At 63.1% G+C, this 56,855-nt stretch carries 51 protein-coding genes and 2 pseudogenes (1 of these 53 only partly in view); 30 read left to right on the plus strand and 23 right to left on the minus strand.

Features of this window, described 5'->3' with window-relative positions; genetic code table 11:
- The 3 genes from glmU to X750_RS139275 form a co-directional block, all read left to right on the plus strand.
- Positions 1-526: the final stretch of a bifunctional UDP-N-acetylglucosamine diphosphorylase/glucosamine-1-phosphate N-acetyltransferase GlmU gene (gene glmU / locus X750_RS139285; protein ID WP_023748540.1), read on the plus strand. It extends 848 nt beyond the left edge of the window; the window shows 526 of its 1,374 coding nt (coding positions 849-1,374); its start codon lies beyond the left edge, outside the window; its stop codon occupies positions 524-526.
- A gap of 194 nt (positions 527-720) precedes the next feature.
- A complete protein-coding gene (gene glmS, locus X750_RS139280) occupies positions 721-2,544 on the plus strand; it encodes a glutamine--fructose-6-phosphate transaminase (isomerizing) (protein WP_023748541.1) in 1,824 nt (607 codons plus the stop codon).
- A gap of 92 nt (positions 2,545-2,636) precedes the next feature.
- A complete protein-coding gene (locus tag X750_RS139275; RefSeq protein WP_027050381.1) occupies positions 2,637-3,395 on the plus strand; it encodes a DUF502 domain-containing protein in 759 nt (252 codons plus the stop codon).
- Here the strand turns inward: X750_RS139275 and recG are convergent.
- Positions 3,347-5,455: an ATP-dependent DNA helicase RecG gene (recG, locus tag X750_RS139270; protein WP_023748542.1), complete on the minus strand. Its 2,109-nt coding sequence runs from the start codon at positions 5,453-5,455 to the stop codon at positions 3,347-3,349. The genes X750_RS139275 and recG overlap by 49 nt on opposite strands.
- A gap of 314 nt (positions 5,456-5,769) precedes the next feature.
- Between recG and X750_RS139265 the strand changes: the two genes are divergently transcribed.
- Positions 5,770-6,057 carry a succinate dehydrogenase assembly factor 2 gene (locus tag X750_RS139265; protein WP_023681561.1) on the plus strand — a complete coding sequence of 96 codons (288 nt, stop codon included), beginning with the start codon at positions 5,770-5,772 and terminating at the stop codon, positions 6,055-6,057.
- Between the two features lie 10 nt (positions 6,058-6,067).
- Positions 6,068-9,559, plus strand: coding sequence for a transcription-repair coupling factor (mfd, locus tag X750_RS139260; RefSeq protein WP_023748543.1), 3,492 nt, complete (start codon positions 6,068-6,070; stop codon positions 9,557-9,559).
- On the opposite strand, the gene X750_RS139255 is transcribed toward mfd, so the two are convergent.
- Positions 9,556-10,170: a hypothetical protein gene (locus tag X750_RS139255; RefSeq protein WP_023748544.1), complete on the minus strand. Its 615-nt coding sequence runs from the start codon at positions 10,168-10,170 to the stop codon at positions 9,556-9,558. The two genes, mfd and X750_RS139255, sit on opposite strands and share 4 nt — an antisense overlap.
- 265 nt (positions 10,171-10,435) lie before the next feature.
- Here X750_RS139255 and X750_RS139250 point away from each other — a divergent pair, with 265 nt between their 5' ends.
- A complete protein-coding gene (locus X750_RS139250; RefSeq protein ID WP_023688326.1) occupies positions 10,436-11,809 on the plus strand; it encodes a 3-deoxy-7-phosphoheptulonate synthase class II in 1,374 nt (457 codons plus the stop codon).
- 58 nt (positions 11,810-11,867) lie between these two features.
- On the opposite strand, the gene X750_RS139245 is transcribed toward X750_RS139250, so the two are convergent.
- From X750_RS139245 to X750_RS139235, 3 genes are all read right to left on the minus strand, one after another.
- Entirely contained in the window at positions 11,868-12,638 is a 771-nt protein-coding gene (locus X750_RS139245; protein WP_023748545.1) for an RES family NAD+ phosphorylase, read from the minus strand.
- On the minus strand, positions 12,598-12,993 hold the full coding sequence (locus tag X750_RS139240) for an MbcA/ParS/Xre antitoxin family protein (RefSeq protein ID WP_023667557.1): 396 nt from the start codon (positions 12,991-12,993) through the stop codon (positions 12,598-12,600). Before X750_RS139240 ends, X750_RS139245 begins: the two co-directional genes overlap by 41 nt.
- Positions 12,994-13,098: 105 nt before the next feature.
- A complete protein-coding gene (locus tag X750_RS139235) occupies positions 13,099-14,169 on the minus strand; it encodes a GGDEF domain-containing protein (RefSeq protein ID WP_023681555.1) in 1,071 nt (356 codons plus the stop codon).
- A 338-nt stretch (positions 14,170-14,507) separates the two neighbouring features.
- Between X750_RS139235 and X750_RS139230 the strand changes: the two genes are divergently transcribed.
- The 3 genes from X750_RS139230 (at position 14,508) to X750_RS139220 (ending at position 15,993) form a co-directional block, all read left to right on the plus strand.
- Positions 14,508-14,927, plus strand: coding sequence for a GFA family protein (locus tag X750_RS139230; protein ID WP_023667555.1), 420 nt, complete (start codon positions 14,508-14,510; stop codon positions 14,925-14,927).
- Positions 14,928-15,002: 75 nt separating this feature from the next.
- Positions 15,003-15,362 carry a diacylglycerol kinase gene (locus X750_RS139225; RefSeq protein ID WP_023667554.1) on the plus strand — a complete coding sequence of 120 codons (360 nt, stop codon included), beginning with the start codon at positions 15,003-15,005 and terminating at the stop codon, positions 15,360-15,362.
- Between the two features lie 43 nt (positions 15,363-15,405).
- A complete protein-coding gene (locus X750_RS139220) occupies positions 15,406-15,993 on the plus strand; it encodes a hemerythrin domain-containing protein (RefSeq protein ID WP_023748546.1) in 588 nt (195 codons plus the stop codon).
- Positions 15,994-15,996: 3 nt separating this feature from the next.
- Here the strand turns inward: X750_RS139220 and X750_RS139215 are convergent, their stop codons facing one another.
- Together X750_RS139215 and X750_RS139210 are read right to left on the minus strand one after the other, a co-directional pair.
- Entirely contained in the window at positions 15,997-16,605 is a 609-nt protein-coding gene (locus tag X750_RS139215) for a DedA family protein (protein WP_023688331.1), read from the minus strand.
- Positions 16,602-17,165, minus strand: coding sequence for a DUF1003 domain-containing protein (locus tag X750_RS139210; protein ID WP_023691179.1), 564 nt, complete (start codon positions 17,163-17,165; stop codon positions 16,602-16,604). Before X750_RS139210 ends, X750_RS139215 begins: the two co-directional genes overlap by 4 nt.
- A 91-nt stretch (positions 17,166-17,256) precedes the next feature.
- Here X750_RS139210 and X750_RS139205 point away from each other — a divergent pair, with 91 nt between their 5' ends.
- The 5 genes from X750_RS139205 to X750_RS139185 all read left to right on the plus strand — a co-directional run bounded on the left by X750_RS139205 (position 17,257) and on the right by X750_RS139185 (position 22,113).
- Entirely contained in the window at positions 17,257-17,973 is a 717-nt protein-coding gene (locus X750_RS139205; RefSeq protein WP_023748547.1) for a DNA-3-methyladenine glycosylase I, read from the plus strand.
- A gap of 62 nt (positions 17,974-18,035) precedes the next feature.
- Positions 18,036-19,751 (plus strand): NAD+ synthase, encoded by a 1,716-nt coding sequence (locus X750_RS139200; RefSeq protein ID WP_023667549.1) that lies wholly within the window; start codon positions 18,036-18,038, stop codon positions 19,749-19,751.
- A 32-nt stretch (positions 19,752-19,783) separates the two neighbouring features.
- A complete protein-coding gene (locus X750_RS139195; RefSeq protein ID WP_023667548.1) occupies positions 19,784-20,668 on the plus strand; it encodes an SPFH domain-containing protein in 885 nt (294 codons plus the stop codon).
- Between the two features lie 13 nt (positions 20,669-20,681).
- Positions 20,682-21,632 carry an NAD(+)/NADH kinase gene (locus X750_RS139190; protein WP_050588495.1) on the plus strand — a complete coding sequence of 317 codons (951 nt, stop codon included), beginning with the start codon at positions 20,682-20,684 and terminating at the stop codon, positions 21,630-21,632.
- A 70-nt stretch (positions 21,633-21,702) separates the two neighbouring features.
- Positions 21,703-22,113: a GNAT family N-acetyltransferase gene (locus X750_RS139185; protein WP_023735336.1), complete on the plus strand. Its 411-nt coding sequence runs from the start codon at positions 21,703-21,705 to the stop codon at positions 22,111-22,113.
- Between the two features lie 461 nt (positions 22,114-22,574).
- Here the strand turns inward: X750_RS139185 and X750_RS01000000163365 are convergent, their stop codons facing one another.
- Both X750_RS01000000163365 and X750_RS139180 read right to left on the minus strand, forming a co-directional pair.
- Positions 22,575-23,525: an IS256 family transposase gene (locus X750_RS01000000163365; RefSeq protein WP_245271911.1), complete on the minus strand. Its 951-nt coding sequence runs from the start codon at positions 23,523-23,525 to the stop codon at positions 22,575-22,577.
- A gap of 699 nt (positions 23,526-24,224) precedes the next feature.
- On the minus strand, positions 24,225-24,788 hold the full coding sequence (locus tag X750_RS139180) for a hypothetical protein (RefSeq protein ID WP_031243485.1): 564 nt from the start codon (positions 24,786-24,788) through the stop codon (positions 24,225-24,227).
- Positions 24,789-24,875: 87 nt separating this feature from the next.
- Between X750_RS139180 and X750_RS139175 the strand changes: the two genes are divergently transcribed.
- Positions 24,876-25,697 carry a M15 family metallopeptidase gene (locus X750_RS139175; protein ID WP_198021010.1) on the plus strand — a complete coding sequence of 274 codons (822 nt, stop codon included), beginning with the start codon at positions 24,876-24,878 and terminating at the stop codon, positions 25,695-25,697.
- Here the strand turns inward: X750_RS139175 and X750_RS139170 are convergent, their stop codons facing one another.
- From X750_RS139170 to X750_RS139150, 5 genes are all read right to left on the minus strand, one after another.
- Positions 25,698-26,468, minus strand: coding sequence for an SDR family oxidoreductase (locus X750_RS139170; RefSeq protein ID WP_023706421.1), 771 nt, complete (start codon positions 26,466-26,468; stop codon positions 25,698-25,700). It abuts the gene before it with no gap.
- Positions 26,469-26,480: 12 nt separating this feature from the next.
- Positions 26,481-27,476: an ABC transporter permease gene (locus X750_RS139165; protein WP_023748551.1), complete on the minus strand. Its 996-nt coding sequence runs from the start codon at positions 27,474-27,476 to the stop codon at positions 26,481-26,483.
- 160 nt (positions 27,477-27,636) lie between these two features.
- Positions 27,637-28,677: a sugar ABC transporter substrate-binding protein gene (locus tag X750_RS139160; protein ID WP_023684845.1), complete on the minus strand. Its 1,041-nt coding sequence runs from the start codon at positions 28,675-28,677 to the stop codon at positions 27,637-27,639.
- 41 nt (positions 28,678-28,718) lie between these two features.
- Entirely contained in the window at positions 28,719-29,483 is a 765-nt protein-coding gene (locus X750_RS139155) for an ATP-binding cassette domain-containing protein (protein ID WP_023669142.1), read from the minus strand.
- A complete protein-coding gene (locus X750_RS139150) occupies positions 29,480-30,646 on the minus strand; it encodes an ROK family transcriptional regulator (RefSeq protein ID WP_023694099.1) in 1,167 nt (388 codons plus the stop codon). The genes X750_RS139155 and X750_RS139150 overlap by 4 nt, the downstream gene beginning before the upstream one ends.
- Before the next feature lie 212 nt (positions 30,647-30,858).
- On the opposite strand from X750_RS139150, the gene X750_RS139145 reads away from it, so the two are divergent.
- Complete coding sequence (locus X750_RS139145; protein ID WP_023748552.1) at positions 30,859-32,040, plus strand: M24 family metallopeptidase; 1,182 nt, start codon at positions 30,859-30,861, stop codon at positions 32,038-32,040.
- Positions 32,041-32,087: 47 nt separating this feature from the next.
- Here X750_RS139145 and X750_RS139140 read toward each other — a convergent pair.
- The 3 genes and pseudogenes from X750_RS139140 to X750_RS139130 form a co-directional block, all read right to left on the minus strand.
- Positions 32,088-32,363, minus strand: a pseudogene (locus tag X750_RS139140) (ABC transporter permease subunit); the annotation flags it as partial.
- 75 nt (positions 32,364-32,438) lie between these two features.
- Positions 32,439-33,722: a M23 family metallopeptidase gene (locus X750_RS139135; RefSeq protein WP_023690221.1), complete on the minus strand. Its 1,284-nt coding sequence runs from the start codon at positions 33,720-33,722 to the stop codon at positions 32,439-32,441.
- Positions 33,723-33,884: 162 nt separating this feature from the next.
- A complete protein-coding gene (locus tag X750_RS139130) occupies positions 33,885-34,352 on the minus strand; it encodes a peroxiredoxin (RefSeq protein ID WP_023684851.1) in 468 nt (155 codons plus the stop codon).
- Positions 34,353-34,514: 162 nt separating this feature from the next.
- On the opposite strand from X750_RS139130, the gene X750_RS139125 reads away from it, so the two are divergent.
- Positions 34,515-37,910, plus strand: a complete 3,396-nt coding sequence (locus X750_RS139125; RefSeq protein WP_023748553.1) for a DUF3971 domain-containing protein — start codon at positions 34,515-34,517, stop codon at positions 37,908-37,910.
- Between the two features lie 17 nt (positions 37,911-37,927).
- Here the strand turns inward: X750_RS139125 and tyrS are convergent, their stop codons facing one another.
- A complete protein-coding gene (gene tyrS, locus X750_RS139120) occupies positions 37,928-39,181 on the minus strand; it encodes a tyrosine--tRNA ligase (RefSeq protein ID WP_023669134.1) in 1,254 nt (417 codons plus the stop codon).
- Between the two features lie 254 nt (positions 39,182-39,435).
- On the opposite strand from tyrS, the gene X750_RS139115 reads away from it, so the two are divergent.
- From X750_RS139115 to X750_RS139100, 4 genes are all read left to right on the plus strand, one after another.
- The gene (locus tag X750_RS139115) at positions 39,436-40,170 is read left to right on the plus strand and encodes a glycosyltransferase family 2 protein (RefSeq protein WP_023694104.1); all 735 of its coding nucleotides are present in this window, start codon (positions 39,436-39,438) and stop codon (positions 40,168-40,170) included.
- Positions 40,163-40,495 carry a lipid-A-disaccharide synthase N-terminal domain-containing protein gene (locus X750_RS139110; RefSeq protein ID WP_023748554.1) on the plus strand — a complete coding sequence of 111 codons (333 nt, stop codon included), beginning with the start codon at positions 40,163-40,165 and terminating at the stop codon, positions 40,493-40,495. Before X750_RS139115 ends, X750_RS139110 begins: the two co-directional genes overlap by 8 nt.
- 39 nt (positions 40,496-40,534) lie before the next feature.
- On the plus strand, positions 40,535-42,178 hold the full coding sequence (locus X750_RS139105; protein ID WP_023748555.1) for a glycosyltransferase family 39 protein: 1,644 nt from the start codon (positions 40,535-40,537) through the stop codon (positions 42,176-42,178).
- A 195-nt stretch (positions 42,179-42,373) separates the two neighbouring features.
- Positions 42,374-43,105 (plus strand): phosphatase PAP2 family protein, encoded by a 732-nt coding sequence (locus X750_RS139100; RefSeq protein WP_245271912.1) that lies wholly within the window; start codon positions 42,374-42,376, stop codon positions 43,103-43,105.
- Positions 43,106-43,143: 38 nt separating this feature from the next.
- On the opposite strand, the gene X750_RS139095 is transcribed toward X750_RS139100, so the two are convergent.
- The gene (locus X750_RS139095; protein WP_023748557.1) at positions 43,144-43,791 is read right to left on the minus strand and encodes an FMN-binding negative transcriptional regulator; all 648 of its coding nucleotides are present in this window, start codon (positions 43,789-43,791) and stop codon (positions 43,144-43,146) included.
- 222 nt (positions 43,792-44,013) lie between these two features.
- Positions 44,014-44,688, minus strand: coding sequence for an alpha/beta hydrolase (locus X750_RS139090; protein WP_023669128.1), 675 nt, complete (start codon positions 44,686-44,688; stop codon positions 44,014-44,016).
- Positions 44,689-44,943: 255 nt separating this feature from the next.
- Between X750_RS139090 and X750_RS139085 the strand changes: the two genes are divergently transcribed.
- From X750_RS139085 to sufA, 7 genes and pseudogenes are all read left to right on the plus strand, one after another.
- A complete protein-coding gene (locus X750_RS139085) occupies positions 44,944-46,107 on the plus strand; it encodes a cysteine desulfurase family protein (RefSeq protein ID WP_023748558.1) in 1,164 nt (387 codons plus the stop codon).
- A gap of 187 nt (positions 46,108-46,294) precedes the next feature.
- On the plus strand, positions 46,295-47,812 hold the full coding sequence (gene sufB, locus X750_RS139080) for a Fe-S cluster assembly protein SufB (RefSeq protein ID WP_023684859.1): 1,518 nt from the start codon (positions 46,295-46,297) through the stop codon (positions 47,810-47,812).
- A 29-nt stretch (positions 47,813-47,841) separates the two neighbouring features.
- Positions 47,842-48,597, plus strand: coding sequence for a Fe-S cluster assembly ATPase SufC (gene sufC / locus X750_RS139075; protein WP_023748559.1), 756 nt, complete (start codon positions 47,842-47,844; stop codon positions 48,595-48,597).
- Positions 48,598-48,640: 43 nt separating this feature from the next.
- Positions 48,641-49,920 (plus strand): annotated as a pseudogene (sufD, locus tag X750_RS01000000163370) (Fe-S cluster assembly protein SufD).
- Between the two features lie 137 nt (positions 49,921-50,057).
- Positions 50,058-51,299: a cysteine desulfurase gene (locus X750_RS139070; RefSeq protein WP_023748560.1), complete on the plus strand. Its 1,242-nt coding sequence runs from the start codon at positions 50,058-50,060 to the stop codon at positions 51,297-51,299.
- A gap of 12 nt (positions 51,300-51,311) precedes the next feature.
- Positions 51,312-51,644, plus strand: coding sequence for an SUF system Fe-S cluster assembly protein (locus X750_RS139065; RefSeq protein WP_023748561.1), 333 nt, complete (start codon positions 51,312-51,314; stop codon positions 51,642-51,644).
- 105 nt (positions 51,645-51,749) lie between these two features.
- Entirely contained in the window at positions 51,750-52,130 is a 381-nt protein-coding gene (gene sufA / locus X750_RS139060; protein WP_013532156.1) for a Fe-S cluster assembly scaffold SufA, read from the plus strand.
- Between the two features lie 149 nt (positions 52,131-52,279).
- Here the strand turns inward: sufA and X750_RS139055 are convergent, their stop codons facing one another.
- Positions 52,280-52,777: a GFA family protein gene (locus tag X750_RS139055; RefSeq protein WP_023697559.1), complete on the minus strand. Its 498-nt coding sequence runs from the start codon at positions 52,775-52,777 to the stop codon at positions 52,280-52,282.
- Positions 52,778-52,860: 83 nt separating this feature from the next.
- Here X750_RS139055 and X750_RS139050 point away from each other — a divergent pair, with 83 nt between their 5' ends.
- Positions 52,861-53,184, plus strand: a complete 324-nt coding sequence (locus tag X750_RS139050) for a TfoX/Sxy family protein (RefSeq protein ID WP_023669120.1) — start codon at positions 52,861-52,863, stop codon at positions 53,182-53,184.
- A gap of 203 nt (positions 53,185-53,387) precedes the next feature.
- Here the strand turns inward: X750_RS139050 and X750_RS139045 are convergent, their stop codons facing one another.
- Together X750_RS139045 and X750_RS139040 are read right to left on the minus strand one after the other, a co-directional pair.
- Positions 53,388-54,305, minus strand: a complete 918-nt coding sequence (locus X750_RS139045) for a pseudouridine-5'-phosphate glycosidase (RefSeq protein ID WP_023748562.1) — start codon at positions 54,303-54,305, stop codon at positions 53,388-53,390.
- A gap of 70 nt (positions 54,306-54,375) precedes the next feature.
- Positions 54,376-55,320, minus strand: coding sequence for a carbohydrate kinase family protein (locus tag X750_RS139040; RefSeq protein ID WP_023739396.1), 945 nt, complete (start codon positions 55,318-55,320; stop codon positions 54,376-54,378).
- Between the two features lie 282 nt (positions 55,321-55,602).
- Between X750_RS139040 and recA the strand changes: the two genes are divergently transcribed.
- On the plus strand, positions 55,603-56,706 hold the full coding sequence (recA, locus tag X750_RS139035; RefSeq protein WP_023669117.1) for a recombinase RecA: 1,104 nt from the start codon (positions 55,603-55,605) through the stop codon (positions 56,704-56,706).
- The last annotated feature ends 149 nt before the right edge of the window (positions 56,707-56,855 follow it).

A 56,855-nucleotide genomic window follows, 5' to 3' on the forward strand; every position in this document is an offset into this window, starting at 1 on the left:
CGGCCCGGGCGTGAAAATTGCAACCGGGGCCAAGATACACGCTTTCAGCCACATAGAGGGCGCCACCATCGCCTCCAATTGCGACGTCGGTCCGTTCGCGCGGCTCAGGCCTGGCGCCGATCTGAGGCAAAAGGCCAAGGTCGGCAATTTCTGCGAGGTCAAGCAGGCGGTCATCGAGGAGGGCGCCAAGGTCAATCATCTGACCTATATCGGCGATGCCCGTGTGGGCGCGGGGGCCAATATCGGCGCCGGCACCATCACCTGCAACTATGATGGTTATTCAAAGTTCTTCACCGATATCGGCGAGGGTGCCTTTGTCGGCTCGAACTCGTCGCTGGTGGCGCCGGTTTCCATCGGCAAGGGTGGCTACATCGCCTCGGGCAGCGTCATCACCGAAAGCGTGCCGGACGATGCGCTGGCCTTCGGCCGCGCCCGCCAGAAGACCATTCCCGGGAAAGGCAAGGAATTGCGCGAGCGCTTTGCCTCGGCCGCGGCGGCGAAGAAAAAGGCCGGCACCGACCATTAACCGCCGAAGCAATTGAACAACCGAGGAATTGCGGTAACCGGATTGCAAGAGCGGTGTGTCATGGTGCATCGGGTTGAGAAGCGTTCCGTTACACCAGACGAAATGCAAAGTGACTTTCGCGGCGGGCCGGCAATCCCTAGATAACGCTGGTTTTCCATCGGGACTGGTTTTCCAGGTGAATCGGGGGCAGGCGCATGTGCGGTATCGTCGGAATTGTCGGCCAGAGCCAAGTCGCGCCGCTCATTGTCGATGCTTTGAAGCGGCTTGAATATCGTGGCTATGACTCCGCCGGAGTCGCCACCGTCGAGAAAGGTGCGCTCGGCCGCCGCCGCGCCGAAGGCAAGCTCATCAACCTCGAACGCCGGCTGAAGGAAGAACCGCTCGACGGCACCATCGGCATCGGCCACACGCGATGGGCGACCCATGGCGTGCCCAACGAGACCAACGCCCATCCGCATTTTTCCAACGGCGTCGCCATCGTTCACAACGGCATCATCGAGAATTTCGCCGAGTTGCGCGATGAGCTGATCCGCGACGGCTATTCCTTCTCGTCGCAGACCGACACCGAGGTCGTAGCGCATCTGGTGGCGCGCGAACTCGCCAAGGGGTTGAAGCCGATCGAGGCGGCGCATCAGGCGCTGAAGCGACTGGAAGGCGCCTTTGCTCTGGCCATCATGTTCACCGGCGACGAGGACCTCATCGTCGGCGCCCGCAATGGCCCTCCGCTGGCCGTCGGCCATGGCGATGGCGAGATGTTTCTGGGCTCCGACGCCATCGCGCTGGCGCCCTTCACCAATTCCATCACCTACCTTGAAGACGGCGACTGGGCGGTGGTGCGCCGCGATGGCGTCACCATCTTCGACATCGACGGCAAAGAGGTTGCCCGCAAGCGCCAGCAATCACTATCGACCAGTTTCATGGTCGATAAGGGCAACCGCCGCCATTTCATGGAAAAGGAAATCCATGAACAGCCCGAGGTGATCTCGCATACGCTGGCGCACTATGTCGATTTCGTCTCTGGCGTGTCGAAGCCGCTGGAACTGCCGTTCGACTTCGCCAAGATCGGCCGGCTGGCGATCTCGGCCTGCGGCACCGCCTATCTCGCGGGGTTGATCAGCAAATACTGGTTCGAGCGCTATGCGCGGCTGCCGGTCGACATCGATGTCGCCTCGGAATTCCGCTATCGCGAAATGCCGTTGTCGGCTGATGATGCCGCCTTCTTCATCTCGCAGTCGGGCGAAACCGCCGACACGCTGGCCTCGCTGCGCTATTGCCGCAAGGCCGGCATGAAGATCGGCGCAATCGTCAATGTTCGCGAATCGACCATGGCGCGCGAATCCGACGTGGTGCTGCCGACGCTGGCCGGGCCGGAAATCGGCGTCGCCTCGACCAAGGCTTTCACCTGCCAGCTTTCGGTTCTGGCGTCGCTTGCGGTGCGCGCCGCCGTGGCGCGCGGGACGATCTCGAAGGACGAGGAAAAGACGCTGGTGCGCGCGCTTTCGGAAGCGCCGCGCTATGCCAACCAGGTGCTCAAGCTCGAGGAGCAGATCGAGCGCATCGCGCGCGAAATCTCGCGCTACAAGGACGTGCTCTATCTCGGCCGCGACACCAATTTCCCGCTGGCCATGGAAGGCGCGCTGAAACTCAAGGAAATCTCTTACATCCATGCCGAGGGCTATGCCGCGGGCGAACTGAAACACGGGCCGATCGCGCTGATCGACGAGAACATGCCGGTCATCGTCATCGCGCCGCATGACCGCATCTTCGAAAAGACGGTGTCGAACATGCAGGAAGTGGCGGCGCGCGGCGGCAAGATCATCCTGATCACCGACGCCAAGGGCGCGGCGCAGGTCAGCGTCAAGACGATGGAGACGATCATCCTGCCAGACGTGCCGGAAATCATCTCGCCGATCATCTACGCGCTGCCGATCCAGATGCTGGCCTACTACGCCGCCGTCTTCATGGGCACCGACGTCGACCAGCCGCGCAATCTAGCGAAATCGGTGACCGTGGAGTAGTCGGCGCTCATCGGCGGTCTTAAAAACTTCGCGGTTCCAAAGCGCCGTTCGCTTCACTAGTGTGGCCCTGCAACCCGCGTCCCCGGTGAACCATGTCCGATGCTCCCAGAACTTCCGGCATGACCCGGCTGAGGAACTATTTCCTCACAGGCTTTATCGTCTGCGCGCCGCTGGCGATCACCGCCTATATCGCCTGGTCGTTCGTCGGCTGGGTCGATTCCTGGGTGAAGCCGTACATTCCGGCGCGCTACAGCCCCGACACCTATTTGCCGTTTCCGGTGCCCGGCTTCGGCCTGATCGTGGCGCTCGTGCTGATCACGCTGATCGGCTTCATGACCGCCAACATCGTCGGCCGCGCGATCGTCAATTTCGGCGAACGGCTGCTTGGCCGTATGCCGCTGGTGCGCGGCATCTACGGTTCGCTGAAGCAGATATTCCAGACGGTGCTGTCGAACAAGGGCGATATGTTCCGCCAGGTCGGGCTGGTCGAATATCCGCGAAAAGGCGTCTGGTCGCTGGTGTTCGTCGCCAGTGAAAAGGAAACCGAGATCAACCAGAAGCTCGACCATGCAGGCGACCCGATGATCGCCGTGTTCATGCCGTGCACGCCGAACCCTACCACCGGTTTCCTGATGTACGTGCCGAAATCCGACATCGTGCTGCTCGACATGACGATCGAGGACGGCGCCAGGCTGATCGTCTCGGCCGGGCTGGTGGCGCCCGAAGTCAAGCCGAAAATGGTGACTATGAACGGCCAGCCGATCGACGGAGATCTCGCCAACCCGCCGCTTGGCGCTTTGGCTCAGCCGGCACGCAAGAGCCGCACGGCCTCGTCGCGGCCGAACAAATAGAGCAGCAGCCGCAGCGCCTCGCCGCGCTCAGACTGTAGTTCCGGATCACGCGACAGGATCAGCCTTGCATCGTCGCGGGCTGCTTCGAGCAAGTCGGCGTGCACCTCGATGCGCGCCACCTGGAAGCCCGGCGTGCCGGACTGGCGGGTGCCGAGCAATTCGCCTTCGCCGCGCAGCTTCAGATCCTCTTCGGCGATCAGGAACCCGTCCTCGGTCTCGCGCATCACCGACAGCCGGCGCTTGGCCGTTTCGCCGAGCGGGTCCTTGTAGAGCAGCACGCAGGAAGAAGGCTTGTCGCCGCGGCCGACGCGGCCGCGCAACTGGTGCAGTTGCGCCAGGCCAAAACGTTCGGCATGCTCGATGACCATGATGGTGGCGTCCGGCACGTCGACGCCGACCTCGATGACGGTGGTGGCGATCAGGATGCGGGTTTCGCCGGCCTTGAACGCGCGCATCGCCTCGTCCTTTTCGGCGCCCTTCATGCGGCCGTGGACGAGGCCGATGCGATCGCCGAACAAGGGCTGCAGCGAGGCAAAACGGTCCTCGGCCGACATCAACTTGATCTCTTCGGATTCCTCGACCAGCGGGCAGATCCAGTAGATCTTCTGGCCGTCGGCAACCGCGTCCAGCATGCGACCGACCAGTTCGTCCAGCCGTTCCAGCGGCAGCGTGACGGTGCGGATCGGCTGGCGGCCGATCGGTTTTTCCGTCAGCTTGGAGACGTCCATGTCGCCGAAGGCGGTCAGCACCAGAGTGCGCGGGATCGGCGTCGCCGTCATCACCAGCATGTCGGGGGCGTCGCCCTTGGCGGTGATGGCAAGCCGCTGGTGGACGCCGAAGCGGTGTTGCTCGTCGACCACGGCAAAGACGAGGTCGTGATAGGCCACCGTTTCCTGGAACAGCGCATGGGTGCCGACGACGATGTCGATCTCGCCGCTGGCGAGACCTGATAGCGTTTCAGTGCGTTCGCGGCCCTTTTCGCGGCCGGTCAGGATAGCGACGCGCAGGCCGGCCTGTTCGGCCAAAGGCGTGATCGTCGCCAGATGCTGGCGCGCCAGGATTTCGGTCGGCGCCATCAAGGCCGCCTGGCCGCCGGCCTCGACTGCGCGCCCCATGGCCAGCAGCGCCACCACCGTCTTGCCGGAGCCGACATCGCCTTGCAGCAGGCGCAGCATGCGCTCGGGGTCGGCCAGATCGGCATTGATTTCGGCAAGCGCGAATTCCTGGCTGCCGGTCAATGAATACGGCAGGGCTGCGCGCAGTTTCTCGACGATGCGACCGTCGCCGATGAGCGGCCGGCCCGACAGGCGGCGCACTTTTGCCCGCACCAATGCCAGCGAGACCTGGCCGGCGAGAAGCTCGTCATAGGCAAGGCGGCGCCATGCCACCCCCTCGATGGCGACATCGATCGGGTCCGCGGGATAGTGGATGCGGGCGAGCGCGTCGGCGAAGGCGGGGAAAGTCTGCTTGCGCATGAAGGCGCCGTCCTGCCATTCCGGCAATTCCGGCAGCCGGCCGAGCGCCTGGCCGATGGCGCGGCGCAGCACCTTGCCCGACAGGCCGGCGGTCAGCGGATAGACCGGTTCGACCAGCGGCAGTGTTTCCGCCTCGCTCACCAGGGCGATATGGTCGGGATGGACCATGGTCGGGCGGCCGTTGAACCACTCCATGCGGCCGGAGACGACGACATGCTCGCCCACCGGCATCGCCTTTTCGAGATAGGCGGCATGGGCGTGGAAGAAGATCAGGCCGATCTCGCCGGTGTCGTCATGGGCATAGACGCGGTAAGGCACCGACCGGTTGCCGCGCGGCGGCGGCTGGTGGCGGTCGATGCGCACGTCGAGCGTGACGATGGCGCCGGCCGGCGCAAGCGCGATGCCGGGACGATTGCGGCGGTCTATGACGGTGTGCGGCAGAACGAACAACAGGTCGCCCGCGCGCGCCGGCCGTTCGCCGAGATCGGCCGCCACCACCTTCTCAATCAGAGCGCCAACCTTGGGGCCGACGCCGGCAAGCGAAGTGATCGGGACGAAGAGAGGGTCGAGGAGGGAGGGGCGCATGGCTTCACTCTCCCCCCTGTGGGGAGGGTCGATCCGCGAAGCGGAGCGGGATGGGGGTAGGTGCGCGGCTAACTTTCGAGGAAGTCGGTAGGTCAGCGCCGCACCCCCACCCCGTCTCACTCGCTTCGCTTTGCGAAGCGTGCTCGCCGACCCTCCCCACAAGGGGGAGGGTGAAGTGCGGGCGGTGTCCGGCACCAGCGTTGTCAGGAGTGTTCTTCACACCCGGGATGTTTAGCCGCCCACCCGTGCGTTGCAAGGCTGACACCGCCCTCTATCCACGCTATATGCGCCGCACCAAGCAAGGATGCGGCACGATGACCGGGACGAAACGATCGAGCGAGGGGCTGGATATCAGGCGCCGCAAGCTGTTGTTCCGCTCCTGGCATCGCGGGATGCGCGAGATGGACCTTATCCTCGGTACGTTTGCCGACAACGAGATCGGCGCCTTGACCGGCGATGAAATCGACCAATATGAAAGGCTCCTCGACATCCCCGACACCGAATTCCTGCCCATGGTCACCGGCGAACGCCCGGTTCCCAGGAATATCGACTGTGCCGTCCTGCAAAAGATCCTGGCATCGCGCCGGACCATGACATTTTAAACGTGCAACCATGAGCCTCATTCCCAGAATCGGTCTGCCGAAAGGCCGTGCCGGCCAGTTCATCGTCGACGGCGTTGCCGATGGCTACGAAGCCTTTGCGCTGGTGCAGGCGATCCATGAGATTGCGCCTGACAAACCGGTGCTGTTCGTGGCGCGCGACGGCCAGCGCCTGCCGTCGATCATCGAGGCGCTGACCTTTGCCGCCCCCGGCCTGCCGGTGTTGGAGTTGCCGGCCTGGGATTGCCTGCCCTATGACCGCGTTTCTCCCGGCTCCGATGCCGCCGCCAAGCGGCTCGACGCGCTGACGGCGATGATCGCGCTGGCGAAAAAGCCGCATCGCGCCGTCATCCTGACCACTGCCAATGCGCTGCTGCAGCGCATTCCGCCGGCCGATCTGGTCGAAGCGCAGACTTTCCACGCAAGGCCCGGCAACCAGATCGACATGAACGCGCTGGTGTCCCGGCTGGAGATTTCCGGCTTCGAGCGGGTGCCGACGGTGCGCGGTATCGGCGAATTCGCCGTGCGCGGCGGCATCCTCGACCTCTACGCACCCGGCTGGACGGAAGCACTGCGGCTCGATTTCTTCGGCGACACGCTGGAATCGATCCGCGTCTTCGACGCCGCCACGCAGCGCACCACCGGCCAGCGCAAGTCGATGGCGCTGCAGGCGATGAGTGAAGTGGCGCTGACCCCCGAAACCATCAGCCGCTTCCGCCGCTCCTATATCGAAGCCTTTGGCGCGCCGCAGCGCGACGACGGCCTTTATGCGGCGGTGAGCGAAGGGCGGCGCTTTGCCGGCATGGAGCACTGGCTGCCGCTGTTCTACGAGCGGCTGGAGACAGTGTTTGATTATCTGCCGGATGCGCCTGTCATCTTCGACCATCTGGCGCACGAAGCGCTGGCTGAGCGTCACACGCTGATCCTCGACCACTACGAAGCGCGCCGCAAACAGGCCGACGCCGCCTTGAAGGACGCCGTGCCCTACAAGCCGGTGGCGCCGGACCTGCTCTATCTCTCACCGGAAAACCTCGTAGCGTCGCTCGGACCGCGCGAAGCCATCGACTTCACCGCCTTCGACGCGCCCGATGTCGGGGCCAAGAAGGTCTTCCATGGCGGCTCGCGCCATGGCCGCAGCTTTGCCGAGGAACGGGCTGACCCAAACATCAACGTCTTCGATGTCGTCGTAAAACACATCGCCGACGAGCGCGCGGCGCGCCGGCGGGTCATCGTCGCCGGCTGGACCGAAGGCTCGCTCGACCGGCTTGGCCAGATCCTGGCCGAGCACCATCTCGGCAATCTCGTGCCGGTGGCGACGCTGGCCGAGGCGGAAAAGCTCGAGCCGGGGCAGGCGGCACTCGCCGTGCTGCCGCTGGAATCCGGCTTCGAGACCGAACAACTGGTCGTCGTCGCCGAACAGGATATTCTGGGCGACCGGCTGATCCGGCGCTCGAAGCGCAAGAAGCGCGCGTCGGATTTCATCGCCGAGGCGTCGTCGTTGTCGGCGGGCGACATCGTCGTCCATGCCGATCACGGCATTGGCCGTTTCATCGGCCTGCGCACCATCGAGGCGGTCGGCGCGCCGCATGATTGCCTGGAAATCCACTATGCCGGCGACGACCGGCTGTTCCTGCCGGTGGAAAACATCGAGCTTCTGTCGCGCTACGGCTCTGACACAGCCGAGGCGACGCTGGACAAGCTCGGCGGCGGCGCCTGGCAGTCGCGCAAGGCGCGGCTGAAGAAGCGCCTGCTCGACATGGCCGGACAGTTGATCCGCATTGCCGCCGAGCGCCAGATGCGTACCGCGCCGCCCATGGTGCCGGCGGAAGGGCTTTACGGCGAGTTCTCGGCCCGCTTTCCCTATGAGGAGACCGACGACCAGCAGGGCGCGATCGAGGCCGTCGTGGACGACCTCGGCGCCGGCAAGCCGATGGACCGGCTGATCTGCGGCGATGTCGGCTTCGGCAAGACCGAAGTGGCGTTGCGCGCCGCCTTCATCGCGGCGATGGAAGGGTTCCAGGTCGCGGTCGTGGTGCCGACGACGCTGTTGTCGCGCCAGCATTTCAAGACCTTTTCGCAGCGCTTCTCCGGCCTGCCGATCCGCGTCAGCCAGGCCTCGCGGCTGGTCGGCGCCAAGGAACTGGCGGAAACCAAGAAAGGCATCGGCGAGGGGCAGGTCGACATCGTCATCGGCACCCATGCACTGCTCGGGTCGGCGATCTCGTTCAAGAATCTCGGCCTGCTGATCATCGACGAGGAGCAGCATTTTGGCGTCAAGCACAAGGAACGGCTGAAGGACCTCAAAACCGACGTCCACGTGCTGACGCTGTCGGCGACGCCGATCCCGCGCACGCTGCAGCTTGCCTTGACCGGCGTGCGCGAACTGTCGCTGATCGCCACGCCGCCGATCGACCGCATGGCGGTGCGCACCTTCATCTCGCCTTTCGACCCGCTGGTCATACGCGAGACGCTGCTGCGCGAACGCTATCGCGGCGGCCATTCCTTCTATGTCGTTCCGCGCATCAGCGATCTCGCCGAAATCCATGATTTCCTGCGCGAATCCGTCCCCGAGCTGAAGGTGGCGGTGGCCCATGGCCAGATGCCGCCGGGCGAACTCGACGACATCATGAACGCCTTCTATGACGGCCAGTACGACGTGCTGTTGTCGACCACCATCGTCGAATCCGGGCTCGACATTCCGACCGCCAACACGCTGATCATCCATCGCGCCGATATGTTCGGCCTGTCGCAGCTCTACCAGCTGCGCGGCCGCGTCGGCCGTTCCAAGGTGCGGGCATATGCGTTGTTCACGCTGCCGGCCAACCGCAAGCTCACCGACACGGCCGAGCGCCGGCTGAAGGTGCTGCAGTCGCTGGACACGCTTGGCGCCGGGTTCCAGCTCGCCAGCCACGACCTCGACATCAGGGGCGCCGGCAATCTACTCGGCGAAGAACAATCCGGACACATCAAGGAGGTCGGCTTCGAGCTCTACCAGCAGATGCTGGAAGAGGCGGTGGCCGAGGTGAAGGACTCCGGCGAGGTCCAGGACGGCGGCTGGTCGCCGCAGATCGCTGTCGGCACGGCTGTCATGATCCCGGAAAGCTACGTGCCGGACCTTCAGCTCAGGCTGGCGCTCTACCGCCGCCTTGGCGATCTCGAAAACACCGAGGAGATCGATGCTTTCGGCGCCGAGCTGATCGACCGCTTCGGCCCGCTGCCGGAGGAAGTGAAGCATCTGCTCAAGATCGTCTTCATCAAGGCACTCTGCCGCAGGGCCAATGTCGAAAAACTCGATGCCGGCCCCAAGGGCGTCGTCATCCATTTCCGCAAGCGCGAGTTTTCCAACCCGGTCGGGCTGGTCAAGTACATCGGCGAACAGGGCTCGCTGGCCAAGATCAGGGCCGACCACAGCGTGGTCTTCATCCGCGACTGGCCGACAGCCGAGAAGCGTCTGGCGGGCTCGGCTGTCGTCATGACGCAGTTGGCGCGGCTGGTGGCCACCTAGACTTTCGGATGGAAATTCGACTGCAACTGCAGGTCGGATGCCGAGAACGTGCCGGCGCCGACGATGACGTGCCCGGCAGGCACGGTGAAGCCGCGCGCGGCGCCGGCGCCTTTCAGCAATCCGGCCCGTCGGTCGGGGTCGGGCTCACGAAAACTGCCGCCCGGTTCCAGCCGGCAACTGTCGACGGTGATCGCGCCGAGAAGCTGGCTGCCCGAACCGAGCACCGTCTCACCGAACACCGCCGCGCCGTTGAGATAGCGGCCTTGATCGCCGATCACGATCGAGGCTCCCGGCCTGTTGGCCTTTGCAGTAAAACCGCCTTCGCCAAACTGGTTGCGTGAGCCGACGCGGATTGCGCCGGCGGATGCTTCGAACAGTGTGTTGGCGTGGAAAATGTTGGCGTCGCCGATCTCCAGCGCGCCACCGTCGGTGCAGAACAGGTAGACGCCGGGGAAGAAGACGTTGCCTCGCCCGATGACGGCGCCTGCGGAAATCAGCGTGGAGTAGGGGTCGTAGATCACGTTGCCGCGCTCGGACAGGCCAACAACCTCTTCGATCGTAAACAGGCCTTGCTCGCGGCGCACGCGGTCAAGGTAGGCGGACACGGACATAGGGACTCCATGGAGAATTGTTGCGCAGCGGACGATGACCGGCGCGACTACATCGGTGAGGATCGATTCTGGCACCAAGGGATATTGCACAGCCGTCGCGAAGATAAGAAGCCAAAGTGGGTCGCGGCATGGAGCTCCCCATCATTCGCCAGCGCTTGAATTCCGGTCTAGAATAGAAAATCGGCTTCGTGTATGGAGCCGCCATCCCCATATGGGGCGGGAATGGCGGGCAAAAGCCTGCTGGAAAGAGCGTTTGGGTGCAGCGATGACGAAATGGTCGCCGAATTCTTGGAGAGCAAAGCCGATCAAGCAGGTTCCTGCCTATCCGGACCTCGCCGCGCTGAAGAACACGGAAGCCCAGCTCGCCACCTTTCCGCCGCTGGTTTTTGCCGGTGAGGCGCGCAAGCTGAAGAAGCAGCTTGCGGCTGTCGCTGCCGGCGACGCATTCCTTCTGCAGGGCGGCGATTGCGCCGAGAGTTTCGCCGAACATGGCGCCGACAACATCCGCGACTTCTTCCGCGTCTTCCTGCAGATGTCGGTGGTGCTGACCTTTGCCGGCGCGCAGCCGGTGGTGAAGGTCGGCCGTGTCGCCGGCCAGTTCGCCAAGCCGCGCTCGTCCGACAATGAGACCAAGGGCGAGGTGACGCTGCCAAGCTACCGTGGCGACATCATCAACGGCATCGAGTTCGACCCCAAGTCGCGTATTCCCGACCCGGCCCGCCAGGAAATGGCCTACCGCCAGTCGGCGGCGACGCTTAACCTGCTGCGTGCCTTCGCCCAAGGCGGCTACGCCAGCCTGGAGAATGTGCATCGCTGGATGCTGGGCTTCGTCTCCGACAGCCCGCAAGGCGAGAAGTATGGCATGCTCGCCAACCGCATCACCGAGACGATGGACTTCATGAAGGCCGTCGGCATCACCTCGGAGACCAACTACGCGCTGCGCGAGACCGACTTTTACACCAGTCACGAGGCGCTGCTGCTCGGCTATGAAGAGGCGCTGACCCGCGTCGATTCGACCTCCGGCGACTGGTACGCAACGTCGGGCCACATGATCTGGATCGGCGACCGCACCCGACAGCCCGACCATGCGCATGTCGAATATTGCCGCGGCATCAAGAACCCGCTCGGCCTCAAATGCGGCCCGTCGCTGACGACTGACGGCCTGCTGGAGCTCATCGACCTGCTCAATCCGGAGAACGAGCCGGGCCGGCTGACGCTGATCGCCCGCTTCGGCTCCGACAAGGTCGCCGACCATCTGCCGAAGCTGGTGCGCGCGGTGCAGAAGGAAGGTCGCAGCGTCGTGTGGTCGTCCGACCCGATGCACGGCAATACGATCGAGGCTGCCGGCTACAAGACGCGGCCGTTCGACCGCATCCTCAAGGAAGTGCAGACCTTCTTCGAGGTGCATCGCGCCGAAGGCACGCACCCCGGCGGCATCCATGTCGAGATGACCGGCAAGAACGTCACCGAATGCACCGGCGGCGCCCGCGCCATCACCGCCGAGGAGCTGCAGGACCGCTATCACACCCATTGCGACCCGCGCCTCAACGCCGACCAGGCGATCGAGCTGGCGTTCCTGGTGTCGGATCTCTTGAAGAAGAGCCATCCGGTGCAGCACAAGCAGGTGGCTAACGGCTGAACCCGTTTTCAGAATTGAAATGATAAGCGCCAGAGAAATCCGGCGCTTTTTCGTTTGATCAACGCCCGCGTTCCCAGCGCAATCCGTTGAGCCGGGGATCATTGGCGAAGGCGGTTCTGGAAAACTCGATGCGCCTTTCCGGAAATTCGCAGATCCCCTGGACGCCGAGGGAGCCTAGCCGGATGCGCCATGTGTGCGGCTCCAGCGGCTTGGCCTTGGTAAAGCCGCGGCATGTCAGCAGCGCCACATTGACGCCCTTCGGGTCGCGCGCCGAACGGTAACGGATCGCCTCCAGCCCAGCCTCACGCGCGACATCGGCAATCGCCTGGCTGGCGGCGTAGTCGGTCGGATGCGTCCACTCAGCCTGATCGCGGTCGAGTGGCGGCCGCGTGAGGTCGACAGCCTTGTCGGTGCGGATCGCGGCGGCGAAGGCGGTGTATTCGGCGGCGTCGTGCGGCCATGGCGTGTCGGGCGAATCGGCGAAGAACAACAAGCGGTAGAAGGCCATTTCGGCGACCGCCGTCATGATCGTCTCCGCGGCATAGTAGACACCCAGGGTGCGGCCAGCGCGGCGGAAGCGCGAGCCGTAGGGATAGATCGAGCCGTAGCGGAAGGGCGTCGCCAGGAGATAGTGGAGATGCCGGCATTCCATGGGGATCTGCGGCTTGGTCTCCTCGATCAGATCCTCGAGCAGCGCCTGTTCGTCCAGCGTGTCGACGATCTTCAGCGTCGAGACGCGGTGCTGCGCCTCGACCATGCGCCAGTATTTGCCGTCGAGCCGGACGGCTTCAGACGAGAGCGCGTCGGGAGTCCAGATAGGCAATGACATCGACAAGCCCGGTAATGGTGAGGATCTTTTCAAGCGGGCTGCCATCGAAAGCCGTGTTGGCGTTCTTCAGCCATGCCCGGGCTATCGTCTCGTCACCGCCGACAATGGCATCGAGCGAACGGAACAGCCGCACGAACAGCACCGCGAGTTCGAACGGCTTGGTGCCGCGCTCCAGCAGGAATTCCTGCCTGCGCATGCGTGAAACCGTGGCTTCCGAGACGCCGATGATCGACGCAAGCACCCTGGCGGTTATATCCAAGAGTTCGGCGGCGCGCAGCGTGGCCTTGGTCAGAACCGCGTTTTCGGCCGCCGTCGCGGTGAGATCAGGGGCGGCATTGGGTTGTGTAACAGACATGGCCTCTCTCTTTCCATGGAAAATATAGTCCACTAAAATTCATATGGAAAGAGGCGGGATCCGATAAATTTGCCTGTGCCCGGGAATTGGCTGCACGCCGAAGTGTCAGTCTTTCTTGTATAGCAGCCAGTTCTTGCCCGTGCGGCCGGCCATTGTCGAGTGCCGGGTGACGCGGTTGCGCCCGCCAACCTTGGAGCGGTAGAGCGCCCGGTCCGCCTTGGTGTAAAGATCCTCCGGGCTTTCCGCTTCGGAAGCCATGCAGATGCCCATGGAAACGGTCACCGTGCCGTAATTGGCGCCGGTCTGGCTGCTGGTGAACGGCGTCTGTTCGATCAGCACGCGGATGCGTTCGGCGATCTCGTAAGTGGTATCCTCGCTGGCGCCCTCGACGATCAGCGCGAATTCCTCCCCGCCGGTGCGGGCAACGAACATGTCTTCACGGATGCTGGTCTGGAAGATTTCAGCGACGATCTGGATGATCTTGTCGCCGACCGGGTGGCCGTAGCGATCGTTGACACCCTTGAAATGGTCGATGTCGGCAAGGATCAGGGCGTTGAACAGGATCCCCTTGTTGGAGGTGTAAATCGCCGTGATTTGCTTGTCGAAGGCGCGGCGGTTCCAGATATGGGTCAAGGGGTCGGTGTCGGCGAGCCGCTTGTACTCCTCAAGCTTCGACTTGACGCTCTCCAGTTCCGCCGTCTTGTCGCTCAGCGTGGTTGCAACCTGCTTGCCGTGGTCGAGGGTCGAGTTGGTGGCCGCCGCCATGGCGCTGGCGACCTTCTGCAGCAGATCCTGCGAAAGCAGGCTGCGGTTGGCGAGGCCACTCGATGTCTCATCGAGGATCTTGCCGTATTTCTCGATATGGCTACGTTCGCTGCGCAGCAGCAAGGCGATGTCCTCGAGTTCCCTGGCCAGCACGTCGCGCGCCTGCTCGACAATGCCGGGACCGTGATGCTGGGCAAAGAAAGCGCGGCCGATGCGGTCGAGATCGTCCTGCGTCGGCTGGTTGCCGAGCGCGACGACGGCCAGGCCGAGTTCGCGATTGGTGCCTTTCAGTGCTTCGTAGAAGATTTCGTAATTGCGCGGCAGGCCAAGCACGCCGAGCTGACGCATGGTCGCCACAACGGCTGTTGCAATGTCGCTGTTTCGGTCGGTCTGGACGGCTGCCGGCTGCATGTTCTGTTCACTCTGCCTCTGGGAACCATCGCAGACCGTGCGAGATGCCGCCGACCGGAGAGTGCCAGCCGTATTTCGGATCATCCTGCGAAAGACACGTCCCCAATCGCGACATTCGCTTGGCAACGACCATAGATGCGCCGGCGCTAAAGTTTCCTTAATGTGCCGCCAGGTAACGCGTCCGTTCTACCGCAGGCTGCAGAAATGGTTTGCAAAGATCCTGAGGTCAGGTCCGAACACGCCCACCCCATGTCGCATTTGCCGGTGCCCGGCTGCGGCAAAACTGAAATCCTCTCGGCCAGCGGCGAAGCCGTGGACGATGGCTGGTGGAGGTAGGGATGAGCAACAACCACAGCGGATCTTGCCTGTGTGGAGCCGTGCGTTTCCAGACGCGAGGGCCGTTGCGCGGCGTCATTTATTGCCACTGTTCGCAGTGCCGCAAGCAGAGCGGGCATTTTTACGCCGCGACCAACGTCGCCGACGGCGACATCACGATAACCGGCGCCGACAACATCAGCTGGTACGAATCGTCTTCCTTTGCCAAGCGCGGCTTTTGCAAGATCTGCGGCTCGGTGCTGTTCTGGAAGCCGGGTCAGGATGCCTATGTCTCAGTTCTGGCCGGATCGTTCGACAACCCGACCGGGCTCGAAGGCCAATGCCACATCTTTGTCGGCGACAAGGGCGACTACTATACGATCGACGATGGACTGCCGCAGTTCGAGAAGTCGACGCCGACGATCAAGGTTGCGGAGGAGTGATTTTGCGGCGGCTGCCTTATTCCCTTGATCCAGCCATTGCGATATCCCCTGCCGGTGATTCGAAGGGGATGCGGCATGCAGCGGCTGATCGGTGCTTACTTCAATTCTGTGCGAGCCTTTCGCAAGCTCGCCGCCAGCGAAAGGGCATTTCAGCAGGAACTGATGCTGCTGGTGCTGGCGCTGCCGCTCGGCTGGTTCGTCTCGGTCTCGTGGCGCGGCTACGCGCTGTTGATCGGCGCGGTGCTGCTGCTCATCATGGTCGAAGTGCTGAACACCGGCATCGAGGCAGCCTGCGATGCCTTCAGTCGCGAGTTCAACGTCGACATCCAGCTCGCCAAGGACTGCGGCTCGCTGGCGGTGCTGATTTCGGTTGTTATCGTCGCCGGCGTCTGGGGAATCGCCCTCATCGAGCGCATCACGGGACTACCGATCTGATCTGAACGCTCCCATATGTTAGTCACCAAAGGAGACTGACGTCGTGGAAGCCAATTTTCTGCTGCTTGAAAGAGCCGGCCTGCCGGAAGACCTGCGCTGGCTGGCGGAAAAATATCCGCGCGAGACATGGCAGGGCCACGCCAACATCCACGGCATGGCAAACATGTGGCTGCAGCGGCACGACATGTTCCGAGAGCTGGGCGGCATGCTCACCAACGGCATTGGCGACTATCGCGAAGGCAGGCTGACGGCGCCGGATTTCGCCCGCTGGTTCGCGCCGCGGCTGAACCACTTTCTCGGCAATCTCGACGGCCACCACAATGTCGAGGACTACCAATATTTCCCGGCTTTCGCCAAGGCGGAGCCGCGCCTGAAGCGCGGCTTCGAAATCATCGATGCCGACCATCACACCATTCATGAGGGGCTGGAGCGCAACGCCGAGACGGCGAACGCCTTCATCCGCACGCTCGAGGAGAGCGAGGACAGGCAGCGCTTCGCCGCCGACGCCTATGCGGACGAGAACAGCCGGCTGATCGCCATGCTGAAGCGGCATCTGGCCGACGAGGAAGATCTCATCATCCCGCTGATCCTCGATCGCGGCGACCGGGCTCTGGTCGAGGACGACGACTGAACCTTACGATGTGGTTTCGCTGTCGCGGGCGTCCTTGGCGCGCTCCTTGCCGGCGACGGTGCGGGCGATGAGCCAGGCAAGGATGGCGACACCCAGACCTATGGCAAGCGCGATCAGCAGCCGTTCGTGATGGAGCAGTGCCTTGCCTATCATCTGCTCGGCGCCGAGGCCGAAGACGTAGCCGATGCCGCAGAACAAAGCCGCCCAGACCAGCGACGACACCGCGTTGAGGATAACGAAGCGCGCTACCGAAATGCTGGCGAAACCGGCCGCGATGCCGCCGACCAGGCGCAGGCCATAGATGTAGCGGTTGGACAGGACGAAGATGTTGGGATGGGACGAGACGAGACGGTAGGCGTGGTTGAAGCCGGGCCTCGCCTTCAGTTTCAGCACCCTGGGATGGTCGGCAAAGCTGCGGCCGAGAATGAAGAAAAACGTGTCGCCGACGAAGGCGCCAATGGCGGCCGTGAGGAAAGCCTTCCAGAGGATGAAGACATGCTGATGGGCGAAGAAGCCGCCGAGGATGGCCGCACTTTCGCCTTCGGCGACACAGCCCAGGAAAACCGCGATCAACCCATATTGCTCGATGAGGTGATGGACGATCCCGGTCATTGAGAGGTTTGCCGGCCCGACAGTTTTTCGTCGATGCGGTTCACCTGTTCGGCCAGGCGCGCGATGTCCTCGCGCACGCCGATGATCTGGCTGTGGCGCAGTTCGTCCAGCTTTTCATGCAGAGCCATGATCTCGATCTCGGCCTTGAGGTTGACCTCATAGTCATGCGCGGCGTCGATGCGGTCGCGCGCGGCCTGTCGGTTCTGCGACATCATGATCACCGGCGCCTGCAAGGCGGCGATCATCGACAGCACCAGGTTGAGGAAGATGAAGGGGTAGGGGTCGAACGAGTCTCGCCCGAGCAGCCACCAATTGGCGCCGATCCACAGCACCAGGAAAGCAATGAAGGACAGGATGAACGTCCACGAGCCGCCGATGCGGGCAATGGCATCGGCGATCCGGTCGCCGGCGCCCTGAAGGCCGGTGAGGCTGTCGTTGATATCCTGCGAGATGGGCTTGCGGTCGACAGTGCTCTGCAACACCCGCCGCTCGAGCTCGCTGAGGCCCTCCGGCGTTCGCTTCAGCCAGCGGTTGGCCAGTTCTGGCACGGTCTTGTGCATGGATGTCTCCATAGGAAAAGCGTCGGCTTGGCAGCCTCGTTTGCATATAGGAAGATGGCGTTTCGTCAAAAGCGCGGCGCGAGGATGCAGGATGCCCGATTTCGCGAAGATTCGCGCCCGTGCAGCAAAACGCAAAGGCGGCGACGCGGTGCTGACCTCGCTGCTCGGGCCGGCACCTGACAATGCTGCCGTTGCCGACATTACGGACGATCGCATCCTGTCGACGATGGCCGAGCGGGTGTTTGCCGCCGGCTTCGTCTGGCGCGTTATCGAACAGAAATGGCCTGGGTTCGAGGACGCGTTTCTCCATTTCGAGCCGAAACGGCTGTTGTTTCAGCCTGATGACTTCTGGCACGACCTGACGGCTGATCAACGCATTGTGCGCAACCCGCAGAAGATCAAATCCGTCCGCGACAACGCCGCCTTCGTTGAGCGTGTGTCGAAGGAACATGGCGGTTTCGGCAAATTCCTCGCGGAGTGGCCTGACGACGACCAGGTCGGGCTGATGGCGTATCTCGGCAAGCATGGCAGCCGGCTTGGCGGCAACACCGGCCAGTATTTCCTGCGCTGGCTGCAATGGGACGCCTTCGTCATCTCGGCCGATATGGTCGCGGCTTTTCGTGACGCCGGCCTCGACATCGCCGAAAGTCCGACGTCGAAGAGGGATCTCGACAGGATTCAGGCGCAGATCAACAAATGGGCGCAGGAAACCGGCCTGCCGCGCCGGCACATTTCGCGCATTCTGGCGATGTCGATCGGAGAGAACCATTCGCCGCAATCGCTGCGCGAATATATGGGCGACGACTGATCAACGAATTGGTCCAAACGAACGCCATTGCTCGGGCAAATTTGCCGCGCTAAACCGCACAGATGACCCAGAAGACCGCACCCGATATTCTGCGCATCGCCGTTGCCCAGCTCAACCCGACGGTCGGCGATGTCGCCGGCAACCTTGCCAAGGCGCGCGAGGCGAGGGCGGATGCCGCCCGCCAGGGCGCCGACATCGTGCTCTACACCGAGCTTTTCCTTGCCGGTTATCCGCCGGAGGATCTGGTGCTGAAGCCGGCCTTCCTCAAGGTTTGCGAGAAGGCCGCTCAGGATTTCGCCGCGGATACCTCCGATGGCGGGCCGGGCGTCATCATCGGCACGCCGCTGAAGCGCAAGAGCGGCACCCACAATTCGATCATCGTCGCCGATGGCGGCAAGATCCTCGCCGAGCGCTACAAGCTCGATTTGCCAAACTATGGCGAGTTCGACGAGAAGCGCGTCTTCCAGGCCGGGCCCGAGGCTCAGGGACCCGTCAACTTCCGTGGTGTGCGCATCGGAATTCCGATCTGCGAGGACATCTGGGGCGACGTCGGCATCTGTGAAACCCTGGCCGAGAGCGGCGCGGAAATCCTGCTAGTGCCGAACGGCTCGCCCTACTACCGCGCCAAGATGGACGTGCGCCATCAGGTCGTTATCCGCCAGGTCATCGAGACCGGTTTGCCGATGATCTATGCCAATCAGATCGGCGGCCAGGACGAGCTGATCTTCGACGGCGCCTCTTTTGCCATCGGCGCCGACAAGACGCTCGCCTTCCAGATGAGCCAGTTCGAGGAAACTGTCGACGTCACCACCTGGAAGCGCAGCCGTGTCGCCGCAGGCGCGCAAAATGCAGATAACTCTGGCGGCTGGGTCTGCTCGGAAGGGCCGATGTCGAAAATCCCCGAGCGCGAAGAGGCGGACTACCGTGCCTGCATGCTGGGCCTGCGCGACTACGTCAACAAGAACGGCTTCAAGAACGTCGTGCTGGGTCTCTCCGGCGGCATCGATTCGGCGATCTGCGCGGCATTGGCCGTCGATGCGCTCGGCGAGGAGCGGCTGCGGGCGGTGATGATGCCCTACCGCTATACCTCGGAGGATTCGCTGAAGGATGCCGAGGATTGCGCCCGTGCGCTTGGCTGCCGCTATGACATCGTGCCGATCTTCGAACCGGTCGAGGGTTTCCTACACACGCTGGCGCAGCTTTTTGAAGGCACCAAGGAAGGCATCACCGAAGAGAATCTACAGAGCCGCGCGCGCGGCACGATCCTGATGGCGATTTCCAACAAGTTCGGCTCGATGGTCGTCACCACGGGCAACAAGAGCGAGATGTCGGTGGGCTACGCCACGCTTTATGGCGACATGAATGGCGGCTTCAACCCGATAAAAGACCTCTACAAGATGCAGGTCTATGCGCTGTCGCGCTGGCGCAACAGCCATGTGCCGCCGGGCGCGCTCGGTCCCTCAGGCGAGGTGATCCCCAGGAATATCATCGACAAGGCGCCGTCGGCGGAATTGCGCGAGAACCAGACCGACCAGGATTCGCTGCCGCCCTATCCGGTGCTGGACGACATTCTGGAATGCCTGGTCGAGAACGAAATGGGCGTCGACGACATCGTCGCGCGCGGCCACGACCGGGCGACGGTGACGCGCGTCGAACATTTGCTCTACATTGCCGAGTACAAACGCCGGCAAGCGGCGCCGGGTGTGAAGATCACCCGGAAGAATTTTGGCCGCGACCGCCGCTATCCCATCACCAACCGTTTCAGGGATCGCGGCTGAACTTCGTTTAATTAGAGAACCTTGGGGCTTTCATGTTTTTCAGCTATTTCAAGGGAACGCCTGAATATCACATCCTGCGCTTCAAGAACGGCAAGGTCCGTGAGCAGGGGCGCGGCATCTCCTTCTGGTACGGGACGTTCGGCACCACCATCGCCATGGTGCCGGTGACGTCGCTCGACAACCCTTTCATCTTCACCGAGACGACGGCGAATTTCCAGGATCTGGCAATCCAGGGGTCGGTCAGCTACCGCATCATCGATCCACTCAAGGCAGCCGAAGGTTTTGATTTCAGCGCCAAGCTCAGCCGTGCCGACGTCGTCGGCGACGGCCGGGAGAAGATCGCCGAGCGCCTGGTGCTTGCGATACAGAGCCGCGCCCGCGCGGTGGTTTCGAGCATGACGCTGGAACAGGCGCTGGCCGAGGTGACCAAGCTCGGCGGCAATCTCGCCGAACTCCTGCGCAACGATCCGATTGCGGCAACCGCCGGCCTGTCGATCGAGGAGGTCCACATCACCTCGGTCCAGCCGACGCCGGAGATCCGCAAGGCGCTCCAGACCGAATATCGCGAGGCGCTGCAGCGCCAGGCCGATGCGGCGATCTATGGGCGCCGTGCCTGGGGCGTGGAGAAGGAGCGCGAGATCAAGCAGAGCGAACTGGCGACCGAAATCGAGCTTGCCGAACGCAACAAGCTGCTGGTCGACACCGAAGCGCGCAACAAGCTGACGCTTGCCGAGGCGCAAGCCAAGGCGCAGCAGCTGGAACTGACCGTCTATTCGTCGGCGCCCGCCCACGTGCTGACGGCGATGGCCTTCAAGGCCTGGGCGGAAAAGGGCGGTTCGGTCGGCAATCTGTCGATCACGCCTGACATGCTCACCAGCGCGCTCAGCCAGCTTTCCACGCCGAAAGCCGGGTCCTGAAAGGCAAGCACGGGTGGCAAGCGACCAGAGCGGCAGGCCGATCGACCGGGTGATCGTCGTCACCCGCAAGACCGAGCTGGAGGAGCTGACGACGCGCTTCAACACGCAGGGACAGGCGCGCTTTTATCTCCGGCAGGCCGGCATGAATTTCGACCCGGTCAAGGCGGCGCATGACGTCTATCACCAGGCGCTCGACCGGGTGATGGGTTCGCTTCCCCAAGGCCTCAAACAGTTGCGGCTCGACCGCGAACTGGTACCGCAGTTCGAATTCGGCTCCGACGCGGTGATCGCGCTCGGTCAGGACGGGCTGGTGTCCAACACCGCGAAGTACCTCCCGTACCAGCCGCTGATCGGCATCAACCCGAACCCGGCGCTTTTCGACGGCGTGTTGCTGCCGTGGAATGCCGACGATACCGAAAAGGTCCTCGGCCTGACGATCGCCGGCAAGGCGAAGCGCCAGGCGGTGGTGATGGCCGAAGCGCGCTCCAATGACGGACGCCGGCTGATCGCCTTCAACGATCTGTACGTCGGCGCCTCGACGCATGTCTCGGCGCGCTACGAGTTGACCTATGGCGGCAGGACCGAGCGCCAGTCGTCGAGCGGCATTATCATCTCCACGGGCGCCGGCTCCACCGGCTGGCTGCGCTCGGTGATGGCGGGCGCCGCGGGACTGGCCGCGGCCTATGGTGACAACTCCGTGCCGACCGTGCCGCCGCAAGGCTACGATCGCGAAGGCGAACAGCTGTTCTTTTCGGTGCGCGAACCGTTTCCGAGCAACACGACCGGCGTGTCGCTTGTGCATGGCGTCATCACCCGCGACCGGCCGCTGGTGGTTTCTTCGCGGCAGAGCAGGGGCGGCGTCATCTTCAGCGACGGGATGGAGCTCGATTTCGTCGAGTTCAATTCCGGCACCGACGTGACCATCGCGATCGCCGACCAGAAGGCCTATCTCGTGGTGCCATAAACGCGCCACGTGGGCAGCCAAATCACCGGCCGGACTGAATTCGGCCGCCCGCCATTCTTTGCGATGCACCATGCCCGACTGTGAAATCAGCTTCGACATGTCACGGATCGATTTCCGGGCGACCTCCGACCTGTTGATGGCCAGCTATTGGGGCGACGGTCGCAGCGATGAGTTTCATCGCCGCGCCTTTGCCAACTCGCTTTGCGCCAGCGCCTATCTGGATGGGAATCAAGTCGGTTTTGGCCGGGCCATCACCGACCGTACGGTGTTTGCCTATCTCGCCGACATCATCATCTGGCCGCAGCAGCGCGGCCGGGGCATTGGCTTGCAACTGGTGAGGGCGCTCATCGATCACCCTGAGCTCAGCACGGTCTCGCACTGGAGCCTGTCGACCAGCGACGCGCATGGCGTCTATGAGAAGCTGGGCTTCAAGGCATCGACCGATGGCCGCTATATGCGCCTCGATCGCAACCCTGATTGAGCGATGCGCCGTGCGGGCTCGCCCGCCAGTTGTTGCAAAATAACCTCAGTGGTTGGACCAGATACGCATTGCCGCTCGCTCTTGGCGATCCGCCGAGGCGTCTCTATAAGGACCGCTCCGCAATTGCCTTGCGGGAGGTCCGAATGGCAGTATTTCACATGGTAATGCGAGGCCGCGAAGCTTAGGTCTCACCTGGCGTCCGGCGAAGGCTTGTCCTTCGCGCCGGGTTGTGTGCGTCAAGTTCTGCAAAATGGGGCAGCCATGATGCTGGTCATGCGGCTTGGCGCAGAGCGAGCTTCTTGTGCTCGCGCAGGTCGTCCATGTTGATGTATCNCCCTACACGACGCTCTTCCGATCTATGGGGCGGCCATGATGCTGGTCATGCGGCTTGGCGCAGAGCGAGCTTCTTGTGCTCGCGCAGGTCGTCCATGTTGATGTATCGGTTGGCCTCCATCCAGTTTTCATTGGTCTCGACGGCCAAGGCCCTGACCAGGCGCAGGCAGCTTTCGGTATTGGGGAAGATGCGCACGACATAGGTGCGCCGGCGGATTTCCTCGNGCGAGATCGCGCCGGTCGTAGAGCCAGCGCAATTCCTGCAGGCAGTCGTCGCCGTGCTTCCTCGGCAGATGATCGAGCGCGTTCCTGAGGAAGTGCACGTAGCAGCGTTGCCAGGCGGCTTCGGGGATCACCTCGCCGATCGCTGCCACCAGGCCGGCGTGATCGTCGGACACAACCAACTCGACGCCCTTGAGGCCGCGCGCCTTGAGGCCGACGAGGAAGTCCCTCCAGGCCGAGCGGCTCTCGCGATTGGCCATCTCCACGGCCAGGATCTGGCGCCTTCCGTCCCAGTCGATACCGACCGCGATCAGCACCGCCTGGCTCATGACAACACCGGCTTCACGCACCTTCTCGTAGCGCGCATCGAGGATGAGGTAAGGAAACGGCTCTTGAAGGGGGCGCCTGGCAAAGGCAGCGAGGCTCTCGTCCAGCCGCTTGTTGATGGCCGAGATCGACGAGGCCGAGAAGGCATGGCCGCACAGTTCTTCCGTGATCGCCTTCACCTTGCGGGTCGACACGCCCTGCACATACATCTCCGCCAGTGTCGCCACCAAGGCCCGCTCGGAACGCTGGTAGCGCTCGAACAGCTCGGTGGAGAAGCGCCCGGCCCGGTCCTGCGGAACCCGCAGCTCGAGCTTGCCGACCCGCGTCACAAGGGTACGGCCGTAATAGCCCGAGCGATAGCCAAGCCGTTCGGGCGTGCGCTCGCTCTTCGAGGCACCCAGCGCCTCGTCCATCTCGGCCTCAAGCACCTCCTGCATCACCGCACGGAGCACTTCGTGCAATCCATCCGGGTTCGAAAGCAAAATGTCTTTGACGGCAGCGCTGGCGGTCTTAACTTCAGTCTTGGTCATGGTGGCGTTCCTTCGCGGGAATCAGGTGACGTGAACAATCACCAGCCTGCCATGACCGCCCCCTCTCAGCGAATTTGCAGAACTCTCAGCACACTACCCCCTTCGCGTCGCACGGTGGACTAAGTACAAGAGGCCATTACGGCGCGTCGCCAAAGCGGAATATACACAAATGTCTTCCGTCTGGATGGCAGCTGCAGAGCAAGTTCGGCCCACGCCCGCAAAGCCAGGCGAACAATGCCTTTACCGGATTAACTTGGCGTATCCGGAAAGCAGGTTCATCCGGAAGGGCAGGGTGTTCTGGAAGGGTGGGTTCACCTGCACGGGTAGGTTCATCAGGAAGCTTAATATCTTGAGCGTCTATGCAATGTCGCTCTCTCAAAACCGGGGAACCGCTTTTGAGCGACACGCATTGGGTGAGCACAGAAAGACGATCGGCTCCGCACTTCTTCCTGTTTCGGCTCGCCGATGCGGGCAAGCGTGTACTTGTCGACGTTGTTCGCATACGGCTTCGATATCGGCGTAGGCGCCGTGTCACCGTGCCGCGATAAGGGTTCACAGCGGTCGAGTTGACGATAGCGTTCTCAGCGAAGATGTCGGCGGTTCGAGCCCGCCATCGCCCACCATATCCGGCCCGCATATCCCGAATGCCGGGCGCGGCCGCAATGAGCCGCACCCGCCGTTCTTTCCTGGCGCGCTAGCCTATCGCTTGACGTAGCAGTTCTTCTTCACGCGGCGGATGGGATCCTCGCCAAAGGCGTCGACGCTGCATGTGACGCCGTTCCTGAATACGCCCTGGACGTACTGGCCACGCGCCCCGTATCTCACCACTTTGCGGCCACGGAACTCGCAGAACCGCCCCTCCGAGGCGCAGGCCACCCATCTGCCGCGGCCCTGGCCGTAATCATTATCGCCGTAATTGTCATCATTGCCGTAATTGTCGTCGTCGTTGTCACCATAATCATTACCGCTATCGCGCCTCGCAATATAGCAGGCCTTGTCGCGGCCGGGCGCCGGGTCGCCGAAGACGCGATTCGAGCAAGGCACGGAACGACGATCGAAGAAGCGGGAGGTGGTCTGGCCGCGCGCGCCGTAGACCACTTCCGAGGGGTAGGGCAGGCGGCACATGCCGCCTTCATCGGCGCATTTCTGCATGCGCTGGGCCGACGCGGTGGCGGGGAAAAGGATAGAAACTGACGAGGCCAGGCCGACCAGGCAAATGAATGTAAACGTCATCCGGATCAAAGCAGTGAAGGTTTTTGACATGATTTTGTCTCCCGTTCGATTCGACCAGCATGGTACAGCTGCCTTGTTAAATGCACGATGAATGAAAGCCCTCGCGGAGGCAGCACAATGATCGACCATCCACGGCGGCTGATGTTACAGCTGCTATTGGCATTGGCAATCTCTGGTATTGGGCGCTTCGCCTATGCGGGGAATGTGGGCGACGGCGTCGACCAGCCCGCCGCCAAGGCAGCCTTGCTCAAGGCCTATCCCGGCCTTTTCACCATTTCGGGCAATGTCCTGACCTGGACCGACGGCACCACCATGGTGTGGAACGACGACAAGGCGCGCGACGCCGACGCGCTGCTTGAGAGCCCCGACATCGAAGACATGTTTCGCTACGTCTATCCCAGAGCAGCCGAGGGCGCGCTGGTCCCGGCGGAGGATTTCGATCCCGGCCGTATCCGCAATGAACCTTTCTTCGAGAAGCTCTACGGGGCAAGTGCCGCCGAGGTGGGCAAGCACATCGCCAACGTCAAATGGTTGCCGAAGCTCGGCGAGAAGACCGTGCAGGTCACCAGGATTTTCGGCATCAACGACCGGCTGGGCAAGGTCTCCGCTGCGCTTGAGGCGATGCCCGCGGAACTGAGCCGTTACGGGCTCAAGCCCGGCGGCGGCTTTGTCTGGCGGCCGATCGCCGGCACCGACCGGTTGAGCGTTCACTCGTTCGGAGCGGCCTTCGATATCAATGTCGGCTTCTCCGACTATTGGTACAACAACAGGAACAAAACCAACCCGAAGGCCCACATTCCCTTCAAGAACCGGATTCCGCTGGAAATCGTGGAATTGTTCGAGAAAAACGGCTTCATCTGGGGCGGGCGCTGGTATCACTACGACACCATGCACTTCGAGTACCGGCCTGAGTTGCTGCTGTACAAGGAATCCGGCTGATCACGGCGGCAGCAGCCGGAAATCCTTGCCTTCGGGCAGCAACTGGCCGCCGTCGACGACGATGGTGGTGCCGGTGATGTAGCTGGCATCGTCGGAGGCGAGGAACAGGAAGGCGTTGGCGACGTCGCGCGGACTGCCGAGGCGTCCGAGCGGGATCGAATCCTCCATGTTCTTGATGTAGGCGGCGCCGCGATGCAGCTCGATCGCTTCGGTCAGGATGTTGCCGGGCTCGACGCCGTTGACGGTGATGCCGTAGCCCGAAAATTCCAGCGCCGCCGAGCGGATGAAGCCGTTGATGCCGGCCTTGCTGGCGGCATAGTGGCCGTGGCCGGGGCTGGTGACGTGCGGACCGGTGATCGACGAGGTGTAGAGCATGCGCCCGTAACCTTGCGCCTTCATCGGCGCCAGCGCCGCCAGCGTGGCGTTGAACGTGCCGCGCAGATTGACCGCCATCACCCGGTCCCAGTCGTCCGGGCTGGTGTTTTCGATCAGCTGCCAGGGATAGATGCCGGCATTCTGCACGACGATGTCGAGGCGGCCATGGCGGCTCAGCGCCAGCGCCACCGCAGCTTCTGCATCGGCCATTTGCGAGATGTCGGTGCGAATGAAATCCGCGCCGAGCTCGTCCGCGGTCGCCTGGCCGGCTTCGGCCTCGCTGTCGGCCAGGACCAGCCTTGCGCCTTCTTCGGCAAAGCGCTGGGCGATGCCCTTGCCGATGCCGCGCGCGCTGCCGACGATCAGCGCGACCTTGCTTTCGAGCCGTCCTGTCATGCCAGCCGTCTCCTATGCCAGTCTTTGGCGAATGGTTTGCTTGAAGGCGTCGAGCAGCACGGCGGCGAGCACCAAAAGGCCGTGGATCACCTGGGTGAAATTCGCCGGCAGGCCCATCAGATTGATCGCCGTGTTGATAGAGGAGAGCAGCAGCACGCCGGCATAGACCCCGGGCAAGGTGCCGACGCCGCCTTTCAGGCTGACGCCGCCGATGACGACGGCGGCAAAGGCGTTGAACAACAGCCCGGTCCCGAGATTGGCGGTGGCGCCCGAGGTGCGGATGGCGAGCAGCCAGCCGGCGAGGCCGGCGATGGCGCCAGCCAGCACGAAGGCGATGATCAGGTTGCGGTTGACGCGGATGCCGGCGCGGAAGGTCGCTGTCTCATTGCCGCCGATCATTACGAGGTGGCGGCCGAACGGCGTCTTGGCCATGAGCAGCGAGAACAGGACGAAACAGGCGACGGCGATCCAGGCGGTCAGCGGCAGGCCGGCCATTCGCTGGATGCCGAACCAGCGGATGGCCGGCGCCAGATCCTGTGCCGAGCGGCCGCCGGAAATCACCAGCACCAGGCCGCGCACCCAGATGTAGGACGCCAGCGTAATGATAAAGGCGCTCATCTTCACCTTGACCACGAGATAGCCGTTCAAGGCGCCGATGAGGCCGCCGACGGCCAGCGCAACCAGCAGCGAAACCGGAACCATCAGCCATTGCGGATTGAGCTGTATGCCCATGCCGATGCCCGATGAGCAGAACAGGATGCCGACCGCCATGGCGCTGAGTGCGGCCACCGATTCCACCGACAGGTCCATATGGCCGGCAATGATGACCAGCGACAGGCCGATCGACATCACGCCGAGAACGCTCGAGGCCTCGATGATGTTGGCGAAGATGCCGAGCTGGAAGTAGTTGGGGACGAAGACGGAAAAGACAACCAGCACAAAGATCAGCATGAACCAGACGAGGTTGTCGAGGACGAACTCCAGGGCTTTGCGGCTGCGCGGGTTCATGGGCTGATCCGGTTGGCGCCCCCGAGAAAATCAGGCTGAGAAATCAACTCGATTTCGTCGGGTTCAGGCGCGGGTTTAGGTTCGCCACGGTGTCCTGGGACGCGGCGTCGTGAATGGGCAGGCTCCGGGCCGCAATGGCCCGGAGCGCTTCGCTAGGCGACTATTCGACAGACTTGATCGTGTCCGTCGGCGGCTTCTGGTTGCCCCAGAAGGCCGGATTGTCGACGTTTTCCTTGGTGATGGCGGCGCCCGGGATCTTGATGTTGGGGCCCCAGCTCTCCTTGGTCACGGTCGACTTCAAGCCGAGCACGTCATACTCGCCAGGCTTGATTTCCTGCTTGCCGGCGATCTTGTCCATGAACATGGCGACGGCTGCGGCCTGCGCGTAGAGCGGTTGCTCGACTTCGACATTGAGCCAGCCCTTGCGGATCAGGTCGAGACCGACCGGAGCGCCGTTCGAGCTCATCAACATGACGTCGCCCGGCTTCTTGCCGGCGGCCTCGAGCGAGGCGACGGCTGCAACCGACAGGTGCGCGGCATGGCTGAAGATCAGGTCGATATCGGGGTTGGCGAGCATCTGGTCGGCAACGATCGTGCCGGCATTGCTGGCTTCCCACTGCATGGCCGGCAGCGAGATGATCTTGACGTCCGGAAACGCCTTCAACTTCTCCTCGAAACCCTTCTGGATGTCGAGCGTGTAGGGATCGCCGGGATCGCCGAGCACCTGCAGGATCTTGCCCTTCACCGAACCGTTCTTGGCGGTCAGAAGTTTTTGCGCCTGCTCGGCCGCGACGTAGCCGATCTCGACCGTGCCCGCCACCGAGGTGAAATCGGATGGGGTCGAGGTGATCTGGCGGTCGAACTCGACCACCGGAATGCCGGCGGCGCGTGCCGCTTCGATGGATGGCTTCAGCGCGTTGAAATCGACGGCGGCCAGGATGATCGCCGCCGGCTTCAGCGCAATGACGTCGTTCATCTGCGATTGCTGCGCATCGGTCTTGTTGTCGGCGTTGAGTGTTTTCACCTCATAGCCGACCTGCTTGAGGAACAGCTCCAGCGCGCTCACCGAGCCGGTCTGGAATTCATCGAGCAGGGTCGGGACCATATAATAGACGGTGCCCTTGGTCTGGGACATTGCCGGCGTGAGCGAGGCAAGAGCCAGTGCCAGGATACCGAAGACAAGAACCAGTATTCGCTTCATGTCGTTCGCTCCTCTTTTATACCGGACCCCTCTTTTGTCCCTCAACCTGCCGGTCCGGCACCGGCAAGCGTCTCACCGGTGATCATGTTGATCACCGCATCGGGACTTGTTTTGTTGCGCGCGACATCGCCGGCCACGACGCCTTGCCGGATCACCACGATCCGGTCGGCGACCTGAAAAGCCTGTTGCATGATGTGGGTGATGATGACGACGCCGATGCCCTGGTTGGCCACCTGGCGGATCATCTCGAGACCGCGCCTGGTCTGCTCGACACCGAGTGCCGCGAACGGCTCGTCCAGCAGCACCAGCTTGCCGCCCCAATGCACGAAGCGGTTGAGCTCGATGGCCTGGCGCTGGCCGCCCGAGAGATGCTCGACATTGGTGCGCAGCGACGGAATGCGGGTGCCGGCACTGGCCAGCGCCTTGCCGACGACGGCCTCCATGGCGCGCTCGTCGAGGATCGGTACGCCGAGCACCTTGCGGGTGATCTCGCGGCCCATGAAGAAGTTGGCGACGACGTCCACATTGGTGCAGAGCGACAGGTCCTGGTAGACGGTCTCGATGCCGGCAGCCTTGGCCTCGGCCGGCGTTTTCGCCAGGAATTCCTTGCCCTCGAACAGCATGCGGCCGGAGCTCGGCTCGAGGCCGCCGGCGATGATCTTGACCAGTGTCGACTTGCCGGCGCCGTTGTCGCCGAGCAGCGCCACGACTTCGCCCTTGCCGATCGAGAAGCTGATGCCTCTCAGCGCATGGATGGCGCCGTAATTCTTGGTGACGTTTTCGAGTACCAGCAGCGGTTCGGTCATGCCGCCACTCCCTTGCTGTGCATGAGGTCGGACCGGCGCTCGCGCTCGGCGATGAACATCTGGCCGAAGCGCGGCGAAAGCACACCGGACACTGCAAGGGCGGCAGCGCCGCGCAGCACCGAATGCTTGCCGCCGGTCGCCACCGTCACGCGCGGTGTCTTGCGGTCGCGCCGCGCTGAGACCGAATTGGGAAGCTGTCCCGCCGCGCCGACCAGCTTTTCCAGGAGGTCGGTGGGGGCGAGCCCGCCGAGGATGACGGTTTCGGGGTCGAATACATTCTCGATTGTGACGATGGCGTTGCGGAAGATCGGCGCGATCTCGGCCACCCAGGCGGCGTCGCTGATGTTGCGGCGGCGACGTGCTTCTAGCGAGAGATACCGTTCGAGGCAGCCGCTGTTACCGCATGGGCAAGGCTCGCCACCGGGAACGGCAGGGATGTGTCCGATTTCGCCGGCATTGCCCCAGGCGCCGCGCATCACCGCGCCGTCATGCACGATGACGCCGCCGAGGCCGACGCCGAAATAGAGGTAGTAGTATTCGGAATAACCGGAGCCGAGACCGTAAAGCCGTTCGCCCATGGCCGCCGCCGCCATGTCGGTTTCGAAGAAGGCCGGCAGCCCGGTCGACGCCGCCAGCCGTTCCGGCAGCGCGACATCCTTCCAGCCGGCCATGGTCGTCGGGCCGACGAAGCTCATCGACTCCACGCCGAACGGTCCAGGCAGCGCCATGCCGATGCCGAGCACGCGTCCGCCGGGCCGCAGCGCGGTCAGCTCGGGCACCATCGCGCCGATCAGCTCGAAGGCATGGTCGGGCGTCGCATGCGGCGCCTCGCGATGCATGCTCTCGATGACATCGCCGCTGAGATTGATGAGCGCCGCGTCGATCCCCAGCGGGGTGAGGTGGACGCCGACGGCATAGCCGCCCTCGGGGTTGATCCTGAGCGTCGCCGGCGGCAACCCGCGTCCGCGCGGCTCTTCGCGCAGCGACAGCACATAGCCATGCTCTTCGAGTTCGCGAACGATGGTCGATACGGTCTGGACGGTGAGGCCAACGCGGCCGGCAATGTCGCCGCGAGCTATGGGACCGTGAAGGCGGATGGACTCCAGCACGATGCGCCGGTTGTAAGGCCGCCCGAACTCCTGATTGGTTCCCCGCAGTGCCATGTCCCGCGCCCTTTAGGAAGGCTAAGACTTGCACAGGCAATTTATTCAGTCAAATGGAATTCAAAAATAATTCGGAATGGTTCCCAGACGCGGTGCAGGACCTGTCCCATGCGCCGCGCTGGCCGATTGCAGCCGGGCTGAAACCACCGCAATGGTGAATGACGTCAGGCGGGCGCGGGGCTCGCCCGACCAGTGATCCAGCAGGAAAACCGATGATCGAATTGCCTTTTGCGCGCGATGAGTACCAGCGGCGGCTCAAGAAGATCCGCGCCGAGATGGCGGCGCGTGGGCTGGAACTGCTGGTCGTCAACGATGTCGCCAACCAGCATTACATCACCGGCTATGACGGCTGGTCGTTCTACACGCCGCAGGTCGTGCTTGTCCCGATCGAAAACGAGGCCGAGCCGGTCTGGATCGGCCGCGCCATGGATGCGGCAGGCGGCTTGCTGACGGCCTGGATGAAGCCGGAGAATGTGGTCGGCTTCCCCGAGGACCACGTGCAGCGCGCCGATCGCCATCCGATGGACTGGATAGCGGCCTGCATCGTCGCCAAGGGCTGGGGCGCGAGACATATCGGCATCGAGCTCGAAGCTTATTATTTCTCGCCGAAGGCGCATGCCCGGCTGGTCGCTGGCCTGCCCAATGCGAAATGGCACGACGCCGATCTCCTGGTGAACTGGATCCGCGCCGTGAAATCCGCTCCGGAAATTGCCTACCTGCGCAAGGCGTCGACCTTGGCTGAAGCAGCTGTTGCGCGGGCCTTCGAAGTCATCGCGCCAGGTGTGCGCGAATGCGATGCGATTGCCGCGATCCAGGCGGCGCAGATCGCCGGCAGCCCGGACTTCGCCGGCGACATCACGGCACTGCCGCCGACCATCCTCGGCGGCGAGAATGCATCGGCTCCGCACATCATGTGGAGTGACCGGCGGTTCGGAAAGGACGAGACGATTGCGCTCGAACTTGCCGGCGTCTGCCGCCGCTATGCCGCAGGCCTCGCCCGAACGATGCAGCTCGGCAAGACGCCGGCCCGTGTCGCCGACACCGCAAAGGCGGTGATCGAAGGCATGGATGCGGTGCTCGACGCGGTCAGGCCCGGGACCACAGCCGAAGCGGTCGAGGCCGCATGGCGCAAGGTTATCCAGCGCTACGGGCTGAAGAAGGAATCGCGCATCGGCTACTCCATCGGCGTCGCTTATCCCCCGGATTGGGGCGAGCACACGATCAGCCTGCGGCCCGGCGACAAGACCGCGCTGCAACCCGGCAACGTCCTGCACTCCATTCTTGGCATGTGGATGGATGGCTGGGGCATCGAGATCAGCGAGACCATTCTGGTGACCGAGACCGGCCATGAGACGCTGACCAAATTCCCGCGAGACATCCATGTCAAATCCTGACCGGTCAGCCACGACGGACGCCACCGCGACCCGCCTGACGCATCTGCTCAATATTGGATCGTCCGGCGCTCGATCAGCACCACAAGACAAAACAGGACGATCGACAGGCCCGATGACAGCACGATCGCCGCGTAGAGGCGGTCCGACTGGTAGTTGAAGGACGCCTGGACGATCAGCGCGCCAAGTCCTTGGTCGGAGCCGATCCATTCGCCGACAATGGCGCCGATCACGGCGGTGGCCGAGGCAATCCTCAGCGATGAGAACAGCATCGGCAAAGCGCGCGGCAGCCGCAGGCTCCAGAACGTGACGCCGGAGCACGCGATGTCGGATTGCCAAACAACAGGATGGTACAACGGGTGAAGGAGGCGGGGGCGTGCAACCAGCCGCCTGGCTTGACCCTACAGATACTGCTCGACCTTCTTGCCGACGGTCAGGAAGCGCAGCGGGTCGATGGCCTCGCCATTGTGGCGGACTTCGTAGTGCAGGTGCGGGCCGGTCGAACGGCCGCTGCTGCCGGTTTTGCCAATGATGTCGCCGGCTGCGAGTTTTTGGCCGACGGCAACGTCGATCTCGCTCAGATGGCCGTAGCGCGTGGCAAAGCCGTTGCCGTGATCGACCTCGACCATGCGGCCATAGCCGCCGTTCCAGCCGGCCTTGGTAACGATTCCGGCCGCCGTGACCTTGGCTGCCATGCCGACCGGCGCGCGGAAATCCATGCCCGAGTGCAGGGCAGCGGTGCCGAGGATGGGGTCAGTGCGCACGCCGAACGGGCTGGTGACGGAGTGGCCCGGCGCCGGGTTGGCGAGCGGCAGCCGCCGCGCCTCTTTCTTCAACTGGTCGAGCGTATCCAGCGCCTCGTCCAGTTCCTTGACCTTGCTGTCGAACATCATCGAGCTGTCAAGCGGGATCAGCGGTCCGCCGACATCGCTTTCGTTTTTGCCGAAATCACTGTCGACCGGCAGACCGGCCGCTTCCAGCGCCTGGGTGATGGCATCGGCGTTCTTGTAGGCGTTGTCGGCCAGGGTTTCGATGCGGGTGAGTTGCTGGCTTTCGATAGCCTTCAGTGAATCATTGATCGAGACGAACAATTTGTCGGCACGGTCCGCAGCCGTTTCGCTGGGCAGCGGATCGGAACGTGTCGACCACAGCGAGAATGGCCTGGTGTCGCCCGAACCAAGGCTGGCGACCGAATAGGCGAGTGGCTCGCCGCCAGTCAGTTCGGCATGTTCGTCGGGTTTTGTTGTCGCTGCGGCATCAGCGGTTGGCGGCGTCCCGACCTCGTTTTCGGCCCGCTCGAGAATCGGGCCGAGGCGGCCATGGCGCTGGCTGAGCTGGCTCTGCCGCTCGATCAATTCGCTGACCTTGGTCTCCATCAGTTTCTGGTCGAGAAGCTGGCGGCTGGTGATGCGGTCGACCTGCGCGCGAAGCGCCGAGATGCGATCCTCATAGGCCTGCTGCATGCGCGCCTGCCGGGCCGTGGTGGCGCCGATCAGATCGTCGCGCAGCACGAGATAGGAGGTCGCCAAGAGATAGCCGATGGCGATCGCCGCCAGTGCCGAGCCGAGAAAGGCGACGAGCCACGGCCGGATGGTGAAATGTCGTATTTCATTGCCCCGCGCAATGATGACCGTATGCGGCTCCTTGCGCCTGCCGAAGACCGCTGACTGACCGGTTAGGTTCACGGGACCAAGCTTTCGTTACGACACCAACGAAGCCCGATTACACATTATTAGGGTTAACAAAGTTTTGCCGTTCGCGGGCGCGCTAGTGGCCAACGGTGTCAGCCACCCGCATATGTCTTATGCCCCAATGCACTGCGCGGCGTTGGCCAGATCGGTGGCGCCTCAAAGCGCGCGCACCGCCTCCAGCACTGCTTCGGCATGGCCTTTCACCCGGACCTTGCGCCAGATCCCGGCGATCCGCCCGTCCTTGCCGATCAGGAACGTCGCCCGCTCGACGCCCATATAGTTGCGGCCATACATCGTCTTCTCGACCCATAGATTGTAGGCCTCGATCACCTTGCGCTCCTCGTCGGCAACCAGGTCGACGGTGAGATCGTATTTCGTTTTGAACTTGTCGTGCTTCTTCACGCTGTCCGGCGACAGGCCGATCACCACGGCGCCGGCCTTTTCGAACTCCGGCTTCAGCTGCGAAAAGCTGATCGCCTCATTGGTACAACTTGTGGTGTCGTCCTGCGGATAGAAATAAAGTACAACAGGCTTCCCCCGCATCGAGGCAAGGCTGAGTGAGCCGCCGCCGTCGCGCGGAAGATCGAATTGCGGCGCAACGTCGCCAATGTCGAGATCAGCCATATCGATGCCCTTGTTTGAGGTTACGCGGCCCTAAATCAAAGAGATAGAGCATGATGTCGTCCGAAAACCGCCTCACACTTTTCGGCATCATGCTCTAGCCTGCGTCGTTATAGTGTCGGGCGGGGATTCGTCCACGATCGAATTCGCACAACGGAAGATTGCGTGGATCAGGAAGAACCGCAGCACGAGAAAATCCGGTTCAGGCGTGACGAGATCACCGACCTGGGGGCTTTCCCGTCCGCTTGCCGCGTGCCGCCGCTCGGCAAGGCACGGATCGGCCGCGGCTTTCGCATCCTTGCCCGGCTGTTTGCCGGCATTGGAGCCCTTGTGCTGCTGGCAGCGGCCGCCGTCTACGTCATCGGCGCCACCGGCATCGGCAACGAACGGCTGCGGTTGGAAGCCGAAACGGCGATCGAGAAACTGGCCGGTTTCGACGTCAAAGTCGCCGTCGGTCCTGCCAGCCTGACACTTGACGGATCGAGCTTCATTGCGCTGCAGGTCAAGGATGTCAGCGTCGAGACGGCCGACGGCAAGCCGATGGCCGATGCCGGGCGCGTCCGCTTCGGCATCCGGTTGATCCCGCTGCTTTCGGGCGAGGTTCGGCTGACCAGCGCCAGGATTTCCGACGCCCATATCGTCACCGCGGCAATGCCGTCGGGTGGCGACTGGACAGCGCGCCTGCGCAATCAAGACGGTCTCATCGATCCGGAAAAACTGGCCGCCGCCGTCTTCAGTGACGTCAATCGTGCACTCGATGCCGTGCGCGAGGATTCGATGCGCCGCATCGATCTCAAAAATGTCGCGTTCGAGCTGCCCGAGGCCGGATCGGTCAAGCTGGTCACGATCGCCAACGCCACGGTGCTGCAGTCGGGCCCCGGCAGCATGGAGTTCTCGTCCGAGGCGGATGTCGATGGCCGCGCGCTCACCGTCACCGCCACCGCCACCCGCGATACGAGCTCGATGCGCGTCACCGCCTTGAACGCCGCCATCGACATGGCGGATGTCGCGGAGACCACGCCGGCGGCCGGCGGGCGAACCGGCGCGATGGCTTTGAAGCTCACCGGATCCGAAGGCTCGGGCGAGACCGATTCGCGGCTGACGGGCTCGCTGTCGCTAACCGGCTCGGTGCTCGACCTCGGCACACGCGGGCTGTTGCCGGCCGATGTCGATGTCGACGCCGCCCTTGTCTCCGGCTCCAACAAGATCGATGTCGGCAGGCTGGTTCTGAAGACCGGGCGCTCGGCGTTCAATTTCGCCGGCTCGATCGGGCCAAAGCCGTCGACCGGCGCGGCCGGCGAGGAGCCTTCCTATCGTTACGACCTGACCAGCGACGGCTCGACGCTGGCGCCTTCGGAATCGCCCGAGCCGGCGCTGAATTTCTTCGCCCGCATCGCCGGCGTCTATCAGATCAAGAGCCGCAAGCTTGTCGCCGACCAGATCGGCATCAGGTCGGGATCGGGGAGCGAAGTGCTGGGAACCGCTGCGGTTTCCTTCATCGACAACGGACCGCCGGGTATCTCGGTGTCGCTCAACGTCCACGACATGGCGGTCTCGCACGTCAAGCAATTGTGGCCCTGGTTCTCGGCCAAGAACGCGCGGCTGTGGGTGCTTCAGAACCTGTTTGGCGGCCGCGTCGTCGATGCCAGCCTGCAGTTCCAGGTCGTGCCGGGGCGTCTCGGCAACGGCGTGCCGCTTTCGGCCGACGAGGTGTTCGGCCGCTTCCAGGTCGAGGGCTCGCGTTTCGACACCGCCGGCCGCATCCCGCCGATACGCGATGCCGTCGGCGTCGTTTCCTTCCACGGCAACGACGTCGACGTCGCGCTGTCGTCGGGCAGCGTCTATATGCCGAGCGGCCGCACCGTGGCGGCAAGCAATGGCACACTGTCGGTAAAGGCGGCAAACCACCCGCCGGTGATCGGCGCGCTCGACATCGACGTCGCCGGCGAGGCGCCGGCCATCGCCGAACTTGCCTCCTACGAACCGATCAACGCCATGCGCCATGTCGGCATCTTGTCGGACGACCTGTCGGGCACGGTGACCGGCCACGTCAAGGCCGACATTCCGTTGCAATCCGGCGTCGACACGTCGAAGCTCGATTGGCTGGTATCGCTCGACTACAAGGACCTGTCGCTCGCCAAGCCGTTCGAAGGCCAGATGGTGACCGATGCCGACGGCTCGATCGAAGTCGGGCCCGGCAAGGCGGTGATCTCTGCCAAGGCGCGGCTGAACGGCATTCCAGCCGAGCTCGNCGAGCTCGATCTGGTCGAGCCGCTCAGGGATGGCGGGCCGCCGCGCAGCCGCAAGGTGGCGCTTGTGCTCGACGACAAGACGCGCGCCATCGCCATGCCTGGCCTGTCGCCGCTGATTTCCGGCACCATCAAGGTGACAATCGACAAGAGCGGCGAAGGCGGCAGCCAGAACGTCGACGTTGACCTGACGAGCGCCAGGCTGGACATTCCCTGGGCAGGCTGGAGCAAGGGGCCGGGCATTGCCGCCAATGCCACTTTTACCATGAGCAAGTCCGGCGATACCACGACGCTGTCCGACTTCGACCTCGACGGAAAGAGCTTTTCGGTCGAAGGCGATGTCGTCCTGGTCAAGGGCGCGCTGTCTTCGGCCCGCTTCAGCAAAGTCGCCTTGAACCGGGGCGACGATGTCGCCGTGACGGTGAAGCGGTCGGGCAAGGGCTTCGCAGTCGATGTCAGCGGCAACGCGCTCGATGCCCGCTCGCTGATCAAGCAGTTCACCTCCGATGTCGATACCGCCACCAAAACCACCGGCACGGACGCGGTTTCGGTTAGCGCCGACGTCAATTCGCTAAGCGGGTTCCATGACGAGGTCCTGTCCAATTTGAAGCTCGACTACAGTGCCGCCGGCTCCAGGGTGAACAGGCTCAAGGTCAGCGCCGCGGCAAGTTCCGGCGCCGCCATCACCATCAGCAATACGGCAGGCAATGGTGCTCGCGCGCTCACCATGAAGTCGGCCGACGCAGGCGCCATATTGCGCTTCCTCAACATCTACGAGCATATGGAAGGCGGATCGATCACGCTGGCGCTCAGCGGCGCAGCCGACGGCCCGATGCGGGGACAGGTCGATTCGAGCAACTTCTTCATCGTCAATGAACCGAAGCTTGCGTCCATCGTATCGACTACGCCAGCCGGCGACAGCCGCAGCCTGAACGAAGCGGTCAAGGGCAAGATCGACACTTCGCGGGTAAAGTTCGAGCGCGGCTTTACCGAGATCGACAAGGGGTCGGGCTATTTGAAATTGGCGAATGGCGTGCTGCGCGGCCCGCGCATCGGCACCACCTTCCAAGGCACGCTCTACGACCAGAACAACAATATGGACATGACCGGAACCTTCATGCCGGCCTATGGCCTCAACCGCATCTTCGGCGAGTTGCCGTTGGTCGGCGTTCTGCTCGGCAACGGCCGCGACCGAGGCCTGATCGGCGTCACCTACCGGCTTAAGGGCAACGCCAACAAGCCGGTGCTGGACATCAACCCGCTATCGGTAATCGCGCCGGGCATTTTCCGGTCGATCTTCGAGTATCGCTGAGGATCCCAGAAGACGGCTCAGGCAGGCCGCACAAGCACGTGCTTTTTCTTGCCCACTGAAAGCTTTGCGACGTTTTCCGGACTCAAATCCTGAGGCGTCACCATCCGCCGGTCGTCCGCCACCGGCTGGTCGTTGAGGCGCACGGCGCCGCCCTGGATATGCCGGCGCGCCTCGCCGTTCGACCCGGCAAGGCCCGCGGTGACCAGCAGCGACAGGATGCCGATGCCAGCTTCCAGCGCTGCGCCATCCACCTCGACGCTCGGCAGGGTTTCGGCCGTCACGCCTTCCTCGAACGTCTTGCGCGCGGTTTCCTCGGCCGCGAGCGCCGCCTCGCGGCCGTGCACGATGGCCGTGGTTTCTGTGGCCAGCACCTTCTTGGCCTCGTTGATCTCCGAGCCGCCAAGGGCGGCCAACCGCGCGATCTCCGAAAGCGGCAGCCGGGTGAAGATCTTCAGGAAGCGCTCGACGTCGGCATCCTCGGTGTTGCGCCAGTATTGCCAGAAATCATAGGGCGAGAAGAGGTCGCCGTTCAGCCACACCGCGCCCTTGGCCGATTTGCCCATCTTGGCGCCCGACGATGTCGTCAGCAGCGGCGTGGTCAGCGCATAAAGCTGCGGCGTGCCCATGCGGTGGCCGAGATCGACGCCGTTGATGATGTTGCCCCACTGGTCCGAACCGCCCATCTGCAGCCGGCAGTCGTGGCGGCGGCTGAGCTCGACGAAATCATAGCCTTGCAGGATCATGTAGTTGAATTCGAGGAAGGACAGCGACTGTTCGCGCTCGAGCCGCAGCCTGACGCTGTCGAAGGTCAGCATCCGGTTGACCGAAAAGTGGCGGCCGACATCGCGCAGGAACTCGACATAGTTGAGCTTCATCAGCCAGTCGGCATTGTTGACCATGATGGCGTCGTTGCCAGTGTCGCCGAAGCGCAGGATGCGGCCAAAAATTCGCTTGATGCCCTCGATGTTGGTGGCGATCGCCTCGGGCGTCAAAAGGCTGCGCTGGTCGTCACGGAAGGACGGGTCGCCGATCATCGAGGTGCCGCCGCCCATCAGTGCGATCGGCCGGTGGCCGGTCTCCTGCATCCAGTAGAGCATGGTCGCCGATATCAGATTGCCGATGTGCAGGCTGGTCGCCGTGGCGTCGTAGCCGACATAGGCGGTCACGGTTTCCTTCGCGAAAAGTTGATCCAGCCCGGTCTCATCCGAAATCTGGTGGATGAAGCCGCGCTCGCTCATGACGCGCAGGAAATCGGACTTGAAGGCGGGCATTGTTTCTTCCTGAAAGCGCCGGGTCCGAACGGCCCGGCATGGCCTGAACGCGGGCGTTTAGCATCCAAGCGCGTCAAGCAAAAGTGGTTTCCGATTTTGCGCCGGCATGGACAGCCTATTCTGCACTGCCGCGCATGCTTGCTTCATCCTGTCGGCTGGCGTAATGAGGCGCCGCGCCAACGGGTTCGATCCGCTGGAACGGCACCGCACGGCATCCACCGAATGCCATATCTTGTGACAGAGCCCGACGCGATATGCCGGACGCATTGATATCCATCGTCATTCCCTGCCGCAACGAGGCGGCGAACCTGCCGCTGCTGATCGACGAGATCGAGGCGGCGATGACCGGGCGCGACTTCGAAATCATCGTTGTCAATGACGGTTCGACTGACGACACCGCTTCGGTGCTTGCCGCTGAAGCCGCCACACGTCCGTTTCCGCTTCGGCAGCTTCGGCACGAAAAATCCGCCGGCCAGTCGCTTTCGGTGCGCTCGGGCGCCTGGGCGGCGCGCGGCTCGATAATCGCCACCATCGACGGCGACGGCCAGAACGACCCGCAATATATCCCCGTGCTGGTCGATGCGCTGCGTCGGGCAGGGCCCGATTTCGGCGCCGCGCAGGGGCAGCGGTTGAAGCGCCGCGACAGCAAGATCAAGCAATTGGCATCGCGTTTCGCCAACTGGCTGCGCGGCGCGATCCTGCATGACGACACCCGCGACACTGGCTGCGGCTTGAAGGCGATCCACACCGATATCTTGCGCAAACTGCCGTTTTTCGACGGTACGCATCGTTTCGTTCCGGCGCTTGTCATCCAGGAAGGCTACCGCGTCGTCCATTGCGACGTCGTCGACCGCTCCCGCCGCCACGGCAAGTCGAATTACGGCATCTTCGATCGCGGCCTGCAGGGCGCGCTCGATCTCGCCGGCGTTTGGTGGCTTCGGCGCCGGCGCCGCAGAATGCCAAAGGTAGAGGAAATCACGCATGGCTAACGTGTTTCAGGAATTGGCGATCTGGCTGCACCAGGTTTTCGTCAAGCAGTTCGACGCCTGGGTTCTGCTCGGCTTCGTTGCCCAGTTCTTCTTCACCATGCGCTTCCTGGTGCAGTGGATCGCTTCGGAAAAGGCCAAGCGCAGCGTCGTGCCGATCGCTTTCTGGTTCTTCTCGCTGTTCGGCGGCGGGCTGCTGCTCGTCTACGCCATCCAGCGTGAGGATCCGGTGTTCATCGCCGGCCAGGCCATGGGCATGGTGATCTATGTCAGAAATTTATGGCTCATCGCCAATGAGCGCAAGGCGGCGATGACCAAGGTCGACTGAGCCACCAGTCCCGCCAAATTCAGTCTGTCCGGTGTCGAAATGAGCAGGAACTACATCTTTCTCTTCCTGTTCAGCCTGATGATGACGGCGTCGGGACTGGCCTCTTTGCCGCCGCTCGACCGCGACGAGCCGCGCTTCGTCCAGGCGACCAAGCAGATGACGGAGACCGGCGACTATGTCGACATCCGCTTCCAGGACGCGTCGCGCTACCAAAAGCCGATCGGCATCTACTGGCTGCAATCGGCGGCGGTCACGCTGAGCGGCGAGGGGGCACAGGCGCCGATCTGGATTTACCGGCTGATCTCGGCGCTGGGCATCGCCATCGCCGTCGTCGCAATCGCCTGGACCGGGGCCAATCTGTTCGGCGCCAATGCCGGTCTTGCCGCCGGCCTGGTCATGGCGGCGATTTTCGCCACCGCCTTCGAAGGCCGTGACGCCAAGACCGACGCGATGCTGCTTGCCTGCTGCGTTCTGGCGCAAGGCGCGCTGGCGCAGATTTATCTGGCATCGCGCCGCGACGAGCCTGTCGCCGGCCATCTGCCGTGGATTTTCTGGGCTGCGCAGGGCGCGGCGATCCTCATCAAGGGGCCGATTGCACCGCTGCTGTCGGCGCTGACGGTGCTCACGCTGGTTGCTTTCGAGCGCGACTGGCGCTGGCTGGCGAGGCTGAAAGCCGGGCGTGGGCTGATTCTGGTGCTGTTGATCGTGCTGCCTTGGCTCGCCCTCATCACCTGGAAGAGCAACGGCGCCTTCCTGCAGCAGGCCGTCGGCAAGGATATGCTCGGCAAGGTCGCGCAAGGCGAGGAGTCGCACGGCGTTCCGCCGGGCTTCTACATGCTGACCTATTGCCTGTTCATGTGGCCGTTCGGCCTTGTGGCGCTCGGCGCCGGACTGCAGGCGCTCAACCGATTGCGCGACGATCCGCGCCTGCGTTTCTGCCTCGCCTGGTACGTTCCGTTCTGGCTCGTCTTCGAATTGATCCCGACGAAACTGCCGCATTATGTGCTGCCGGCCTATCCCGGCATGGCCCTGCTCATCGGCTGGCTTTTGACGCTGACGCCGCAAGAGGCAAATGCGCCGCTCAGGCGCTGGCAGACATGGCTGTGGTGGGCGACCGCATTCGGCACCGTTCTGGTGACAGTCGGTCTCGCCGTGCTTTGCGTCGGTGCGCCGATCTATCTCATGAAGACATTTTTATGGTGGAGCGTTCCGGCCGCCGCGGCAGCATTGGGCGCCGGCTACCTCGCTGTTTCGCGCCAGACGCTGGTGCCGCTGGTCCGCATCGGCGGGGCTGCGGTTTGCGCCGGTATAACCTACGCCCTGCTGTTCGGTGTCATCGTGCCGTCACTGAAACCGATTTGGATGAGTCGGGAAATCGAGGCGGCGGTTCGCGCCGATCGTCCCTGTGAGATGAGCGTGCTCGCCTCCGCGCAATATCACGAACCGAGCCTGGTATTTCTGGTGGGCACAAAGACGGTACTGACCGATGTCGACGGGGTTGCGCAACATCTGCTTGGCGATCCGGCCTGCGCGCTGGGCCTGGCGCCGGTCGGCGATGAAAAACGGCTGGATGACCTGCTGGCAGGGCAAGGCAAGAAGGCCAGCCGCGTCGCCGAGATCGACGGCATCAACTATTCGTCAGGTGATAAACTGTCGCTCGGCCTGTACCGTGTGGCGAACTGATAGCTCTTCAATGATCGCGCCGAGCTCCGCATGTTGATGAAGTCGCCATCGCCGGCGCGTGCCGCTTTGCCTGCCATGCTCCGGCAGTCTGTCGCTAATTTCCGCGATACCTTCGGGATTGTACGGCATCGCCTGGCGACGCGCCCGGCGCGCTACCCGAAAATCCTGTGGTCGGTCTGGGTTTTGGCCTGGCTTTTGCTGACGATCGCGGTGTCGCTCCGTTTCGACCATCTTGGAGGGACCATGGCGAGGCAGTGGGCTTCAGGCTCGACCAATGTCTTCCGCATCGCCGAGTTTTTTACCTTCTTCGGCCTAGGCGGATGGTATCTTGTCCCGTCGGTACTGGTGCTGATTGCCGCGAATCTGACGGATTGGCGCAGCCTTTCCCGGCGCGCGCGGATGACCTTCTACAACTGGACCTGCTTTGCTTTCATGGTGCTGGGTTCGATCGCACTCTCGGCCATGGTCGTCAACGTGCTGAAATATGGCGTGGGCAGAGCCAGGCCGATGAATTTCGACAAGCTCGGCGATCTGTCGCTGCATCCTTTTTCCTTGGAGGCGCGCTTTGCCAGCTTCCCGTCCGGCCATGCCACGACCATGGGCGTCATTTTCGGCATTGCACTGCTGTTGTTGCCCCAGCGCAGATGGGTGCTGCTGGCAGCAACCTTGTCGGTCGCATCGACCCGGATCTTTATCGGCGCGCACTACCCGAGCGACACTGTCGCCGGATTCGGCCTTGGCTGTGCTGTTGCCATCGTCTGCGCGATGGTGCTTGGCCGGCTGGGATGTATCTTCCGCTACACGGCGTCGGGGTTGCCGGTGGCAAAAACTACGTTCCGCCTATTCCGTCGGGCTCGCAAACCAAACCAAAACGATGCGCCGAGACAGACGAATTTCGGCATTGGAGCAGCGCCGGCAAGCAACTGAATTGCTGACGCCTTTGGAACCATCTAAGACCACCCCAGCTAGCTGTCGATGCCACCCCAACTCCGCACCAGCCGAGCCATGTCAGGCGCGCCGGCGGCTTCCTTCTCCAGCCCTTCGGCGACACCGACGCGGTCGGCGACGGGCCGGTTCTGGCTGACTTTCCACTTGCCGCTGATTTCGGCGATCTCGATCTCAAGCCCGATGATGCCCTTGATCTGCGACTGGATGAAGGTCGGCGGCGCATCGGTCACCGCCCAGGGTGCCTCGCGGGCGCCTTCCTGTGACAGCGTCAGCTCGGTGATCTGCTGTGCGATCCAGGCGGAATCCTCGATCACTCTGACGGTTCCTCGCACCTGGACAATGGCGTAGTTCCAGGTCGGCACGACCTTGCCGGTCTCGCGCTTGGTCTCGTACCAGGACGGCGTCACGTAGGCGTCGGCGCCCTGGAAGACGACCAGCACCGGCGATGTCGGATCGTCGGCCAGCTGACGCCATTGCGGGTTGGCCCTGGCCAGATGGGCGCGCAGCCGGCCATTCGGCCCAACCTCGGCATCAAGCAGGAAGGGAATGGCATTAGCGACCGGGCCATCGGCGCCGTTGGAGATCAGCAACCCCAGCGGATGCGTCCGGATCAGCCCGTGCAGGACGTCCGGCCGCGTTTCCTGGAAATGGGGAGGCTGGTACATGATCGGNCATGATCGGTCATGCCTTCTTGCGCTGGCTGAACCGGCATTGTGCACCGTTCAGCCGAGCCGCGCCACATGTCAGGCTGGCTTCACCGTTTGGATCAGCCGAAATGGCGTTGTCGCGCCCATGATGGGCACGACTGTGACGGCATCGGACCGGGAGTTTTTGTTTTGACGCAATTCCGGACGGAAAACCCGTTTACACTTTTCCTGGAATTGCTCTTAGCGCAGCCGCTTCGGCCGCGGATCGGACAATTCGCCGGCCAGCCGTCGGTCGAGATAGTCGGCGCATTCCTCGAGCAGCAGATCGGCGTCGTTGGCGAAGAAGTGGTTGGCGCCTGGCAAGGTCTTCTGCGTGATGGTGATGCCCTTTTGCGTGTGCAGCTTGTCGACCAGGCCCTGCACATCCTTGGGCGGCGCCACCTTGTCGGCATCGCCATGGATGATAAGACCCGATGACGGGCAGGGCGCCAGGAACGAGAAATCATAGGTGTTGGGCTGGGGCGCGATCGAGATGAAGCCCTCGATCTCGGGCCGGCGCATCAGAAGCTGCATGCCGATCCAGGAGCCGAAGGAATAACCGGCCACCCAGCAGCTCTTGGAATCCGGATGCAGCGACTGCACCCAGTCGAGCGCTGCGGCGGCATCCGACAATTCGCCGGTGCCGTGGTCGAATTCGCCCTGGCTGCGGCCGATGCCGCGGAAGTTGAAGCGAAGCGTGGTGAAATCGCGCTTCTGGAACATGTAGAAGAGGTCATAGACGATCTTGTTGTTCATCGTGCCGCCGAATTGCGGATGCGGATGCAACACGATGGCAATCGGCGCGCTCTTCTCCTTGGAAGGCTGGTAGCGGCCCTCCAGGCGGCCGGCCGGACCGGTGAAAATGACCTCAGGCATGAAATACTCCAAATGGCATACGAATGCGCGGCGCCCGGAACAATTCTTACTCCAGCCCCAGCCCTTCCGGGCCTTGACGCAGGGCAAGCGTCTTCTTAGAAGCTAGTTTAGAATTGTTCAAAACTGGATAGCCAGCCGTGACGGCCCGGCCATCCTCGCCGCAAGCCGCGTAAATAGGACGTCTTGCCTTGCAATTTCAAGGAAATAACGCGCTATCCTTGCGGAAAGGGTCTTGACGGGATCGATTGGGTGAAAATGGCCGCAGCACGCGCCTATCTCGACTACAATGCCAGCGCGCCGCTCATTGCCGAGGCGCGCGAGGCGATGATTGCCGCGCTCGATCTCGTCGCCAATCCGTCGTCGGTGCATGCCGAGGGGCGCGCGGCGCGGCGCCTGATCGACACTGCCCGGCGCGATGTGGCAGCACTTGTCGGCGCCAAGGCCGAGCATGTCGTCTTCACCTCGGGCGCGACGGAAGCCGCATCGACGCTGCTGACGCCGGATTGGCGGATGGGCCGTGGCACGGTGCGCATGAGCCAGCTCTATGTCTGCGAGGCCGACCACCCTTGCCTGTTGAACGGCGGCCGCTTCCCGGCAACACAGGTTTCGCGGATCGGCGTCGACGCCGATGGTATCGCTGTGCTCGCTCAGCTGACAGCCGCTCTGGCCGCGCATGACAAGGCCGAAGGCCTGCCGTTGGTCGCGATCCATGCGGCCAACAACGAGACCGGCGTCATCCAGCCCATTGAAGCCATCGCCGCGATCGTCAAGGCGGCGGGCGGCATTCTGGTGGTCGACGCGGTGCAGGCTGCGGGCCGTGTTCCCATCGATATGTCAGCGGCTTACGCCGACTATTTGATTCTGTCTTCGCACAAGATCGGCGGCCCCAAGGGTGTCGGCGCCGTCGTTGCGGCAGCCGATCTGATGATGCCGAAGCCGCTGATCAATGGCGGCCGCCAGGAAAAGGGCCATCGCGGCGGCACCGAAAACCTGGCGGCCATCGCCGGCTTTGGCGCCGCGGCGCGGCAGGCTTTGGCTGGACTGAAAGACGTCGAAGCGATCGCGCAACGCCGCGGCGAGGTCGAGAAAACACTCAAAACGCTGGTGCCGGACGCAGAAATCTTCGGAACCGGCGCGCCAAGGCTTGCCAATACGACATTCTTCGCTATTCCCGGCATCAAGGCCGAGACGGCGCAGATCGCGTTCGATCTGGCTGGCGTGGCGCTGTCGGCGGGATCGGCCTGTTCGTCGGGCAAGGTCGGGCCGAGCCATGTGCTGAAAGCCATGGGTTACGGCGACAGCCTCGGCGCTTTGCGCGTGTCCATCGGCCACGCAACGAGTGCCGGGGATATCGAACTGTTCCGTGCTGCGCTGGCTGGTATTGCCCAGCGCCGGGCGGCCAGGGAACAAGCCGCCTGAGGCGGCGACAAAGAATTCAGGCCCTCGCGGCCTGGTAGAGCCGTGCGTTTGCAAGTGGCCGGGTGAATTCCCGGCCGAGACGCACTATATGAAACTTACGCCGCCTTCTGCGCCTCATGGGCAGCCCTGGCGATGCCATAGTTTGAAAACTGTCGGGCCTTGACCCCGGCGTGGATGGAGAACGCTTATGCCTGCTGTGCAGGACACGATCGATCGGGTCCGAAAGATCGACGTCGACCAGTACAAATACGGATTCCAGACAGAGATCGCGATGGACAAGGCCCCCAAGGGCCTGAGCGAAGACATTATTCGCTTCATCTCGGCCAAGAAGGATGAACCGTCCTGGATGCTGGAATGGCGTCTGGAAGCCTATCGGCGCTGGCTGACGCTGGAAGAGCCGACCTGGGCGCGCGTCCATTATCCGAAGATCGATTTTCAGGACCTCTATTACTACGCGGCGCCCAAGAGCACGCCCGGCCCGACCTCGCTGAGCGACGTCGATCCCGAGCTGTTGAAGGTCTACGAGAAGCTCGGCATTCCGCTGCGGGAACAAGAAATCCTCGCCGGCGTGCAGAAAACCGACGTCTCCGATCTCGAGGAGCCCAGCGACAACGTCTACAAATCGGGCCGTGTCGCCGTCGACGCGGTGTTTGATTCCGTTTCCGTCGTCACCACGTTCAAGAAGGAACTGGCGCAGGCCGGCGTCATCTTCTGCTCGATCTCGGAAGCCATCCGCGAGCATCCGGAGCTGGTGCAGAAATATCTCGGCTCGGTCGTGCCGACATCCGACAATTTCTACGCCACGCTGAATTCGGCTGTCTTCACCGACGGCTCGTTCGTCTTCGTGCCCAAGGGCGTGCGCTGCCCGATGGAGCTGTCGACCTATTTCCGCATGAACGAGAAGAACACCGGCCAGTTCGAGCGCACGCTGATCATCGCCGAGGAGGGAGCTTACGTCTCCTATCTCGAAGGCTGCACGGCGCCGCAGCGCGACGAGAACCAGCTGCATGCCGCCGTCGTCGAACTGGTGGCGCTCGACGATGCCGAGATCAAATATTCTACGGTGCAGAACTGGTACCCCGGCGATGCCGAGGGCAAGGGCGGCATCTACAATTTCGTCACCAAGCGCGGCGACTGCCGCGGCGACCGTTCGAAGATCTCGTGGACGCAGGTCGAGACCGGTTCGGCGATCACCTGGAAATATCCCAGCTGCATCCTGCGCGGCGACGATTCCTCCGGCGAGTTCTATTCGATCGCCGTGTCGAACGGCTACCAGCAGGTCGATAGCGGCACCAAGATGATCCATCTCGGCAAGAACACGTCGAGCCGCATCATCTCCAAGGGCATCGCCGCCGGCTTCTCGCAGAACACCTATCGCGGCCAGGTCTCGGCGCACCGCAAGGCGACCAACGCCCGCAATTTCACCAATTGCGATAGTCTCCTGATCGGCGACCAGTGCGGCGCGCACACCGTGCCCTACATGGAAGCCAAGAATTCGACGGCGCAGTTCGAGCATGAGGCGACGACGTCGAAGATTTCGGAGGACCAGAAATTCTACGTCATGCAGCGCGGCATCCCCGAGGAAGAGGCGATCGCGCTGATCGTCAACGGCTTCGTCAAGGATGTCATCCAGCAGCTGCCGATGGAGTTCGCGGTCGAAGCGCAGAAGCTTATCGGCATCAGCCTCGAGGGCTCGGTCGGCTGACCGGACAATATATATCCAGGAAAGAAAAAATGCTTGAGATCAAGAATCTGCATGCCCGCATCGTCGATGACGGCACCGAGATCATCCGCGGCCTGAACCTGACGGTGAAAAACGGCGAGGTCGCCGCCATCATGGGCCCGAACGGCTCGGGCAAATCGACGCTGTCCTACATCCTCGCCGGCCGCGAGGACTATGAGGTCACCGAAGGCGACATCCTCTATAACGGCCAGTCGATCCTCGAAATGGACCCGGCCGAGCGCGCCACCGCGGGCATCTTCCTCGCCTTCCAGTATCCGATGGAGATACCGGGTGTCGCGACCATGGAATTCCTGAAGGTGGCGATGAACGAGCAGCGCAAAGCGCGCGGCGAGGAGCCGCTGAAGATCCCGGAATTTTTGAAGCGGGTGAAAGAGGCGGCAGCCTCGCTCAACATGGACATGGCAATGCTCAAGCGGCCGCTCAATGTCGGCTTTTCCGGCGGCGAGAAGAAGCGCGCCGAGATCCTGCAGATGAAGCTGCTGGAGCCAAAGCTCTGCGTGCTCGACGAGACCGATTCCGGCCTCGACATCGATGCGCTGAAGATCGTCTCGGACGGCGTCAACGCGCTGCGTTCGCCCGACCGTGCCATCATCGTCATCACCCACTACCAGCGCCTGCTCGAGCACATCGTGCCCGATAGCGTGCACGTCCTATACAAGGGCCAGGTGATCAAGTCCGGCGACAAGTCCCTGGCGCTCGATCTCGAAGCCAATGGCTATGCCGGCGTGATCGGCGAAGCCGCGTGAGATGCCAGAAGGCCATTTTATGCTGAAAGGCGGGGCAAAACTGATGAATATGCATACACAACCCCAGCGCACACAGGCCGAAACGGCGTTGATCGACGCTTTCGGCGAGCGGCTGTCGCTGCTGCCGGGCGACGGCGCGGTGATGCTGAAGCGCGACGACGCCATTGAGGCAATCAAGCACGGGCTGCCGACGCGGCGCATCGAATCCTGGCATTACACTGACCTGCGCCGGCTGTTGACTGCGGTGCCGGCGTTCGATCCGACGGCCGCCGCCAAGGGGCTGGCGCCCATCGTCGAAGGTTCCGCCGTGCTGGCAGTTCTGAACGGCGTCTCGAGTGCGAAATTCCCTGCCATCGAAGGCGTGACCGTCCAGCGCCTGTCGGAAAAGCTGACCGACGGCTCGATTGCGCCCGGCCTCGACCCCTATGGCAGCGATGACGCCATCGGCGCGCTGAACACTGCTTTCGTCGCCGACGGCTATTTCGTCGACGTCGCCGATGGCGCAGCACTGGAAAAGCCGATCGAATTGCAGAACCTGCAAGCCGGCGGACAGACCCATGTGCGCTTTCCCGTGCGTGTCGGCGCCGGCGCCAAGGCTGCGATCGTCGAGCGTCAGGCGGGCGAGGGCGCGGCTCTGGCCAGCTCCGTCAGCCAGCTGGTGTTGGGCGAGGGCGCCGAGGTGACCTGGCTGATCATCCAGGAACAGCCGGAAACGGCCACCCATCTGGCGCAGTTCAAGGCGCATCTCGGCAAGAATTCGAAGCTGACGCTGTTCTTCATGAATGCCGGCGGCAAGCTTGTGCGCCAGGAGATCGTGGTGAAGACCACGGGCGAAGGCGCCGATTTCAAATTGCGCGGCATCAACCTTCTGGCCGGCGACACCCACACCGACGTGACCATGGTGCTCGACCATGCCGTGCCGCATACGACATCGACGGAAGTGATCCGCAATGTGGTGACCGGCAAGGCGCGCGGCGTCTTCCAGGGCCGCATCAACGTCCACCAATACGCGCAGAAGACCAACGCTAAGATGGCCTGCAACACGCTGCTTTTGTCGGATGATGGCGAGTTCTCGACCAAGCCGGAGCTGGAAATCTTCGCCGACGACGTCATCTGCGGCCACGGCGCGACCGTTACCGAGATCGACCACAACCATCTGTTCTACCTGATGGCGCGCGGCATCGACGNGGCATCGACGAGAAGAGCGCCCGTGGCCTGCTGGTCAAGGCGTTCGTCGCCGAAGTGATCGAGGAACTGGACGACGAAACCATCGTCGAGGCCCTGGAAACAAGGCTGGACGACTGGTTCGTGGCCCATGGGTAAGCACCTCTTTCCCTTCTCCCCTTGTGGGGTCCGAAGGACGGGCGAGGCAAGTGACTCGCCCCGGGCGGTGGCCGAGCGAAGCTCGGTCGGATGAGGGGCGAGTGACGGAGTGAGGCGTTGCCTCAAGAGAGCTTGTAATGGACCAGAAACTCGAAACCACCCCCTACGACGTCGAGGCGATCCGCCGCGACTTCCCGATCCTGTCGCGCGAAGTCTACGGCAAACCGCTGGTCTATCTCGACAATGGCGCCTCGGCACAGAAGCCGCAGGTGGTGCTGGATACGATCCAGCACGCCTATTCCCAGGAATACGCCAACGTCCATCGCGGCCTGCATTTCCTGTCCAATGCCGCGACCGACGCCTACGAGAAGGCGCGCGAGACGGTGCGCCGCTTCCTCAACGCGCCAAGCACCGACAACATCGTATTCACCTCGAACACGACCGCGGCGATCAACACCGTCGCTTACGGCTATGGCATGCCCAATATCGGCGCGGGCGACGAGATCGTTCTGTCGATCATGGAGCACCACTCCAACATCGTGCCGTGGCATTTCATCCGGGAGCGGCAGGGCGCCAAGCTGGTCTGGGTGCCGGTCGACGATCTCGGCATCTTCCGCATCGAGGAATTCGAAAAGCGCCTGACCGACAAGACCAAGCTCGTCGCCATCACGCATATGTCGAACGCGCTGGGCACGGTGACGCCGATCAAGGAGATCGTGCGCATCGCGCATTCGCGTGGAATTCCCGTACTTGTCGACGGCAGCCAGAGCGCCGTGCACATGCCGATCGACGTCCAGGACCTCGATTGCGATTTCTTCGTCTTCACCGGCCACAAGGTCTACGGGCCCTCCGGCATCGGCGTGCTCTACGGCAAGAAGGATATTCTCTCGGCCATGCGCCCTTTCATGGGCGGCGGCGAGATGATCGAGGAAGTGACGGAAGACGTCGTCACCTACAACGAGCCGCCGCACCGCTTCGAGGCCGGCACGCCGCCGATCGTCCAGGCGATCGGGCTGGGTGCAGCATTGGAATACATGGAAAAGATCGGCCGCGAGCGCATCGCCGCGCACGAGGCCGACCTCAAGACCTACGCGCACGAGCGGCTGCGCGCCATCAACTCGCTGCGCATCTTCGGCGACGCGCCGGACAAGGGCGCCATCATTTCCTTCGAATTGCAGGGCATTCATGCCCATGACGTGTCGATGGTGATAGACAGGCAAGGTGTTGCCGTCCGCGCGGGCACCCATTGCGCCCAGCCGCTGTTGAAACGCTTTGGCGTAACCTCCACATGCAGGGCATCGTTCGGCATGTATAATACCAGGGCCGAAGTCGACGCTTTGGCCGATGCGCTGGAAAAAGCGCGCAAGTTCTTCGGGTGACAGGTTCTTTGGATGACAGATCGGAAGAGCACACGTCTGNTGGCGCGGCTGACCGACGACATCGTCTCGGCGCTGAAGACGGTCTATGACCCGGAAATACCGGCCGACATCTATGAGCTCGGCCTCATCTACAAGATCGACATCGAGGACAACCGCGCGGTCAAGATCGACATGACGCTGACCGCGCCCGGCTGTCCGGTGGCCGGCGAAATGCCCGGCTGGGTGGAAAACGCCGTCGGCGCCGTCGAAGGCGTCTCCGGCGTCGAGGTCAACATGACCTTCGACCCGCCCTGGTCGCCCGACCGCATGTCGGAAGAGGCGCAGGTGGCGGTGGGCTGGTACTAGGTTGACTGAGGTTGGTGCACTTGCACCAGTGGTAAAACTTCACCATTTTAGGTGAGGAATCATTCGGCAGGCCTTGAACCTGCATGGAATGGAAGAGGAAAAAGAATGGGACGCTTCGCCGTCATCACGATGACCGAAAAGGCCGCCGACCGGGTGCGCGAGATCGTCGCCACGCGCGACAATGCGCATGGCATTCGCCTCGGCATCAAGAAGGGCGGCTGCGCCGGCATGGAATACACGGTCGACCTGGTGACCGAGCCCAATACCAAGGACGACCATATCGAACGCGACGGCGCGCATGTCTATGTCGCGCCCGAGGCTGCCCTTTTCCTGTTCGGCACCGAGATGGATTTCGAGCAGACCACGCTGCGCACCGGCTTCACCTTCCACAACCCGAACCAGAGTTCGGCCTGCGGCTGCGGCGAATCCGTCGAACTGAAGCCCGCCGACCTGAAGGCGCTGGCTGAGGCGCGCGCTTCGGCCTGATCTTCCTTCTCCCCGTTCACGGGGAGGTGAGGAATGGTCCGCGCAGCGGGCGAAAAGCCAATTGCTTGGCTTTTCGAATGACGAACGGCCCGAAGGGCCGGATGAGGGGCAGCGCTGACCATCGGAAGTCGCGCTCCGCGCCTCCCTGCTTACTTCACCCACATCTTCGTCCGCTTGTGCCAGTCGGCGATCGATTCCTCGGGATAGACGTCGAAGACCTTGTCCTTTTTGCCGATCACCGGCTCGACCCAACTCGCCTTGTATTTCAACATCAGATGCACCTTCTCCGGCGGTTTCGGCAACTCGCTGTCGATTGCCGAGGCGAAGGGGTGGACCAGGTCCGGCCATGTCGGATCGTAGAGCCAGAGCGCCGAACCGCACTTCTTGCAGAAATTGCGCTCGCCCGTCGAAATCTCGCACTTTGGATGCTCGTCGTCCGCGATCTCGGCCTGGTAGACGCCGAGATTGCGCTTGCCCTTGATTTTCAGCGTCTTGTAATCGGCGCCGAGATTGATGGCGAAGCCGCCGCCGCCCTGCTGCTTGCGGCAGATCGAGCAGTAGCACAGCATGAACGGCACCGGCGTGTTGCTCTCCACCTCGAAATGGACGGCATCGCAGCGGCAGGATCCCTTGAGCAGCAGCGGCATGACAGAACTCCGACGGATGGCTCTCAACTTGCCAGCATGGTTTTTGGTTGCAGCCATGGCAAGCCCGGTGACATGATTGCGGCATGGACAATGAACGCATCGAAGAACTGTTCGAAGGCCTCGGCCCGGTCAGTATCCGAAAACTGTTCGGCGGCAAGGGTATCTATTTCGACGGCGTCATCGTCGCCATCGTGCTGCGCGGCGAATTGCTGCTCAAGGCTGACGAGCAAAGCGCGCCCGACTTCGAAGCCGCCGGCTGCAAGCAATGGACCTATACCGGCACCCGCCACGGCAAGCTGGTCGCGATGCCGTACTGGAGCATTCCCGACGACGCGTTTGATGATCCTGACGAGATGAGGGTGTGGGCGCGCCGGGCGTATGAGGCGGGACGAAGGGCGGGGAAGTGAACCGGGACCGCCGCGTTTCTTCCCACCCCCCTCTGTCCTGCCGGACATCTCCCCCGCAAGGGGGGAGATCAGTTGTCACATTGGCCTTCGCTAATCACCAACGTTGAAAATGGGAGCCTGCGGCTAAGCTGTTAATCTCCCTCCTTGCGGGGGAGATGGCCGGCAGGCCAGAGGGGGGTGCTGTCCCGCCGACGTAGGCGATCCTACAGCGCCGTCGCAATCCTCGCCGCCAGCCGCGCATTGTTCTCGACCAGCGCGATGTTGGTCTTCAAGCTCCGGCCGCCGGTCAGTTCGAGGATTTTGCCCAGCAGGAACGGCGTCACCGCCTTACCGGTCACATTCTGCACTTCCGCCGCCTTCTGCGCGGCCTCGATATAGCCGGCCATCTCGTCGGCCGGGATTTCATCGTCCTGCGGCACCGGGTTGGCGATCAGCATGCCGCCGACCAGGCCAAGTGCCGCCCTGGTCTTGTAGAAATGCGCGATCTCTTCCGGTCTGTGCAGGGTCAGCGGCGCGCGGAACGGCGAATGCCGCGACCAGAAGGCCGGCATCGTCTCGCAGCCATGGCCAATCACCGGCACGCCGCGCGTCTCCAGCACTTCCAGCGTCTTTTCGATGTCGAGAATCGCCTTGGCGCCGGCCGAGACGACGATGACCGGCGTGCGCGCCAACTCGTCGAGATCGGCCGAGATGTCGAAGCTCTTTTCCGCGCCCTTGTGGACGCCGCCAATGCCGCCGGTGGCGAACACCTTTATCCCGACCATGTCAGCGGCGATCATGGTGGCGGCGACCGTGGTGCCGCCGGTGCGGCCTTGCGCCACCGCAAAGCCGAGATCGGCGCGCGACAGCTTCATGGCGTCGCCGGTCATCGCCAGCGACTCGCGCTCGCCGTCGGAAAGCCCGATCTTGATGCGGCCGGCGACCACGGCGATCGTCGCTGGCACCGCGCCATTGTCCAGGATTATCTTTTCGACATTGGCGGCCATGGCGCCATTGTCGGGGTAAGGCATGCCATGGGTGATGATGGTGCTTTCCAGCGCCACGACGGGGCGGCCAGCGGCGAGCGCCTCGGCCACGGGCGCGTGGAGGTCGATGAAGGGGCGGGCGCTTTGCGGTGTCATGATAGTCTCCGATCCGGAGATCCGCGCGTCCGCTTGGACGTCGCGCTCCGGCAATGGCAATTGGCCGCCCTCATGCCATTTCCTGCGCGTCGGGCACAAGAGCCAGTGCCTCGGTGAAGGTCGCAATCGTGAAGGCCGGAACCGCGTCGGCGCTTTCAATGGCCAGCGTGGCGGCGGCAACGCCCTCGCGCAATGCCTGGCGCAGGGGCAGGCCGCGCAGCAGGGCAGCGATGGTGGCGCCGGCCAGCGCGTCGCCGGCGCCGGTCACGTCGGCGACTTTTCTCGGCGCCGGCGGCAGGATAGAGAAGGCGCCGGCTTCGTCGAATCCCAGCACCGGGCCGTCGCCCGCCGTCACCACGCCACTGGTGAGGCCGCTGCAGCGCAGTCCGTCGACGATCTCGCGCTCGGTGGCATTGGCATCGACGCCGGCCAGCACCATGGCCTCGCGCCGGTTCATGAAGACCTGCGCGAGTTCCTTCAGCACTGGTATCATCCGCACCACCTTGGCCGGCGAAATGGCGATGGCGAACACCGGCTTGCCGGCGGCGAGCCCCACCAGCCGCTCCAGCGCCGTTGATGGCAGATTGGCGTCGCAGAGCACCGCATCGGCCTCGGCGACCACCTCGCGCACCTTGGAGCGGCGGATCTGCTTGGGGAACGCCAAATCGTAGAGCGCCATATCGGCAAAGCCGGTGATCAGCTCGCCGTCGCGATCGATCAGCGCCGTGTAGCTCGGCGTCGTGCGGTCGAGGAAAACCGCCGACAGGTCGGCAATGCCGGAGTCGGCGATGGCGCGCGCAACCGTCTCGGCCGAGGCATCGCCGCCGCGCACCGACAAAAGCGAGGCCGAGACGCCGCGCCGCACCAGGCTGCGCAGCGCGTTGAAGACGCCACCGCCGACATCCTCGCGCATCGTGCCGGGGTTGGACGCCGCGGGCACGTACGTGCCCGACACCTGGCCGCGGCGATCGATATGGGCGCCGCCCACCGCCAGTATCTTTGCTGATTTCACCATGCCGGCGATATGACCTTTGTTATTCGAACCAGACAAGCGCTAGGCTGTGCGACCGAGCTTCGCAGGCGAGCCGGCGATTCGGCCCATCGAAACAGCCGGAGCATCTGGCCCAATGCGGAACGCGTCCGAAAACCAAACCACGAGACAAAAAAAGAACAAATCCGGATAATGATTGTTTTTCAGTTATTTGATCCCTCTTGCCAAACGAGAACAAAAGTAGTACAAAATGGGCAGGGATTACGGATTGTCCGGCCTTCATTGACGACCAAGGGGTGATGTATCATGGCTCAGAATTCTTTGCGGCTTGTAGAGGACAAAGCGGTGGACAAATCAAAGGCTCTGGACGCGGCGCTGTCGCAAATCGAGCGCGCCTTCGGCAAGGGCTCGATCATGCGGCTTGGCGCCAATGAGCAGGTCGTCGAGATCGAAACCGTGCCGACCGGATCGCTGGGCCTCGACATCGCGCTTGGCGTCGGCGGCCTGCCGCGCGGCCGCATCGTCGAGATCTACGGGCCGGAAAGCTCGGGCAAGACGACACTGGCGCTGCACACAGTTGCCGAAGCCCAGAAGAAAGGCGGTATCTGCGCCTTCGTCGATGCCGAGCACGCACTCGATCCGGTCTATGCCCGCAAGCTCGGCGTCGATCTGGAAAACCTCTTGATCTCGCAGCCGGACACCGGCGAGCAGGCGCTGGAAATATGCGACACGCTGGTGCGTTCAGGCGCCATCGACGTGCTGGTCGTCGATTCGGTGGCGGCGCTGACGCCGCGCGCCGAAATCGAAGGCGAGATGGGCGATTCTCTGCCCGGTCTCCAGGCGCGTCTGATGAGCCAGGCGCTGCGCAAGCTGACCGCCTCGATCTCGCGCTCCAACACCATGGTCATCTTCATCAACCAGATCCGCATGAAGATCGGCGTCATGTTCGGTTCGCCGGAAACCACGACCGGCGGCAACGCGCTGAAATTCTACGCTTCGGTGCGCCTCGACATCCGCCGCATCGGCTCGGTCAAGGACCGCGACGAGGTCGTCGGCAACCAGACCCGGGTCAAGGTGGTCAAGAACAAGCTGGCGCCGCCCTTCAAGGTGGTCGAGTTCGACATCATGTATGGCGAGGGCGTCTCCAAGACCGGCGAACTGGTCGATCTCGGCGTCAAGGCCGGCGTGGTCGAGAAGTCCGGCGCCTGGTTCTCCTACAATTCGCAGCGTCTCGGCCAAGGTCGCGAAAACGCCAAACTGTTCCTGCGCGACAATCCCGACACGGCGCGTGAGATCGAACTTGCGCTGCGGCAGAATGCCGGGCTGATCGCCGAGAAATTTCTTGAAAATGGTGGCCCCGAGCGCGGCGAAAGCGACGACGGCTTCGAGGAAGAATCCGGCGCCATGTAGGGCACGGCCAGAGTTCGGCCATAAATCCAGTCTATTATCCGATGCTTAAGTAACCGAGTTCTTTAGTATTGCGTTTCAAACCGCCGGCCTTCGCGCCGGCGGTTTTCGTTTTTGGGCAGCGTGAAGCCGGCTTGGCAGTTGCCGGATTG

The sequence above is a fragment of the Mesorhizobium sp. LNJC391B00 genome (assembly GCF_000502535.1).
In the GTDB taxonomy this organism is placed as follows: Bacteria; Pseudomonadota; Alphaproteobacteria; order Rhizobiales; family Rhizobiaceae; genus Mesorhizobium.

Bases quoted from the DNA above. Each gene is read 5' to 3' on its own strand.
- X750_RS139240 (WP_023667557.1), bottom strand. From the start codon at position 12,993: ATGTCTGTTACACAACCCAATGCCGCCCCTGATCTCACCGCGACGGCG.
- tyrS (WP_023669134.1), bottom strand. From the start codon at position 39,181: ATGCCCGCCTTCAAGTCCGATTTCCTGCGCGTCATGAGCGAGCGCGGC.
- recG (WP_023748542.1), bottom strand. From the start codon at position 5,455: ATGCGCCCCTCCCTCCTCGACCCTCTCTTCGTCCCGATCACTTCGCTT.
- X750_RS139085 (WP_023748558.1), top strand. From the start codon at position 44,944: ATGGCCGCAGCACGCGCCTATCTCGACTACAATGCCAGCGCGCCGCTC.
- X750_RS139070 (WP_023748560.1), top strand. From the start codon at position 50,058: ATGGACCAGAAACTCGAAACCACCCCCTACGACGTCGAGGCGATCCGC.
- glmS (WP_023748541.1), top strand. From the start codon at position 721: ATGTGCGGTATCGTCGGAATTGTCGGCCAGAGCCAAGTCGCGCCGCTC.
- sufA (WP_013532156.1), top strand. From the start codon at position 51,750: ATGGGACGCTTCGCCGTCATCACGATGACCGAAAAGGCCGCCGACCGG.
- sufB (WP_023684859.1), top strand. From the start codon at position 46,295: ATGCCTGCTGTGCAGGACACGATCGATCGGGTCCGAAAGATCGACGTC.
- X750_RS139165 (WP_023748551.1), bottom strand. From the start codon at position 27,476: ATGAACCCGCGCAGCCGCAAAGCCCTGGAGTTCGTCCTCGACAACCTC.
- X750_RS139225 (WP_023667554.1), top strand. From the start codon at position 15,003: ATGCAGCGGCTGATCGGTGCTTACTTCAATTCTGTGCGAGCCTTTCGC.
- X750_RS139235 (WP_023681555.1), bottom strand. From the start codon at position 14,169: ATGCAGCCGGCAGCCGTCCAGACCGACCGAAACAGCGACATTGCAACA.
- sufC (WP_023748559.1), top strand. From the start codon at position 47,842: ATGCTTGAGATCAAGAATCTGCATGCCCGCATCGTCGATGACGGCACC.
- X750_RS139250 (WP_023688326.1), top strand. From the start codon at position 10,436: ATGACGAAATGGTCGCCGAATTCTTGGAGAGCAAAGCCGATCAAGCAG.
- X750_RS139130 (WP_023684851.1), bottom strand. From the start codon at position 34,352: ATGGCTGATCTCGACATTGGCGACGTTGCGCCGCAATTCGATCTTCCG.
- X750_RS139170 (WP_023706421.1), bottom strand. From the start codon at position 26,468: ATGACAGGACGGCTCGAAAGCAAGGTCGCGCTGATCGTCGGCAGCGCG.
- X750_RS139115 (WP_023694104.1), top strand. From the start codon at position 39,436: ATGCCGGACGCATTGATATCCATCGTCATTCCCTGCCGCAACGAGGCG.
- X750_RS139275 (WP_027050381.1), top strand. From the start codon at position 2,637: ATGTCCGATGCTCCCAGAACTTCCGGCATGACCCGGCTGAGGAACTAT.
- X750_RS139175 (WP_198021010.1), top strand. From the start codon at position 24,876: ATGATCGACCATCCACGGCGGCTGATGTTACAGCTGCTATTGGCATTG.
- X750_RS139090 (WP_023669128.1), bottom strand. From the start codon at position 44,688: ATGCCTGAGGTCATTTTCACCGGTCCGGCCGGCCGCCTGGAGGGCCGC.
- X750_RS139210 (WP_023691179.1), bottom strand. From the start codon at position 17,165: ATGCACAAGACCGTGCCAGAACTGGCCAACCGCTGGCTGAAGCGAACG.
- X750_RS139105 (WP_023748555.1), top strand. From the start codon at position 40,535: ATGAGCAGGAACTACATCTTTCTCTTCCTGTTCAGCCTGATGATGACG.
- X750_RS139205 (WP_023748547.1), top strand. From the start codon at position 17,257: ATGCCCGATTTCGCGAAGATTCGCGCCCGTGCAGCAAAACGCAAAGGC.
- X750_RS139045 (WP_023748562.1), bottom strand. From the start codon at position 54,305: ATGACACCGCAAAGCGCCCGCCCCTTCATCGACCTCCACGCGCCCGTG.
- X750_RS139040 (WP_023739396.1), bottom strand. From the start codon at position 55,320: ATGGTGAAATCAGCAAAGATACTGGCGGTGGGCGGCGCCCATATCGAT.
- X750_RS139095 (WP_023748557.1), bottom strand. From the start codon at position 43,791: ATGTACCAGCCTCCCCATTTCCAGGAAACGCGGCCGGACGTCCTGCAC.
- X750_RS139055 (WP_023697559.1), bottom strand. From the start codon at position 52,777: ATGCCGCTGCTGCTCAAGGGATCCTGCCGCTGCGATGCCGTCCATTTC.
- X750_RS139180 (WP_031243485.1), bottom strand. From the start codon at position 24,788: ATGTCAAAAACCTTCACTGCTTTGATCCGGATGACGTTTACATTCATT.
- X750_RS139110 (WP_023748554.1), top strand. From the start codon at position 40,163: ATGGCTAACGTGTTTCAGGAATTGGCGATCTGGCTGCACCAGGTTTTC.
- X750_RS139215 (WP_023688331.1), bottom strand. From the start codon at position 16,605: ATGACCGGGATCGTCCATCACCTCATCGAGCAATATGGGTTGATCGCG.
- X750_RS139200 (WP_023667549.1), top strand. From the start codon at position 18,036: ATGACCCAGAAGACCGCACCCGATATTCTGCGCATCGCCGTTGCCCAG.
- X750_RS139150 (WP_023694099.1), bottom strand. From the start codon at position 30,646: ATGGCACTGCGGGGAACCAATCAGGAGTTCGGGCGGCCTTACAACCGG.
- X750_RS139155 (WP_023669142.1), bottom strand. From the start codon at position 29,483: ATGACCGAACCGCTGCTGGTACTCGAAAACGTCACCAAGAATTACGGC.
- X750_RS139265 (WP_023681561.1), top strand. From the start codon at position 5,770: ATGACCGGGACGAAACGATCGAGCGAGGGGCTGGATATCAGGCGCCGC.
- X750_RS139050 (WP_023669120.1), top strand. From the start codon at position 52,861: ATGGACAATGAACGCATCGAAGAACTGTTCGAAGGCCTCGGCCCGGTC.
- X750_RS139245 (WP_023748545.1), bottom strand. From the start codon at position 12,638: ATGTCATTGCCTATCTGGACTCCCGACGCGCTCTCGTCTGAAGCCGTC.
- X750_RS139185 (WP_023735336.1), top strand. From the start codon at position 21,703: ATGCCCGACTGTGAAATCAGCTTCGACATGTCACGGATCGATTTCCGG.
- X750_RS139195 (WP_023667548.1), top strand. From the start codon at position 19,784: ATGTTTTTCAGCTATTTCAAGGGAACGCCTGAATATCACATCCTGCGC.
- X750_RS139255 (WP_023748544.1), bottom strand. From the start codon at position 10,170: ATGTCCGTGTCCGCCTACCTTGACCGCGTGCGCCGCGAGCAAGGCCTG.
- X750_RS139230 (WP_023667555.1), top strand. From the start codon at position 14,508: ATGAGCAACAACCACAGCGGATCTTGCCTGTGTGGAGCCGTGCGTTTC.
- X750_RS139145 (WP_023748552.1), top strand. From the start codon at position 30,859: ATGATCGAATTGCCTTTTGCGCGCGATGAGTACCAGCGGCGGCTCAAG.
- X750_RS139160 (WP_023684845.1), bottom strand. From the start codon at position 28,677: ATGAAGCGAATACTGGTTCTTGTCTTCGGTATCCTGGCACTGGCTCTT.
- mfd (WP_023748543.1), top strand. From the start codon at position 6,068: ATGAGCCTCATTCCCAGAATCGGTCTGCCGAAAGGCCGTGCCGGCCAG.
- recA (WP_023669117.1), top strand. From the start codon at position 55,603: ATGGCTCAGAATTCTTTGCGGCTTGTAGAGGACAAAGCGGTGGACAAA.